This is a genomic window from Agrobacterium salinitolerans (assembly GCF_027498475.1).
GTDB lineage: Bacteria > Pseudomonadota > Alphaproteobacteria > Rhizobiales > Rhizobiaceae > Agrobacterium > Agrobacterium salinitolerans.
The window spans coordinates 172,185-228,801 of the sequence record NZ_JAPZLN010000004.1; the positions used below are offsets into that span (position 1 = coordinate 172,185).

At 60.5% G+C, this 56,617-nt stretch carries 53 protein-coding genes and 3 pseudogenes (1 of these 56 running past the window's edge); 26 read left to right on the top strand and 30 right to left on the bottom strand.

What is annotated here, in order from left to right; genetic code table 11:
• Nucleotides 1-321, top strand: partial view of an HAL/PAL/TAL family ammonia-lyase gene (locus tag O9X91_RS15990; RefSeq protein ID WP_142913495.1) — the end only. It extends 1,224 nt beyond the left edge of the window; the window shows 321 of its 1,545 coding nt (coding positions 1,225-1,545); the start codon falls outside the window, past its left edge; the stop codon is at nucleotides 319-321.
• On the opposite strand, the gene purU is transcribed toward O9X91_RS15990, so the two are convergent.
• From purU to O9X91_RS16025, 7 genes are all read right to left on the bottom strand, one after another.
• The gene (purU, locus tag O9X91_RS15995) at nucleotides 304-1,188 is read right to left on the bottom strand and encodes a formyltetrahydrofolate deformylase (protein WP_077983533.1); all 885 of its coding nucleotides are present in this window, start codon (nucleotides 1,186-1,188) and stop codon (nucleotides 304-306) included. The two genes, O9X91_RS15990 and purU, sit on opposite strands and share 18 nt — an antisense overlap.
• Nucleotides 1,189-1,275: 87 nt before the next feature.
• On the bottom strand, nucleotides 1,276-2,583 hold the full coding sequence (gene glnT, locus O9X91_RS16000) for a type III glutamate--ammonia ligase (RefSeq protein ID WP_142913496.1): 1,308 nt from the start codon (nucleotides 2,581-2,583) through the stop codon (nucleotides 1,276-1,278).
• Between the two features lie 82 nt (nucleotides 2,584-2,665).
• Nucleotides 2,666-3,994, bottom strand: coding sequence for an FMN-binding glutamate synthase family protein (locus tag O9X91_RS16005; RefSeq protein WP_142913497.1), 1,329 nt, complete (start codon nucleotides 3,992-3,994; stop codon nucleotides 2,666-2,668).
• Nucleotides 3,995-4,010: 16 nt separating this feature from the next.
• The gene (locus O9X91_RS16010; protein ID WP_077983536.1) at nucleotides 4,011-4,697 is read right to left on the bottom strand and encodes a GltB/FmdC/FwdC-like GXGXG domain-containing protein; all 687 of its coding nucleotides are present in this window, start codon (nucleotides 4,695-4,697) and stop codon (nucleotides 4,011-4,013) included.
• Nucleotides 4,698-4,734: 37 nt separating this feature from the next.
• Entirely contained in the window at nucleotides 4,735-5,640 is a 906-nt protein-coding gene (locus O9X91_RS16015; RefSeq protein ID WP_142913498.1) for a class II glutamine amidotransferase, read from the bottom strand.
• A gap of 96 nt (nucleotides 5,641-5,736) precedes the next feature.
• Entirely contained in the window at nucleotides 5,737-6,417 is a 681-nt protein-coding gene (locus O9X91_RS16020; RefSeq protein WP_162520544.1) for a helix-turn-helix domain-containing protein, read from the bottom strand.
• Nucleotides 6,418-6,450: 33 nt separating this feature from the next.
• Entirely contained in the window at nucleotides 6,451-7,425 is a 975-nt protein-coding gene (locus O9X91_RS16025; RefSeq protein ID WP_142913499.1) for a GlxA family transcriptional regulator, read from the bottom strand.
• A gap of 89 nt (nucleotides 7,426-7,514) precedes the next feature.
• On the opposite strand from O9X91_RS16025, the gene O9X91_RS16030 reads away from it, so the two are divergent.
• Genes O9X91_RS16030 through soxG form a run of 4 tightly spaced genes read left to right on the top strand, consistent with a single transcriptional unit; the run spans nucleotide 7,515 to nucleotide 12,554 of the window.
• The gene (locus O9X91_RS16030; RefSeq protein ID WP_142913500.1) at nucleotides 7,515-8,765 is read left to right on the top strand and encodes a sarcosine oxidase subunit beta family protein; all 1,251 of its coding nucleotides are present in this window, start codon (nucleotides 7,515-7,517) and stop codon (nucleotides 8,763-8,765) included.
• Between the two features lie 24 nt (nucleotides 8,766-8,789).
• Nucleotides 8,790-9,065 carry a sarcosine oxidase subunit delta family protein gene (locus O9X91_RS16035; RefSeq protein WP_142913501.1) on the top strand — a complete coding sequence of 92 codons (276 nt, stop codon included), beginning with the start codon at nucleotides 8,790-8,792 and terminating at the stop codon, nucleotides 9,063-9,065.
• Nucleotides 9,062-12,025 (top strand): sarcosine oxidase subunit alpha, encoded by a 2,964-nt coding sequence (locus O9X91_RS16040; protein ID WP_142913502.1) that lies wholly within the window; start codon nucleotides 9,062-9,064, stop codon nucleotides 12,023-12,025. Before O9X91_RS16035 ends, O9X91_RS16040 begins: the two co-directional genes overlap by 4 nt.
• Nucleotides 12,018-12,554: a sarcosine oxidase subunit gamma family protein gene (gene soxG, locus O9X91_RS16045; protein ID WP_142913503.1), complete on the top strand. Its 537-nt coding sequence runs from the start codon at nucleotides 12,018-12,020 to the stop codon at nucleotides 12,552-12,554. Before O9X91_RS16040 ends, soxG begins: the two co-directional genes overlap by 8 nt.
• A gap of 9 nt (nucleotides 12,555-12,563) precedes the next feature.
• Here soxG and O9X91_RS16050 read toward each other — a convergent pair whose 3' ends face one another.
• Nucleotides 12,564-13,604, bottom strand: a complete 1,041-nt coding sequence (locus tag O9X91_RS16050) for a LacI family DNA-binding transcriptional regulator (protein ID WP_077983543.1) — start codon at nucleotides 13,602-13,604, stop codon at nucleotides 12,564-12,566.
• Nucleotides 13,605-13,752: 148 nt separating this feature from the next.
• On the opposite strand from O9X91_RS16050, the gene O9X91_RS16055 reads away from it, so the two are divergent.
• From O9X91_RS16055 to O9X91_RS16070, 4 genes are all read left to right on the top strand, one after another.
• Nucleotides 13,753-14,055 carry a type 1 periplasmic-binding domain-containing protein gene (locus O9X91_RS16055; protein WP_244614268.1) on the top strand — a complete coding sequence of 101 codons (303 nt, stop codon included), beginning with the start codon at nucleotides 13,753-13,755 and terminating at the stop codon, nucleotides 14,053-14,055.
• A 125-nt stretch (nucleotides 14,056-14,180) separates the two neighbouring features.
• The gene (locus tag O9X91_RS16060) at nucleotides 14,181-15,083 is read left to right on the top strand and encodes a sugar phosphate isomerase/epimerase family protein (RefSeq protein ID WP_142913504.1); all 903 of its coding nucleotides are present in this window, start codon (nucleotides 14,181-14,183) and stop codon (nucleotides 15,081-15,083) included.
• Between the two features lie 79 nt (nucleotides 15,084-15,162).
• Complete coding sequence (locus O9X91_RS16065; RefSeq protein WP_077983544.1) at nucleotides 15,163-16,335, top strand: Gfo/Idh/MocA family protein; 1,173 nt, start codon at nucleotides 15,163-15,165, stop codon at nucleotides 16,333-16,335.
• A gap of 96 nt (nucleotides 16,336-16,431) precedes the next feature.
• Nucleotides 16,432-17,361 (top strand): sugar phosphate isomerase/epimerase family protein, encoded by a 930-nt coding sequence (locus O9X91_RS16070; RefSeq protein WP_137411347.1) that lies wholly within the window; start codon nucleotides 16,432-16,434, stop codon nucleotides 17,359-17,361.
• Between the two features lie 237 nt (nucleotides 17,362-17,598).
• On the opposite strand, the gene O9X91_RS16075 is transcribed toward O9X91_RS16070, so the two are convergent.
• The 3 genes from O9X91_RS16075 to O9X91_RS16085 all read right to left on the bottom strand — a co-directional run bounded on the left by O9X91_RS16075 (nucleotide 17,599) and on the right by O9X91_RS16085 (nucleotide 20,750).
• Nucleotides 17,599-19,110, bottom strand: coding sequence for a tripartite tricarboxylate transporter permease (locus O9X91_RS16075; protein WP_142913505.1), 1,512 nt, complete (start codon nucleotides 19,108-19,110; stop codon nucleotides 17,599-17,601).
• Nucleotides 19,111-19,140: 30 nt separating this feature from the next.
• Nucleotides 19,141-19,614, bottom strand: a complete 474-nt coding sequence (locus O9X91_RS16080; RefSeq protein ID WP_137411346.1) for a tripartite tricarboxylate transporter TctB family protein — start codon at nucleotides 19,612-19,614, stop codon at nucleotides 19,141-19,143.
• Between the two features lie 161 nt (nucleotides 19,615-19,775).
• Entirely contained in the window at nucleotides 19,776-20,750 is a 975-nt protein-coding gene (locus tag O9X91_RS16085) for a Bug family tripartite tricarboxylate transporter substrate binding protein (protein ID WP_077983548.1), read from the bottom strand.
• Nucleotides 20,751-21,002: 252 nt separating this feature from the next.
• Between O9X91_RS16085 and O9X91_RS16090 the strand changes: the two genes are divergently transcribed.
• Genes O9X91_RS16090 through O9X91_RS16100 form a run of 3 tightly spaced genes read left to right on the top strand, consistent with a single transcriptional unit; the run spans nucleotide 21,003 to nucleotide 24,167 of the window.
• Nucleotides 21,003-21,680, top strand: a complete 678-nt coding sequence (locus O9X91_RS16090) for a response regulator transcription factor (protein WP_077983549.1) — start codon at nucleotides 21,003-21,005, stop codon at nucleotides 21,678-21,680.
• The gene (locus tag O9X91_RS16095; RefSeq protein ID WP_244614269.1) at nucleotides 21,640-23,058 is read left to right on the top strand and encodes a sensor histidine kinase; all 1,419 of its coding nucleotides are present in this window, start codon (nucleotides 21,640-21,642) and stop codon (nucleotides 23,056-23,058) included. The genes O9X91_RS16090 and O9X91_RS16095 overlap by 41 nt, the downstream gene beginning before the upstream one ends.
• Nucleotides 23,055-24,167 (top strand): ABC transporter substrate-binding protein, encoded by a 1,113-nt coding sequence (locus O9X91_RS16100; RefSeq protein WP_142913506.1) that lies wholly within the window; start codon nucleotides 23,055-23,057, stop codon nucleotides 24,165-24,167. Before O9X91_RS16095 ends, O9X91_RS16100 begins: the two co-directional genes overlap by 4 nt.
• Nucleotides 24,168-24,207: 40 nt before the next feature.
• Here O9X91_RS16100 and O9X91_RS16105 read toward each other — a convergent pair whose 3' ends face one another.
• The 9 genes from O9X91_RS16105 to O9X91_RS16145 form a co-directional block, all read right to left on the bottom strand.
• On the bottom strand, nucleotides 24,208-24,969 hold the full coding sequence (locus O9X91_RS16105; RefSeq protein ID WP_142913507.1) for an SDR family NAD(P)-dependent oxidoreductase: 762 nt from the start codon (nucleotides 24,967-24,969) through the stop codon (nucleotides 24,208-24,210).
• 3 nt (nucleotides 24,970-24,972) lie between these two features.
• Nucleotides 24,973-26,655 carry an SMP-30/gluconolactonase/LRE family protein gene (locus O9X91_RS16110; protein ID WP_077983553.1) on the bottom strand — a complete coding sequence of 561 codons (1,683 nt, stop codon included), beginning with the start codon at nucleotides 26,653-26,655 and terminating at the stop codon, nucleotides 24,973-24,975.
• Nucleotides 26,652-27,635, bottom strand: coding sequence for an NAD-dependent epimerase/dehydratase family protein (locus tag O9X91_RS16115; RefSeq protein ID WP_269833605.1), 984 nt, complete (start codon nucleotides 27,633-27,635; stop codon nucleotides 26,652-26,654). Before O9X91_RS16115 ends, O9X91_RS16110 begins: the two co-directional genes overlap by 4 nt.
• Nucleotides 27,632-28,714: an ABC transporter ATP-binding protein gene (locus O9X91_RS16120; protein ID WP_269827119.1), complete on the bottom strand. Its 1,083-nt coding sequence runs from the start codon at nucleotides 28,712-28,714 to the stop codon at nucleotides 27,632-27,634. Before O9X91_RS16120 ends, O9X91_RS16115 begins: the two co-directional genes overlap by 4 nt.
• A 2-nt stretch (nucleotides 28,715-28,716) precedes the next feature.
• Nucleotides 28,717-29,547, bottom strand: a complete 831-nt coding sequence (locus tag O9X91_RS16125; RefSeq protein WP_137411340.1) for a carbohydrate ABC transporter permease — start codon at nucleotides 29,545-29,547, stop codon at nucleotides 28,717-28,719.
• 10 nt (nucleotides 29,548-29,557) lie between these two features.
• Entirely contained in the window at nucleotides 29,558-30,484 is a 927-nt protein-coding gene (locus O9X91_RS16130; protein ID WP_077983557.1) for a carbohydrate ABC transporter permease, read from the bottom strand.
• Between the two features lie 83 nt (nucleotides 30,485-30,567).
• Nucleotides 30,568-31,839 carry an ABC transporter substrate-binding protein gene (locus O9X91_RS16135; RefSeq protein ID WP_077983616.1) on the bottom strand — a complete coding sequence of 424 codons (1,272 nt, stop codon included), beginning with the start codon at nucleotides 31,837-31,839 and terminating at the stop codon, nucleotides 30,568-30,570.
• Between the two features lie 24 nt (nucleotides 31,840-31,863).
• Complete coding sequence (locus O9X91_RS16140) at nucleotides 31,864-33,030, bottom strand: mandelate racemase/muconate lactonizing enzyme family protein (protein WP_173991183.1); 1,167 nt, start codon at nucleotides 33,028-33,030, stop codon at nucleotides 31,864-31,866.
• A complete protein-coding gene (locus tag O9X91_RS16145; RefSeq protein ID WP_137411337.1) occupies nucleotides 33,027-33,935 on the bottom strand; it encodes a dihydrodipicolinate synthase family protein in 909 nt (302 codons plus the stop codon). Before O9X91_RS16145 ends, O9X91_RS16140 begins: the two co-directional genes overlap by 4 nt.
• Before the next feature lie 115 nt (nucleotides 33,936-34,050).
• Here O9X91_RS16145 and O9X91_RS16150 point away from each other — a divergent pair, with 115 nt between their 5' ends.
• Nucleotides 34,051-34,962, top strand: a complete 912-nt coding sequence (locus tag O9X91_RS16150; RefSeq protein WP_269833606.1) for a 2-dehydro-3-deoxygalactonokinase — start codon at nucleotides 34,051-34,053, stop codon at nucleotides 34,960-34,962.
• Nucleotides 34,963-35,030: 68 nt separating this feature from the next.
• A complete protein-coding gene (locus O9X91_RS16155; RefSeq protein WP_137411335.1) occupies nucleotides 35,031-35,657 on the top strand; it encodes a GDSL-type esterase/lipase family protein in 627 nt (208 codons plus the stop codon).
• 125 nt (nucleotides 35,658-35,782) lie between these two features.
• Here O9X91_RS16155 and O9X91_RS16160 read toward each other — a convergent pair whose 3' ends face one another.
• The 5 genes from O9X91_RS16160 to O9X91_RS16180 all read right to left on the bottom strand — a co-directional run bounded on the left by O9X91_RS16160 (nucleotide 35,783) and on the right by O9X91_RS16180 (nucleotide 42,747).
• Nucleotides 35,783-37,141: a sigma-54-dependent transcriptional regulator gene (locus O9X91_RS16160; protein WP_269834325.1), complete on the bottom strand. Its 1,359-nt coding sequence runs from the start codon at nucleotides 37,139-37,141 to the stop codon at nucleotides 35,783-35,785.
• Nucleotides 37,138-38,952 carry an ATP-binding protein gene (locus tag O9X91_RS16165; RefSeq protein ID WP_269833607.1) on the bottom strand — a complete coding sequence of 605 codons (1,815 nt, stop codon included), beginning with the start codon at nucleotides 38,950-38,952 and terminating at the stop codon, nucleotides 37,138-37,140. The genes O9X91_RS16160 and O9X91_RS16165 overlap by 4 nt, the downstream gene beginning before the upstream one ends.
• A gap of 242 nt (nucleotides 38,953-39,194) precedes the next feature.
• Nucleotides 39,195-39,572 (bottom strand): DUF1850 domain-containing protein, encoded by a 378-nt coding sequence (locus O9X91_RS16170; RefSeq protein WP_142913516.1) that lies wholly within the window; start codon nucleotides 39,570-39,572, stop codon nucleotides 39,195-39,197.
• Nucleotides 39,569-41,680, bottom strand: a complete 2,112-nt coding sequence (locus O9X91_RS16175) for a TRAP transporter permease (RefSeq protein WP_142913517.1) — start codon at nucleotides 41,678-41,680, stop codon at nucleotides 39,569-39,571. Before O9X91_RS16175 ends, O9X91_RS16170 begins: the two co-directional genes overlap by 4 nt.
• A gap of 122 nt (nucleotides 41,681-41,802) precedes the next feature.
• Nucleotides 41,803-42,747, bottom strand: coding sequence for a TAXI family TRAP transporter solute-binding subunit (locus tag O9X91_RS16180; protein ID WP_077983564.1), 945 nt, complete (start codon nucleotides 42,745-42,747; stop codon nucleotides 41,803-41,805).
• 337 nt (nucleotides 42,748-43,084) lie between these two features.
• Between O9X91_RS16180 and O9X91_RS16185 the strand changes: the two are divergent.
• From O9X91_RS16185 to arsK, 5 genes and pseudogenes are all read left to right on the top strand, one after another.
• Nucleotides 43,085-43,206, top strand: a pseudogene (locus tag O9X91_RS16185) (arsenical-resistance protein); the annotation flags it as partial.
• Nucleotides 43,195-43,425, top strand: a pseudogene (locus tag O9X91_RS16190) (NAD(P)H-dependent oxidoreductase); the annotation flags it as partial. The pseudogenes O9X91_RS16185 and O9X91_RS16190, both read left to right, overlap by 12 nt.
• A gap of 76 nt (nucleotides 43,426-43,501) precedes the next feature.
• Entirely contained in the window at nucleotides 43,502-43,822 is a 321-nt protein-coding gene (locus O9X91_RS16195; RefSeq protein ID WP_077983565.1) for an ArsR/SmtB family transcription factor, read from the top strand.
• A gap of 54 nt (nucleotides 43,823-43,876) precedes the next feature.
• Nucleotides 43,877-45,304, top strand: coding sequence for an NAD(P)-binding domain-containing protein (locus tag O9X91_RS16200; protein WP_269823859.1), 1,428 nt, complete (start codon nucleotides 43,877-43,879; stop codon nucleotides 45,302-45,304).
• Nucleotides 45,301-46,518 carry an arsenite efflux MFS transporter ArsK gene (arsK, locus tag O9X91_RS16205; protein WP_142913518.1) on the top strand — a complete coding sequence of 406 codons (1,218 nt, stop codon included), beginning with the start codon at nucleotides 45,301-45,303 and terminating at the stop codon, nucleotides 46,516-46,518. The genes O9X91_RS16200 and arsK overlap by 4 nt, the downstream gene beginning before the upstream one ends.
• Nucleotides 46,519-46,673: 155 nt before the next feature.
• Here the strand turns inward: arsK and O9X91_RS16210 are convergent, their stop codons facing one another.
• Genes O9X91_RS16210 through bioB form a run of 5 tightly spaced genes read right to left on the bottom strand, consistent with a single transcriptional unit; the run spans nucleotide 46,674 to nucleotide 51,805 of the window.
• On the bottom strand, nucleotides 46,674-47,660 hold the full coding sequence (locus O9X91_RS16210) for a beta-ketoacyl-ACP synthase III (RefSeq protein WP_142913519.1): 987 nt from the start codon (nucleotides 47,658-47,660) through the stop codon (nucleotides 46,674-46,676).
• Between the two features lie 56 nt (nucleotides 47,661-47,716).
• Entirely contained in the window at nucleotides 47,717-49,012 is a 1,296-nt protein-coding gene (locus O9X91_RS16215) for an adenosylmethionine--8-amino-7-oxononanoate transaminase (RefSeq protein ID WP_142913520.1), read from the bottom strand.
• Nucleotides 49,009-49,647, bottom strand: a complete 639-nt coding sequence (gene bioD / locus O9X91_RS16220) for a dethiobiotin synthase (protein ID WP_077983570.1) — start codon at nucleotides 49,645-49,647, stop codon at nucleotides 49,009-49,011. The genes O9X91_RS16215 and bioD overlap by 4 nt, the downstream gene beginning before the upstream one ends.
• Nucleotides 49,644-50,789, bottom strand: coding sequence for an 8-amino-7-oxononanoate synthase (locus O9X91_RS16225; RefSeq protein ID WP_142913521.1), 1,146 nt, complete (start codon nucleotides 50,787-50,789; stop codon nucleotides 49,644-49,646). Before O9X91_RS16225 ends, bioD begins: the two co-directional genes overlap by 4 nt.
• Nucleotides 50,786-51,805 (bottom strand): biotin synthase BioB, encoded by a 1,020-nt coding sequence (gene bioB, locus O9X91_RS16230; RefSeq protein WP_142913522.1) that lies wholly within the window; start codon nucleotides 51,803-51,805, stop codon nucleotides 50,786-50,788. Before bioB ends, O9X91_RS16225 begins: the two co-directional genes overlap by 4 nt.
• Before the next feature lie 151 nt (nucleotides 51,806-51,956).
• Between bioB and O9X91_RS16235 the strand changes: the two are divergent.
• The 7 genes and pseudogenes from O9X91_RS16235 to O9X91_RS16265 all read left to right on the top strand — a co-directional run.
• Nucleotides 51,957-52,058 (top strand): annotated as a pseudogene (locus O9X91_RS16235) (acetyltransferase); the annotation flags it as partial.
• Between the two features lie 123 nt (nucleotides 52,059-52,181).
• Nucleotides 52,182-52,595: a hypothetical protein gene (locus O9X91_RS16240; protein ID WP_142913573.1), complete on the top strand. Its 414-nt coding sequence runs from the start codon at nucleotides 52,182-52,184 to the stop codon at nucleotides 52,593-52,595.
• Between the two features lie 87 nt (nucleotides 52,596-52,682).
• Nucleotides 52,683-52,913 carry a hypothetical protein gene (locus O9X91_RS16245; protein WP_142913523.1) on the top strand — a complete coding sequence of 77 codons (231 nt, stop codon included), beginning with the start codon at nucleotides 52,683-52,685 and terminating at the stop codon, nucleotides 52,911-52,913.
• Nucleotides 52,910-54,385, top strand: a complete 1,476-nt coding sequence (locus O9X91_RS16250; RefSeq protein WP_269833608.1) for a TolC family protein — start codon at nucleotides 52,910-52,912, stop codon at nucleotides 54,383-54,385. Before O9X91_RS16245 ends, O9X91_RS16250 begins: the two co-directional genes overlap by 4 nt.
• Nucleotides 54,386-54,399: 14 nt before the next feature.
• On the top strand, nucleotides 54,400-55,749 hold the full coding sequence (locus O9X91_RS16255; RefSeq protein ID WP_142913525.1) for a multicopper oxidase family protein: 1,350 nt from the start codon (nucleotides 54,400-54,402) through the stop codon (nucleotides 55,747-55,749).
• 34 nt (nucleotides 55,750-55,783) lie between these two features.
• Nucleotides 55,784-56,260, top strand: a complete 477-nt coding sequence (locus tag O9X91_RS16260; protein WP_142913526.1) for a cupredoxin domain-containing protein — start codon at nucleotides 55,784-55,786, stop codon at nucleotides 56,258-56,260.
• A 23-nt stretch (nucleotides 56,261-56,283) separates the two neighbouring features.
• Nucleotides 56,284-56,568, top strand: coding sequence for a copper-binding protein (locus O9X91_RS16265; RefSeq protein ID WP_142913527.1), 285 nt, complete (start codon nucleotides 56,284-56,286; stop codon nucleotides 56,566-56,568).
• Nucleotides 56,569-56,617 lie beyond the last annotated feature (49 nt).

Sequence of the window (56,617 nt, forward strand, 5' to 3'; positions counted from 1 at the left end):
TTGCAGGAGGATATATTGACTCACGCCACCGCCGCCGCCGACAAGACGCTTTCGATTATCGGCAACCTGGAAACCATTCTCGCAATCGAGATCATGAGCGCCGCGCAGGCTTACGACATGCAGCCTGACGAAGGCGGCCGTGCGCCCGGCACCGATAGGCTTTATCAGCGCGTCCGGACGGCGGCACCATTTTACCGCGATGACCAGCCGCTCAACAATCTGGTAGCCGCCATTCGGGAAATGTTGCAAACCACGCTTACGGGGATAGGTGTCGACAACATCAACCCGCCTCACGCAGAATGCTCATCCCATTCTTTCTGAAGCGTAAGAGCCGGGACCGGGGGGGAACACCACGGTTCGGCTGCCGTTCAGGAATAAACGCCGATGAATATGGGCGTGTATGGCGCGCGCCAGCACCTGCGCCTCCACGTCGCGGCCGAGCGACACGTAATCCTCCGCCGACTGGGCATGGGTGATGCGCACGATATCCTGTTCAATGATCGGTCCCTCATCCAGATCGGCGGTCACATAATGCGCCGTCGCGCCAATCAGTTTCACACCGCGCTGATAGGCCTGCTTGTAAGGGTTGGCGCCCTTAAAAGAGGGCAGGAAGGAGTGGTGGATATTGATGATCCTGCCCGACATCGCCTCGCACATCCTGTCGGAAAGCACCTGCATGTAACGTGCCAGCACGATGAGTTCCGTACCCGAGCTTTCCACGATCTCCATGATCCGGGCTTCGGCCTGCGGCTTGTTCTGTTTCGTCACCGGAATGTGGTGGAACGGAATGTCGTGATTGACGACAACCTTCTGGTAATCGAAATGATTGGAGACGACGCCGACAATATCGATCGGCAGCGCCCCGATGCGCCAGCGATAGAGCAGGTCATTGAGGCAATGGCCGAAGCGCGACACCATCAAAAGAACCTTCATCCGCTCTGCCTGATCGTGCAGCGCCACCTCCATGCCGAATTTTTCCGAGATGGGCGCCAGCCCGTCCATCAACGCGTCGCGTGTCTCACCCTCCTCGGAAATGAAACCCACGCGTATGAAAAAACGGCCTGTGCCGAGATCGTCGAACTGCGAACTGTCGACGATGTTGCACCCCTTCTCAGCGAGAAAGCCTGAAAGGGCGGCGACGATGCCGCGGGTAGACTTGCATGTCACGGTCAGGACGAAGTTCGTCATCTGGCGATCTTTCTGTCATCAATATGGAAAACGCCCGCGCGGCTGGACGCGCGGGGAAAGCCGCAAGCGCGGCGGGGAAAATCGGGCTTAGACATCGAGGGTCGTCTGATGCTCCCATGCGGTGAACTGCGCGCAATAGCTGTTCCACTCCCCCTGCTTGAGCTTGAGATAGGCATTCGAGAATTCCATGCCGAGCGCCTGCTGCAATTCCGCATCTTTCTCATATTCGCGCAGCGCATCGAGAAGGTTGAGCGGTAGCTTCGGTGCATCCGTGACCGTATGGCCCTCGCGATACATGTCGATATCGTAGTGCGGACCGGGATCGGCCTTGGAGCGGACACCGGAAAGGCCGGCCGCGATGATGATGGCCTGCAACAGATAAGGGTTCACGGCTCCATCCGGCAGGCGCAGTTCGAACCGTCCCGGCCCCGGCACGCGCACCATATGGGTGCGGTTATTGCCGGTCCAGGTCACCGTATTCGGCGCCCAGGTCGCGCCGGAAACGGTACGCGGCGCGTTGATGCGCTTATAGGAATTGACCGTCGGATTGGTGACGGCCGCAAGCGCCGACGCGTGTTTCATGATGCCGCCGAGAAACGTCTTGCCCTTGGCCGACAGACCGAACGGCATTTCCCTGTCGGCGAAGGCGTTGACCTTGCCGTCGAGGTCCCAGACCGAAATATGGGCATGGCAGCCATTGCCGGTCAGGCCCTTGAAAGGCTTCGGCATGAAGGTGGCGCGCAGCCCGTGTTTTTCGGCGACGGATTTGACCATGAATTTAAAGAAGGAATGTTTGTCGGCGGTCTGCAGCGCGTCGTCATATTCCCAGTTCATCTCGAACTGGCCGTTCGCGTCCTCATGGTCGTTCTGGTAGGGCTTCCAGCCCAGCTCCAGCATATAGTCGCAAATCTCGGCGATCACATCGTAACGGCGCATCACCGCCTGCTGGTCGTAGCAGGGCTTTTCCGCTGTGTCGTATTCGTCGGAGATTTTCGCACCATCCGGCGAAATCAGGAAAAATTCCGGCTCCACGCCGGTCTTGACCCTGAGCCCTTCGCTGGCCGCCTCAGCGATGAGCTTCTTCAGCACCACGCGCGGCGCCTGCTCCACCGGCTGGTCTTCCATCATGCAATCGGCAGCGACCCAGGCGACATCCTTTTTCCATGGAAGCTGGATGACCGAAGAGGCGTCGGGCACGGCGAATAGATCGGGATGGGCGGGCGTCAAATCGAACCAGGTGGCGAAGCCTGCAAAACCCGCGCCATCCTTCTGCATATCAGCGATCGCTTCTGCAGGAACCAGCTTGGCGCGCTGGCCCCCGAAGAGATCGGTATAACTGATCATGAAATATTTGACGCCCTTTTCGGCAGCAAATTTGGAGAGGTCCAGTGTCACGTCATTCCCCTTTTTTGAATATCAGACACTCATCAAAAAAGACGGGCACATCCTCCCAAATGCGCCCGTCCGTCTTTATGGCTTAAAAGCTGCCTTTGCCCGGGAACCAGCTGGTTCCCGCCAGCGGAACCTGCGCCATGGCGGCGGCCTCCATCGTCAGCGCCACCAGATCTTCCGGCTCCAGATTATGGAGATGGTTCTTGCCGCAGGCGCGCGCGATGGTCTGCGCCTCGAGCGTCATGACCTTCAGATAATTGGCAAGACGGCGGCCGGCGGCGACGGGATCGAGGCGTGCGGCAAGTTCGGGATCCTGCGTGGTGATTCCTGCGGGGTCTTTGCCTTCGTGCCAGTCATCATAAGCGCCTGCTGTCGTACCGAGTTTTTGATATTCGTCTTCCCATTTCGGATCGTTATCACCCAGCGCCACCAGCGCCGCCGTGCCGATGGCGACAGCATCCGCACCAAGCGCCAGCGCCTTGGCGACATCAGCACCCGACCGAATGCCGCCGGAGACGATCAGCTGCACCTTGCGGTGCATGCCGAGATCCTGAAGCGCCTGAACGGCGGGGCGAATGCAGGCAAGCGTGGGCATGCCGACATTTTCGATGAAGACATCCTGCGTGGCGGCCGTGCCGCCCTGCATGCCGTCCAGCACCACCACATCGGCACCAGCCTTCACCGCCAGTGCGGTGTCGTAATAGGGCCGCGCACCACCGACCTTGATGTAGATCGGCTTTTCCCAGTCGGTGATTTCGCGCAGTTCGAGGATCTTGATTTCCAGATCGTCGGGGCCGGTCCAATCAGGATGACGGCAGGCGGAGCGCTGATCGATGCCCTTCGGCAGGTTGCGCATATTGGCGACGCGATCGGAAATCTTCTGGCCGAGCAACATGCCACCACCACCCGGCTTCGCACCCTGGCCGACAACGACCTCAATGGCGTCCGCGCGACGCAGATCCTTCGGATTCATGCCGTAACGCGAGGGCAGATATTGATAGACCAACGTCTGGCTGTGGCCGCGCTCCTCATCCGTCATGCCGCCATCGCCCGTCGTGGTGGAGGTGCCAGCGATTGTCGCGCCGCGGCCGAGCGCTTCCTTGGCGTTGCCCGAAAGCGCGCCAAAACTCATGCCGGCAATGGTGATCGGCGTTTTCAACGTGATAGGCTTCTTGGCGAAGCGCGTGCCGAGGGTCACGGTCGTATCGCATTTCTCGCGATAACCTTCGAGCGGATAACGCGAGATGGAGGCGCCGAGAAACAACAGGTCGTCGAAATGCGGCACCTTGCGCTTGGTGCCCGCACCACGAATGTCATAGATGCCGGTCGCCGCCGCGCGGCGGATTTCCGCCAGCGTATGGTCGTCGAAGGTTGCGGATCTACGTGGCGGGGTGAAGGGGTTGTGATAGCTCATCTGAAAATCCCTCGCCTCAATACGCGTCGGCGTTGTCGATGTTGAAATTATAGAGCGTGCGGGCCGAACCATAGCGTTTGAACTCGCTTGGGCTGACATCCGTGACGCCGGCTTTTTCGAGAAGCTCTGCAAGCTTTTCGAGATGTTCCGGCCGCATGTCCTTCTCGATACAATCGGCACCCAGGCTCTTCACCGAGCCGCGCACGAAAAGCTTCGCCTCATAAAGGGAATCGCCCAGCGCATCGCCCGCATCGCCGCAGACGACGAGATGGCCGGACTGGCCCATGAAGGCGGACATATGGCCGATATTGCCTTTCACGACGATATCGATGCCCTTCATGGAAATGCCGCAGCGGGAGGCGGCATTCCCCTTTATGACCAGAAGCCCGCCGCGGCCGGTGGCGCCAGCATATTGCGAAGCATCGCCCTCGATGACGACGGTGCCCGACATCATGTTTTCGGCAACGCCCGGTCCGGCCGAGCCATGAACGGTGACTGTGCCGCCATCATTCATGCCGGCGCAATAATAACCGACCGAACCGCGCACATCGACGGTGACGGGGCTGTCGATGCCAACGGCGACGGCATGGTGGCCGCGCGGATTGACGACTTCGAATTCGGTATCGTTGACACCGGAGGAAAGACCGTGGAGCGCGCTATTCAATTCACGCAAGGGTGTTTGGGAGAGATCGAAAACTGGCATGGATTATGACTTTCAAAACAGGCGCCGATGACGGGTCTCAGGCGGCCTTTTCATGGTCCCAGAAATAGACGGTCGCCGGCTCCGGCTCCCACACCCGGGCATTTTCAATGCCGGGCAGGTTGACCAGAGCGCGATATTCCGAACCGAAAGCGACATATTGGTCGGTCTCGGCCATGACAGCAGGCTTGCAAGCGATGGGATCACGCACCACGCCAAAACCGGATTTGGTGCCGACGACGAAAGTGAAGAAACCATCGAGATCATCGAGCGCACTTGTCAGTGCTTCGCCCAGATCCTTGCCCTTGGCCATTTCCGCCGTGAGATAGGCGGCCGCAACTTCCGAGTCGTTCTGGGTTTCGAAGGTCATGCCTTCGCGCACCAGTTCACGGCGCAGATTATTGTGGTTGGAAAGCGAACCATTATGCACCAGGCACTGGTCGGCACCGGTGGAAAAGGGGTGCGCGCCAAGCGTCGTCACTGCCGATTCCGTTGCCATGCGGGTATGGCCGATGCCATGGCTGCCGGCCATGGAACGCACGTCGAAACGGGCGACGACATCCTTCGGCAGGCCGGTTTCCTTATAGATTTCCACACTGTCGCCGGAACCCATCACGCGCACATTCGGGCGGATTGCGGAAAGAACCGGACGGATACCATCCAGTTTTTCGGCGGGAATATCGAGAACAGCATGGGTGCTTTTTATCGTGACCGCGGCATCGACGCCGCTTTCCTTCAGCGCTGCGGCGAGGCCGGAAAAATCGGCGGCAGGATCGGCCGACTGGATCGTCACTTTCGCACGGCCATCGGCCGCACTTCCATAGATCGCGATGCCGGCTGAATCCGGCCCGCGATCGGTCATGGTGACGAGCATGTCCGAGAGCAGCTGACCCAGCTGCGGCTCAAGGCTTTTGTCTTTCAGGAATAGTCCAACAATGCCGCACATCGACAGGCGCCTCCATTCGTTTCCGAATGAAGGGCTAACATATGGAATTCTATTCCGTCAACTATGAGGAATATTTTTTTCTTCTAAGGCAAATTATCAATCGTTGCCTAGCCGCCTTTGCGGATAGGAAATGATCGACAAATAACGGGCGGGAAGCTTCACCAATTCCTCCGGCCCGTGCGGTGCATCGGCGTCGAAAAACAAGCTATCGCCGGCCTGCATGGTGAAAAGCTGCTCGCCGTGGCGGTAAACCACCTCGCCTTCCAGCATGTAGAGAAACTCCATTCCCTCATGCTGGAAGGTTGGGAACACATCCGAGTCCTTGGTCAGCGTGATGAGATAGGGCTCGACGGTGACGCCGCTGGTATTGTTGTCGATATGGCCAAGCAGGCTGTATTGATGACCGGCGCGCGTACCCCTGCGCTCGATATTCACGCCCTGCCCCGCCTTGACGAAAGTGGCGCTGCGCGGTTCCTCGAAACCGCGGAAGAAAGCCGTGATCGGCACGCCGAGCGCCTTTGAAAGCGTCTGCAGGGTGGTAAGCGATGGGGAGATATTGCCGTTTTCGATCTTGGAAAGCATGCCCACGGAAACGCCAGTGGCCGAAGCAAGATCGGTGACGGTGATGCCGAGCTTCTTTCGATAGGCGCGAACCTCGTGGCCGATCGCCATTTCCAGATTATTCACTCTCGGCTCACGAACGGCATGCGGATCCTGTGACAGGAACTGCGCAGCTTCGCTCTGGGTGGCATCCTTCGCCATGGGGTCCTCCGGCATTATCGTGTTTTCCTTCCTTACAGGAAAACTATTTTAATTCGGAAGAAATCTTTGCCGCAGTGTATTTGGGGTATGGCCGAACCGGGCCTTGAAGCTCCCTGAAAAATGTCCGGCGCTGGAAAAGCCGGTGGCGAAGGCAACTTCCGCGATGGAGAGCGGGCTTTGCTCGAGCAATCGCCGGGCGTGATCGAGGCGGATCGCGCGGTATGTTCCCAAAAACGTCGTTTTCAGATGGGTTGCGAAAAGCCGGTCGAGGTGGCGCGCGCTGGTTCCCGCCAATTTCGCCATGGTCTGCCGATCAAGCGGGCTTTCAATGGTCGTTGCCATTTTTTCCAGCACGGTCAACAGGGCCGGATGGTTGGTGCCATGACGCTCCGCCGAGGAACCGCGCTGCGGTGCGCCGGGTTCGGCGACCGCCGTATGCAGGTACCAGTCACTGACACGCCTTGCGAAATGCGCGCCCATTCTCTGCGAAATCATCGCATGCATCATGTCGAGGGGGGCAACGCCGCCAGCGCAGGTGATGCGGTCTCCATCGAAAACAAACCGTGCCTGCCGGGGCGTGAGGTGGCCGAAGGCCTCTTTCAGTACCGACGCATGCTCCCAATGGATGGTGAAATCTCGGTTTTCCAGTAATCCCGCCGCTGCCAGCACATAAGCGCCGCTTGAAATGCCCCCGATCCTGACACCCTGCCGCGCCAGCCGCCTTAAAGTCCCGTAGGAATTTTCCGCAACAGTCCAGTCCTGCGGCGCGCCCCCCGCGCAGACGAAGATCGTGTGGCATCTCTCGCCTGCGGTGGCGAGTGCCTCGCAGCCGACAATGATACCGGAAGAACTTCTGACGGCCTCGCTATCGAAAGAAAGCGGAACCACATCGTAAAGATCGGTTCCGGCGATTAGATTGGCGGCCCGCAGCGGCTCTGCCGCCGAGGCGTAAGACATCAGCGCGAAATTCGGAACTAGGATGAAACCAATGCGCTGGACATTCTTCTGCTCAATGATCGTCATGTCTCTTTTTTAAATCATTATGTCCTTTATTTGCAATTCCCTTTCGAACGACGCCGGTAAGCTTGCGCCATATCGTTCGAGGTACGCAGATGCGCTATTCCGCCTTTTCCATTTTCAAGAATGGTCTCTTCGACAACAAATCCTGGAAACCCGCCTGGCGGGACGTTTCTCCGAAACCGCATTATGATGTCATTATCGTTGGCGGCGGTGGGCATGGGCTGGCGACGGCCTATTATCTCGCCAAGGAATTCGGCATCACCAATGTCGCGGTGTTGGAGAAAAACTACATCGGCTCCGGCAATGTCGGCCGCAATACCACGATCATCCGCTCCAATTATCTGCTGCCGGGCAACAACCCGTTTTACGAGCTTTCGATGAAACTGTGGGAAGGGCTGGAGCAGGATTTCAATTTCAACGCCATGGTTTCCCAGCGCGGTGTGCTGAACCTCTATCATTCGGATGCCCAGCGCGACGCCTATACAAGGCGCGGCAATGCCATGCGACTGCACGGCGTCGATGCCGATTTGCTGGACCGCGCCGCAGTCAAGGCCATGCTGCCGTTTCTCGATTTCGACAATGCCCGCTTTCCGGTGCAGGGTGGCCTGCTGCAAAGACGCGGCGGTACCGTGCGTCACGATGCCGTGGCCTGGGGTTATGCGCGCGGCGCAGACAGCCGCGGCGTCGATATCATTCAGGGCTGCGAGGTAACCGGCATTCGCCGCGAAAACGGCCGGGTCGTGGGTGTGGAGACCGCCAAGGGCTTCATCGGCTGCGGCAAGCTGGCGCTCGCGGCAGCCGGCAATTCCTCGCAGGTGGCCGCCATGGCCGGGTTGAAACTGCCGATCGAAAGCCATGTGCTACAGGCTTTCGTGTCGGAAGGGCTGAAGCCCTTTATCGATGGCGTCGTCACTTTCGGGGCGGGCCATTTTTACGTCTCGCAATCGGACAAGGGCGGCCTCGTCTTCGGCGGCGATATAGACGGCTATAATTCCTACGCCCAGCGCGGCAATCTGGCGACGGTCGAGCATGTGGCGGAAGCCGGCAAGGCGATGATACCGGCGCTCTCCCGCGTCCGGGTGTTACGCTCCTGGGGCGGTATCATGGATATGTCGATGGATGGTTCGCCAATCATCGACCAGACCCCGATCGACAATCTCTATCTCAATGCCGGCTGGTGTTACGGCGGCTTCAAGGCGACGCCCGCCTCCGGTTTCTGCTTCGCCCATCTTCTCGCTCGCGGCACACCGCAGGAGACGGCGACGGCCTTCCGGCTGGACCGCTTCCGGCGCGGTTATCTCATCGATGAAAAGGGTCAGGGCGCCCAGCCCAACCTTCACTGATTTTGCGCAGCAAGGACATCTGAAATGGCAAGTCTGGTGCCCTGCCCGCATTGCGGGCCAAGACCCAAGGAAGAATTCACCATCAAGGGTGCAGCCCTCCAAAGGCCGGCCGCCTATGCCGGCACCGATGAATGGTTCGACTATGTCTATCTGCGCGACAATCCGCGCGGCTCCTATGAGGAATATTGGCACCACACCTCCGGTTGCCGCCGCTGGCTGGTCGTGGCCCGCGATACCGTCAGCCACGAAATATCCGCCTGCCGCGATGCTGCCGACAAGACGAAAGTGACAAGCGCATGAGTTCCAACCGCCTGAAGACCGGCGGTCTGATCGACCGCTCCAAACCGCTTTCCTTCACCTTCGATGGCAAGCCGATGTCAGGCTTTGCGGGTGACAGCCTCGCCTCCGCCCTGCTCGCCAATGGCCAGCAGCTCGTCGGCCGCAGTTTCAAATATCACCGCCCGCGCGGCATATTGACGGCAGGCGCCGCCGAGCCGAATGCGCTGATGACCATTGGCAGCGGTGGCCGCACCGAGCCGAACACACGCGCCACCATGCAAGAGCTTTATGCCGGGCTGGAAGCGAAAAGCCAGAACCGCTGGCCCTCGCTCGACGTTGATATCGGCGCGTTGACCGGCCTGCTTTCACCCTTCGTCGGGGCGGGTTTCTACTACAAGACCTTCATGTGGCCCGCCGCCTTCTGGGAAAAAATCTACGAGCCTTTCATCCGCAAGGCCGCCGGTCTCGGCAAGGCGAGCCACGAGGCGGACCCGGATACCTATGACAAATGCTGGGCGCATTGCGATCTGCTGGTGATCGGCTCTGGTGCGGCAGGACTCGCCGCTGCTCTTGCAGCCGGCCGCGCAGGGGCACGCGTTATCATTGTCGATGAGCATTCTGTGGCAGGCGGCGGACTTTTGTCCGAAACCGCCATCATCGGCGGCAGGAGCGCTCCCGACTTTGCCGCGCACTGTGTCGCCGAACTCGAAGCCCTGCCTGATGTGACGGTGCTGACGCGAACCACGGCTTTCGGTTGGTATGACGGCAATGTCTTCGGCGCAGTGGAGCGGGTGCAGAAACACCTGGCCAACCCGAAATCACATGTGCCCGTGGAGCGCCTGTGGCGCATTGTGGCCAAGCGTGCGCTGCTCGCCACCGGCACGGAAGAGCGGCCGCTGGTGTTCGGCGGCAACGATATTCCCGGCGTGATGATGGCCGGCGCCATGCGCAGCTATCTCAACCGCTATGCCATAAGCCCCGGCACGGCGACGGCAATTTTTACCACCAACGACAGCGGGTATGCGCTCGCCCAAGATCTGGAGGCACGGGGTATTCCTCTTGCCGCCATCATCGATAGCCGCGAACAGGGTCACTCGGGCTATGACGGCAAGGCACGCGTCATCAGGGGTGGCGTCGTATCCAATGCCAAGGGCGGCAAGGCGCTTTCCGCCATCGAGATTTATGCGAATGGCCGCTCGGAAAACCTCAATGTAGATGCGCTGGCCATGTCGGGCGGCTTCAGCCCCATCATCCATCTCGCCTGCCATCGCGGCGGCAAGCCGGTCTGGTCGGAAGACCAAGCCGCTTTTCTGGCACCCGGCAATCTCAAAGGGCTGGAGCTCGCCGGCGCGGTTTCCGCAACAAACGGTATCGCCGTCTGCCTTGAGGATGGTGCGCGGAAGGGCGCAGCGCTGGCACAAGAGCTCGGCTTTGCATCAACCGCCCTGACATTCGGCACCGTGGAAAACGATATCGTAGCCCCGCCCGCAATGCCGCTCTGGTCCATTCCCGGAATCAAGGCCAAAGCCTTTGTCGATTACCAGAACGACGTTCATCGCAAGGATCTCGGCCTCGCCATCCGTGAAGGTTATGGCCATGTCGAACTCGCCAAACGCTACACCACCAACGGCATGGCGCCGGATCAGGGCAAGCTGTCGAATGTCAATGCCATCGGGCTGCTGGCCGAAGCGCGCGGTATCTCCCCGGCGGATGTCGGCACCACGACGTTCCGGCCGTTTTATACGCCCGTCTCCTTCGGCGCACTGACTGGGGCCTATCATGGCCAGCATTTCCAGCCGGTGCGCAAATCGCCACTGCATGGCTGGGCCGAGAAAAACGGGGCCGTCTTCGTCGAAACCGGGCTCTGGTATCGCTCCTCCTGGTTTCCGCGCGAAGGTGAAAACGGCTGGCGGGAAAGCGTCGACCGTGAGGTTCTGAATGTGCGCAAGAATGCCGGGCTCTGCGATGTATCGATGCTCGGCAAGATCGAGATTTGCGGCAAGGACGCCGCCGAATTCCTCAACCGGGTCTATTGCAACGCCTTTCTCAAGCTGCCGGTCGGCAAGGCGCGTTATGGCCTGATGCTGCGCGAAGACGGCATGATCTATGACGACGGCACCACCAGCCGGCTGGAGGAAAACCGCTTCTTCATGACGACCACCACCGCCTATGCGGCGGGCGTTATGAACCATCTGGAATTCTGCGCGCAGGCGCTCTGGCCGCACCTCGACGTGCGACTTGCCTCCGTCACAGACCAGTGGGCGCAGATGGCGATTGCCGGGCCGAAGGCACGCACCATTCTCCAGAGGATCGTCGATGAAGATATTTCCGACGAGGCCTTTGCCTTCCTTGCAGCCCGGGAAGTCTCCCTGTTTGGTGGGCAACTGCATGGACGCCTGTTCCGGATCTCCTTTTCCGGTGAACTGGCCTACGAGCTTGCCGTCCCGGCCGGTTACGGTGAAAGCGTTGCCGACGCGCTGCTGGAAGCTGGCAAGCCGGAGAATATCATGCCCTATGGCGTAGAGGCGCTCGGTGTGTTGCGTATCGAAAAGGGCCATGTCACCCACAATGAAATCAACGGCACGGTGGTGCCCGCCGATCTCGGCTTCGGCAAAATGGTCTCCGCCACGAAGGCCGATTTCATTGGCCGACGGATGCTGGAACGCGAGGGGCTTTCCGCCACCGACCGTCCGAGCCTCGTCGGCGTCGTGCCGCTTGATCCAAAACAGTCTTTCCGCACCGGCTCGCATATTCTTGCGAAGGATGCCGCGGCAACGCTGGAGAACGATCAGGGTTATGTGACCTCCAGCGCGTTCTCACCGCATTTAGGTTCAACGATCGGTCTCGCCCTGGTCAAGAATGGCCCTGCGCGGCATGGCGAGGAAATCATGGTCTGGAACGGCCTGCGTAGCGAATTTACTCAAGCCCGCCTTTGCAACCCGGTTTTTGTCGATCCTCAAAACGAGAAACTCCATGTCTGATTTCAAGTCTGGCTTCCGGCCGGCGCTGCGCCCGGTGCTGGGCGCGAAGCGGGCAATTGCCTCCACCGCCATCAAGCTCTCTCCCCTGCCGGAAGGCGCGATCATCCATGTTCTGGCCGCACCCGACGCAACGGATTTGGAAGCCCGCCTTCGCCACCTTGCCAAAGGCGATATACGCGCGTTCTCACCGGGCCAATGGTTTATCGTCGGTGAACAACCTCTGCCTCACGCTGATGTGAAGGCGCTTCTTACGGCGCTCGAACCTCAGGCAACGGGTGTCGACCAGAGCCAGGGACGCGTTCGCATTCGCATCGAAGGCAAGATGGCCGAGCGGGTTCTGGCCAAAGGCACGGCGGTCGACCTGTCTCTAGTAGCCTTCCCGGTAGGACATTCCGTCGCGACGCTGATCGGCCACATCGCCGCCCACCTCACCCGGCTTGACGGGCGGGTCTTCGAAGTCATCGTGCTGCGCGGTTTTGCCGAAAGCCTGTGGGACGACCTTGCCCGGATGAGCCTCGAATTCCAGTGATCGTGCCGGTCAGGTCCAGATGCTTTCGGGCGTCAGGATTTCGAAAGGAACGATCCGCTGTTCAACGGAGGACGAATCTCCGTTCTCGATGCGCCGCAACATCACGTCGATCAACTGCTGCGGCATCCTGTCGAGAGGAAGCGGCAGCGAGGCGGTGATCAGCCCTTCGTTGAGGCCTTTTCTTGTTTCCGGTCCGATGTCGTTGCAAATGATTTTTATGTCGCGCTGCCGCTCGGCAGGCAATTCCCTGAGTGCACGCAGAACACCCGATATGCCGCCGCCATTGACATAAATCCCCCTGAGCCCCGGTTCGGCAGCAATCATATCCCGCACGATGACATAGGCATTTTCCGGTTCCTCGTGGGTCAGCAGGGTTTCCACGACCTGAAGTTCGGGTGTGTTTTCGCGCATATAGGAGCGGAAGCTTGCGTCCGAAACATCCTGGCACTGATACCGATTGCTACCGATCAGCGGCACGACCACGCCCTCGCCCTTAACCGTCTGGCTGAGGAACCATGCCGCCGTGCGGCCGCGTTTCCAGCTGTCGGTGCCGACAAAGCCCGCGCGGCTCGCCGCCGACAGATCGGATACGTAAGTCACCACGGGAACGCCCTTGCCTCGCAGCTCGTCGATCGCCTGGCTGACGAGCGGATGATCGGCCGTCACCACCGCGATTGCGCCGCAGGATTGTCCCATCTTCAAGAGATCGGAGGACACAGCTTCCGGTGAAAGATCATCCTCGAAAACGATATCCGGCTCGATGATGCTATCCGGCCGCTGGCGTGCGGCAGCGACAATCCCTTCCGCCCAAAGCCGGTAAAGCGACCGGTGGGATTGCTGTAACAGAAAACCGAGCCGGTGATGAGGCATGGCCTCGCGGCGACGGTCCCTGATGGTGCCGAGACCATAAAAACCGATCTCCTCCGCCGCCTTGAATATCTGGTCGATCGTATCCTGACGTACGGCAGTCGAGCCGTGCAGCAACCGATTGACCGTGGAGATGCTTACACCGGCGGCTTTCGCAAGATCGGCAATGGTCGGTCGATTCATGACGCCTCACAATTGTATCATCCATGAATGACATAAAATGATATTTATTGCAACATTAAATGAAATATAAATTCCATTTCCACGAGGATGGAAGATATAAACCCTCCTGTCGTTAAGGCCCGTCGGGAGAATGGGCAGGGAGGAAGCAATGGCATTTGTCAGGAAATTTCTCGCAACGGGCGCGGTGTCGCTCGTGGTGGCGTCCGGCGCGGTTGCAGCCACTATAGCCCTTGTCGGCGACAAGAATGACGATGCGGTCTGGAACCTCATCCAAAAGGATGTCAACAACGCACGCCTCGCGGCGGAGGCGAATGGCGGCAAGGTCAACTACCTGCGTTTGCAGACCTATGACAATTTCGCGCCAGATGTGGTGCAGCTGATCCAGGCCGCCATCGGCCAGAAGGTCGCGGTGAGGCGGTCGCCGATCTCGGCGCCGAGGTGGAAAATTTAATGGCCAACCATGACGGGCCATCCGCCGCAGCCGCCATCGAATTAAAGCATTTCGAGTAAGAGCGATTGCGCTTTTACGTCCGGGAAATTCGTAAAAACAAAAACATAAAGCAAGGATCAGGACCGTTGAAAATCGCCCTAGACCCCCATATGCACCGCCATCTCAGCCTTGAAGTCCTTCCCGCCAAGGTGAAGGAACTTGGTTACGATTGGATCGAACTCAGTCCGCGCGCCGATTTCCTCGAATGGTTCAAGGCACCGCGCGCCTTTCCCGAGCGGATCAAGTCTTTCAAGAAGGCGCTGAGGGACGCTGATGTCGGCATCGCCTCGCTGCTGCCGATGTATCGCTGGGCCTCCAATGACGAAACCGAGCGGCAGGCGGCGGTCAAACACTGGAAACGCGCCATCGAGATCGCCATCGAACTCGATGTCGACACGATGAACTCCGAATTCGGCCGCGGACCGCATCCCGACAAGGGTTCATGTTATTGCTGCCACACCGGCTCGATGATCGAGGCCTGCGAGGATGCCTGGTGGCGCTCGATGGAAGAACTGGTGCCGATATTCGAGCGCGAAAACATCAACCTGCATGTCGAGCCGCATCCAGAAGACTGGTGCGAAACGCTGCAGCCGGCGCTGGACATCATCCGCACCGTCAATTCGAAGAACGTCAAGTTCCTCTATTGCGCACCGCATACCTTTTATTTCGGCGACGACACCAAGGCGATGCTGCGCGAAGCCAAGGACGTGCTCGCCCATGTGCATGTGGGCGATACCTTCAACCACAAGGCCAGCTCCGGGCTGCGCTATATCCTCAACCCGCCGGGCACGCAGGCGCGAGTGCACCAGCACCTGAATATCGGCCAGGGCGAAGTGCCATGGGACGACTTCTTCGCCACGCTTTCCGAAATCGGCTTTGACGGCATCATGACCTCCTGCGTCTTCGCCTGGGAGGACAGGGCGGATGAATCAGGCCGGCTCATGCGCACCAAGATGCAGGACTATATCGACCTTTATTTCAGAAAATAACGAGGCAGCCGGGCGCTGCGGCCGAGACGGCCCTTGGGGAACACCGTCATTCGAACGATCAAATGGAAAGACGATTGACATGATCAATGGAGAAAGACTGATTTCGCGTCCGTTGCGCTGGGCCATGGTGGGCGGCGGTCGCACAGGACAGGTGGGCTACAAACATCGCACAGGCGCTCTGCGCGACGGCGGCTACCAGCTCGTCGCCGGCGCCTTCGATCTCGATGCAGAAATGGGCCGCGATTTCGGCGTCAACATCGGCGTGGCAGCGGAACGCTGCTATCAGGATTACAAGGCGCTGATTGCCGGCGAAACCGCGCGCGAAGACGGCGTTGACGTCGTCTCCATCGCCACCCCCAATTTCACCCACTACGAAATCACTAAAGCCTGTCTTCAGGCGGGACTGCATGTCATCTGCGAAAAGCCGCTATTCTTCACGGTGGCCGAATGCGATGAGGTGGCGCGGCTGGCCGAACAGAAGGGGCTGATTGTCGGCGTTACCTATGGCTATACCGGGCATCCGCTCGTCCACCAGATGGCGGCCATGGTCAAAAAGGGAATGCTGGGCGACATCCGTATCGTCGACCTGCAATATACCCACGGCTTCAATGCAGGTGACGACGTGGGCGCGGGCGAAGCCGTCAAGTGGCGCACCAATCCCCGCACCGCCGGCCCAACCTTCGTACTCGGCGATATCGGAACGCATCTCTATTATCTCTCGCAAATCGTGCTCCCTCACATGAAGGTGGAACGGCTGCTCTGCGACCGCAAGGCCTTCATCCCCACGCGCGCCCCGCTGGAAGACCACGCCACGGTCTTGATGCATTATGACAATGGCGCACGCGGCCGTCTCTGGGTCTCTTCGGTGAATGCCGGCAATATGGGGTCGCAGCGTTACCGTTTCGTCGGCTCCAAGGCCTCACTCGAATGGTCCGATTCCCACCCCGACCAGCTGATCTACGAGGTTCAGGGCGAACCCGGTCGCATCTTGCATCACGGCATGCCTTATCTGGAACAGGAAAGCCTCGCCATAGACCGCATGGGCGCGCTGCATACCGAAGGTCTCGGGGATAGCTGGTCGAATATCTATCTCTGGATCGCCCAGGCGATCGACGCGGCAAACCGCGGTGACAGGGCTTTCCTGAAAACCCACCATTATCCCGGCATCGCGGCCGGCACCGAAGGCGTTCGCTGGCTGGAGAACTGCGTCCGCTCGGCCGACGCCGGCGCCGCCTGGATCGACTTCGCATAATCAGATTGGCTACACGCCCTTCAAGCCACTATCAGCCGCCGAGACCTGCTTCGGGCCGCAGAACGCGGCCAGCATCAATTGCGCCCCGAGGATGCCATGACCAACCAGATCACCATCACCACCGCTCCCTGCTGCTGGGGCGTCGACGACGTCAAAAACCCCCATCTGCCCCATTGGGAAAAGGTGTTGGACGAGACAAAGGCCGCCGGTTTCGGCGGCCTGGAACTCGGCCCCTACGGTTATCTGCCGCTCGACCTCGAGCGCGTTTCGCAGGCGCTCAATGGGCGCGACTTGAAGATCGTCGCCGGCACGATCTTCGACGATCTGGTCTCACCTCAGAACCGCGACAATCTGCTGCGCCAGACTGATGAAATCTGCGCGCTGATCACCCGCCTGCCAAAACCGGAAACCCATGCCGGCCAACGCTTTTCCGCCCCCTATTTGACGGTGATGGACTGGGGCCATGACGAGCGGGACTATGCCGCCGGCCATTCCGATCGTGCGCCGCGCCTCGATGGCGGCGCATGGAGCGGCATGGTCGAAAACATCCGCGCCATCGCAACCCTCGCCCGTGACAAATATGACGTGCGCGCCACCATCCACCCCCATGCCGGCGGTTACATCGAATTTGCCGATGAGTTGCAGCAGATCGTCGACGACATTCCCGCCGATCTGGCTGGCTTGTGCCTCGATACCGGCCATATGGCCTATTCGGGCATGGACCCCGTCACCACGCTTCGTCGCTATTGGGATCGCGTCGATTATATTCATTTCAAGGACATCGACGCCACGGTTTTTGAAAAGGTGATGGCAGAACGCATCCGCTTCTTCGACGCCTGCGCCAAGGGCGTCATGTGCCCTATCGGTCGCGGCTCAATCGATTATCCGGCCATCCGCCGCCTTCTGACGGAACTTGGCTATGGCGGTTATATCACCATCGAACAGGAGCGCGACCCGCGCAATGCCGGCGGCATTCTGGACGATCTGGCGGCCAGCAGAGCATTTCTCGCCGAGTGCGGGTTCTAAGCGTTGACCTGAGCCACTGAACTTCTTCCGAATTTTGGTCGCGGAGCAAGAAATCGAAGACTCTCCGAAATTCCGGAGGAAACTTGGGTCTCAGGGCCTTGGGAGGCCTCGTCCTGCTGGTCGGTCTTGAGATAAAGCGGGACATCCCATCCGCGCTGCGGGGATGGGCGATACCAATAGCGACCGATATCCCGTCAAGACCGTTGCCGTCAGAACGGCAACGGTCGTTATCACGCCTTACTCTTTGGCAAGAGCCATGGCCTTGATCCTGCGCGCGCGGCGGGCCAGCACCAATGGGAGGATGGCAACACCTGCCGCCATGCACCACAAGACGATGGAGATGGTGCTGCTGAAGAGGATGGAGACGTCTCCCCCGGAGATCGCGAGGGCATTGCGCAAGTTCACCTCCATGACGCGTCCCAGCACGAAACCAAGGATGATCGGCGCCATATCGAAACCGACCTTGCGCAACAACCAGCCCAGGAAGCCGATAGCCAGCATGAGCACGATCGAGAAGACCGAGGCGTGCGTGGAATAGACGCCGACGATCGACAGGACGAGGATGCCTGGAACAAGCAACCAGTTCGGCACCGTCAGCACGCGAGCGAATATGTTAACGAGCGGCAGGTTGAGTGCGAGCAGGATAAAGTTGCCCACAAAAAGCGAGGCGATGAGGCCGCCGACGACTTCGGGGCGCTCTGCAAGCAACATTGGGCCTGGCTGAATGTTGTAAAGCATCAGCGCACCCAGCATCACGGCGGTGGTGCCCGATCCGGGAACACCGAGTGTGAGCATGGGAACGAAGGCGCCGGCGGCTGTCGCATTATTCGCCGCCTCGGGCGCCGCCAATCCTCGCACATCGCCCTTGCCGAAGGTGCCTTCCGAGTCCGAGATGCGTTTTTCAGTGGTATAGGATACAGCGGAAGATACCGACGCGCCGGTCCCTGGCAAGACGCCGACGACAAAGCCGATAAGCGACCCGCGCACCGTCGCACCGGCGCTTTTGACGACATCCGCCCAGCGAGCGGTCGTGCGCCCGAGTTCGCGGATCACCGTGACGCCCCTGCCCTGGTGCTCCAGAATGAGCATTGCTTCGGAAATCGAGAACAGACCGATGACGAGCACGACGAATTCGATACCGTCGCCCAGTTCCGGTTCGTTGAAGGTGAAGCGATAAGCGCCGGAGGTGGCGTCAAGGCCAACGGTTGCCAGCATCAAACCGAGCATACAGCCGATCAGCGTTTTGGTGGGCTGGGAGCCGACCATGGATCCGAGCGTTGCAAAGGCGAAGACCATAAGCACAAAATATTCGGCGGGACCGAAACCGATGGCAAGCCCGGATAGCACGGGCGCAAACAGCGCCAAACCGATAGAGCCAATGATACCTCCGACAAAGGATGAAATTCCGGAAAGCGCCAGCGCTTCGCCAGCGCGTCCCTGCCGGGCCATCGGATAGCCGTCCATCGCCGTCATGACGGCGCCGGCATCACCTGGAACATTGAGCAGAATTGAGGAAATACGTCCGCCATATTCTGCGCCACAATAAACCGCGGCCAACAGGATCATGGTGCTTTCCGCCGGCAGCCCCATAGAATACGCGATCGGCATCAGCAGCGCGATCCCGTTGATCGGGCCAATGGCTGGCAGTGCCCCAACCATTGTGCCGATGAAGCAGCCAATGAAACCGATAAGAAGATTCTGCCCGGTGAGAGCAACGGCAAAGCCGTGCCAGAGATAGTCGAAATTCATGATAAGAACCTTTCGGGATTGCGACTTGGCTCAGCCACCAAACATGGAACCGACCGGCAGATAGACTTCGAGCAAGAAGTCGAAGACGAACCACCAAAGCAGCGCATGTCCCACAGCACCAGCCAGAGCCGTTTTGAGCGGCGCACCGAAGAGGAGACCGGAGCCGAAGGTCAGCACGAGAATGGAGACGAAAAAGCCGGCGGGTTCAAAAAGCAGCGCAGCGATCAAGACCAAAGCCGGTATGGCGAGCACCCTGGTGAGAAGCGGCCCGTCTGGAAACCCTTCCACCGAACCGGGCGAAAGGTAATAGACGATTGCGAGCGCACCGAGGATGAAGGCAAGGGCCACCGGGAAAACGCGGGGGCCGAGCGGATCGGAGGCGAAAGCGTAGTCGATGACGCTTCCGCCAAAGCCATAGGCAATCGCAAGCAGCAGGAGAATGACAGCCGAGACGCGACCAATCAGCCGGGCGTTACGCGGCTCGGTGTTACGGGCTTCTGACATTATAGCCTCACAAAAGGGGATGATAGGCGAGGCTGTTTTCAGCCCTCGCCATGTGTAAAAAGCTGGACGGATTTCGAAGCTCTCGCACCAATCCCGTGGTCCGGAGATCGCTTCAGATCGAAACTTGCCGGGCGAAAGCATCGAGCCCGGCAAGGGTTGCCTCACATGCCGGATTCCTTGGCAAGAACCTTGAAGCGCGCCACATCTTCCTTGACGCGGTTCTCGAAATCTTGACCGAGAAGGGTGAACTCGAAGAGACCGCGCGCTTCGCGCTCCTTTGCAAATTCAGGGGTGGCGGCCATTTTCTTGAGGGCGTCGACCCACCAGTTGTAGTCCTCGTCGGAAACATCCTTGCCGACATAGTAGCCACGCCAGATAGGCCAATCGATATCGAATCCCTGCTCCTTGGCCGTGGGCACACTCGCTAGCTCACCCGGCAGACGCTCCGGCGCCATCACGGCCAGGATGCGAACCTTGCCGGCAACGTGATGCTTGACCATTTCAGCTGCATCACCGGAACCGACCTTCACATGGCCGCCTTCGAGTGCAGTCAGCACCGCTCCGCCGCCTTCAAGAGCCACATAGCGCATTTTCTTGGCGTCCTGGCCGGCTGCCTTTGCGAGCAGCGACCCCTTCATCCAATCCTGCGAGCCAACGGCGCCACCACCGGCAATAGGAAAATCGTTCGGGCTTGCCTTGTATGCATCAACAAGTTCGCCGAGCGTCTTGTATGGCGAATCGGCGGCCACGACGAGAACACCGTAATCGGCGCCGAGCGCCCCGAGCCAGCGCACACCCGTTTCGTCATATTTGCCGAATTTCCCTTGGGCGATCAGCAAGGCGGAACCGGACGAAGCAGCCGTGATCAGATTGCCGTCCTTGCCCCGTTTGCCAATCACATGGTTGAAGGCCACCGCCCCGACGCCCCCTTCCATGTACGTCACAACCATGGGTCTGGAGATCTGTTTGGTCTCCAAAAGAGCATTGCCGGCCAATCGGCACGTCAGGTCGAAGCCGCCGCCGGGTTTTGCACCAGCAAGGCATTCAGGCTTCGATGGTTCGGCGGATGCGGCCATGGTCATGCAGAGCGTACCGAAAGCGGCAGCGGCGATTGTCTTCATCGTCATACGGATCATTGATCTCTCCCATTCATCCCTGAGACCGGGAGGACCGCAATGCTCGCATCGGTCCAGCACAACCGGAACAGTGGTTGGCTATCGGCGACGGTGCAGAATTCCTCCTCGGGTCGACTTGTTCTCTCCCTTGAAGTCGACGCGCAGAAAATAAAGCCTGTTCCTGTCACGATCCTGTCAAGCCGTTAGCGACCGCCTTGACCTCTGGATCGGGCCGATCTTGATCTGCACAGAGTGCTATGCGATGGTTTTCAGGTGCGGGTATTTCTGGTCGAAGATACACAAGATGTTGGAGAGGCAATTTGCCGCCGATTTCAGCAGACGGGGCATTCCGTCGACTGGATTTCGGATGGGCTTTCTGCGTCCAACGTCCTTTCCTACACCGACTACGACCTCATCATTCTCGACGTGATGCTGCCGGGCATGGATGGCTTTGCCATACTGAAGGCGTTGCGAAAATCTGGCAGCACCGCGCCTGTCCTCGTATTGACCGCTCGTTCCGAGATCGACGATCGGGTCAGCGCATTGGATCTTGGCGCCGACGATTACCTGATAAAGCCGTTCGATTTCCGTGAACTGGAGGCGCGCGCGCGGGTGCTGCTGCGACGACGTAGCGGCGGCGACGCCACGAACATACTCGTCTGCGGCGATGTCAGTCTCGACAGGACCAATCGCAGCGTTCGGGTCGGCAAACGGGAGGTGCAGTTGAAGCGGAGGGAGATGACGCTGCTCGAAGTGCTGGCTTCGCGCCCCGGCAAAGTGTTCAGCAAGGAGGAACTGCTGGACCGCCTGTTTGGCTTCGACGAGGCGGCAGGCCCGAATGCGATCGAGCTTTATGTGGGCAGGTTGCGTAAAAAGCTCGAAGGCGCCCAGACCCGCATCGTGACAGTGCGTGGCATGGGCTACCAACTGGTTTCCGATGCTGGCGCATAGAGGCTCCCTCTTCTCTCGCCTGATGCGCCGCGTCGGCATCGTGCTGGCCCTGGGCGCAGCAGCCATGATCACAGCTGCGTTGTATTATGCGCGCGCTGCGGCCGACGAAGCGTATGACCGGCTTCTGCTGGGTGCTGCGTTTCAGATGAGCGAAGGGCTCGTCGTCTCCGATGACAAACTCACTTTTCAACTTCCAACCTCTGCGTTTGAACTTCTGGGGCTCGCGCAACGCGACCGCATCTTCTATCGCGTCCTTGATACTGAAGGGGAGACGCTGACAGGTTATCGCGATCTTGGAACTCCCCTGGAGATTTCGCACAGCCGCCCCGCTCCGCTCATTGAAAACGCCGTCTATCGCGGCGTCGATGTTCGCATGGTCACGCTATCCCACGCGATCACGATCAATGAGGAAACGAAATGGGCCTATATGATGGTCGCCCAAACGACGGAGGCACGCCGTGCGCTCATCTCGGAACTGATGACGAGGGCGATTTTCATCGTGAGCCTGATGAGCCTACTTGCGCTCGTCGGCACTGCCTTTGCAATCCGCTATTCGCTGCGACCGGTCGAGACGCTTGGCGAGGCTTTGGCAAGCCGCGAACCGCAAGACCTAACACCCTTGTCCGTGTCGGTCCCCGGCGAACTTTGGCCCTTCGTTGCCTCTATAAACCACTTCATCCGAAGGCTCGATGAACGCGTGCGTTTGATGCAGCGTTACGTCGCAGACAGCGCGCATCAGATACGCACGCCCCTTACAGCGTTATCGGCGCAGGTTAGTCTCATCAATGAGGAAAGGCTTGCACCGGAGGATCGGCGCCATCTGGAGCGTGTCCGCAACAGAACGTCGGAGCTTTCACGCTTGACCAACCAACTCCTCAATCATGCCATGGTGATCCATCGGGTCGATTCTGCGCAACTTGCACCCCTGTTCCTGAACGAGGTCGCCCGTGCAGCCTTTCGCCAGGCAATACCGATCACGATCGATCCGGATATTGTGGTGTCCTTCGAGCCGGATGAACAACAGCTTCAAGTGATGGGCGACACGTTAAGCCTTCGAGAGGCCGTGGCCAACATTATCGACAATGCATTGCGGCACGGAGCCGAGACACAGCTGGCAGTGCGCGTGGAAAATTGTGGCGACTTCGGGTTGATCGTCATCGAGGATGACGGTCCTGGCATTCCTCAAGCCGATTGGGAGAGCGTCACCGAACGTTTCTTCTCGACGCGCAGCCAGGGACCGGCGTCTGGTTTGGGATTCGCAATTGCTGCGGAAGTAGCGCGCGCGCTGGGGGGGAGGCTTGGGTTTCGCGAGAAGACAGAAACGGATTTGTTTGCCGTCTATTTGGAACTGCCGCTGATCAAGCAGGAACGGCCATGAAAAGCGTTTACTCCGCCATCGCAGCCATTTCATGTTTCTGCCTCATCACCAGCGCCCATGCAGTGGAAGGGGATAGGGAGTTGTTCCCGGCGAAGGGAATGGAGGAAACCGGGCGCCTTCTCATTCATGCGGCCACGGATCTTGAAGCCATGCGACCAATCGTTTTGGATTTCCAGGAGACCGCGCCGGGGGTCGCTGTCGAGATCCTCGACTTTGTGACCAATGATTTGTTTCGTGAGGTTGCTGCTGCCTGCGCGGACGGAAGGCAAAATGCCGACATCATCCTGTCTTCCTCCGTTGATCAACTCGTTCGTTTGGCAAATGACGGCTGCGCACAACCGCACCAGTCCAGTGAAACCGCCAAGGTTGCCAACTGGGCCAACTGGCGTGACGAAGTGTTTGGCTTTACCTTCGAACCTGTCGTATTTGCCTATGACAAGCGTGCGATTCCACCAGAAGACGTTCCGACCAGCCACGTGGCGCTGGTCGATCTTTTGCGCCGCAAGCCGGATGAATATCGCGGACGCATCGGCACCTATGATATCAGCGCCTCTGGAATTGGTTATCTTCTGGCCTTCTACGACTCGCGCCAGGCGCCAACGACCTATGGTCGCCTGCTCGAGAGCATCAGCCGCGTGGAGCCCGTGATCCGTTGCTGCAACAATGAGGTGCTCGGCGCCTTGTCGACGGGCGAGATTCGTATTGCCTACAACGTCCTTGGGTCCTACGCCTATTTCGCGATGCGATCCAACCCGGCGCTGGGTATCGTTATTCCCCAGGATTACACTCTGGTGCTGTCTCGCGGCGCGATGATACCTTCGACAGCACGAGACGCTGTATTGGGGCGCCGCTTTCTCGACTATCTCCTCTCTGATCGCAGCCGAGACATCGCGTCGCGCTCGTCTTTCTTTTTCGCCGAGAATGCGCCACTTCCCGAGGGTGTAGAAGGACCTGAAGATCTGATCGAATCCGGAGTGGGGAGGCCCATCCGCATTGGACCCACACTGCTGGCGGCCCAGGACGAGATTCAACGGCGCACCTTTATCGATAGCTGGTACCGACTGATCCGACCATACAGCTTGCCAAATCTGGATTTATTCAAGCGCTGATCGCAAACGATTATCCAATTCGGCTACACCGGCAAATCCGTCAATAACCACCCGTCAGGACGATGGTCTCGCCTGTCATAAAGCTACAGGCCTGCGACGACAGGAAGATCGCGGCACCCACCATTTCTTGCGGCTGCCCGGCACGGCCCATCCAGTTCAGCGTCCGGACGTATTCGGCCCAGCCTTCGGGATCCTCATCACGACGGTTGGCATTGCGGTCGGTGTCAATGAGGCCGGGCGCGAGCGTGTTGAGCAGCACATTGTCGCGCGCGTAGTCCCGCGCCTGACTCTGGATCAGATTGTGTTGAGCCGCCTTAGTGGCGGCGTAAGCGGTAACGATGCCCTTCGGCCGCAGCTGATTGACCGAGCCGATGGAAACCACCCTGCCCCATTTGCGGGCCGCCATGCGCGGCAGAGCCGCCTGCAGCATATCCACCGTCGAGCCCAGATTGACCGCCAGCTGAAACGCCAGATCGTCAGGCGTCAGTTCCGACAGCACGGCGTTGATCTGGGCGCTGGCATTGATGACAAGAATATCGACCAGTGCGACCGCCTCGGCCCGCTCGATGAGATCACGGCCGGCGCCCGGCTGGGAAAGATCGCCCGCCAGTTCCTGCGCCGTACCGCCGCCTGCGACAATCCGCTGTTGCACGGCTGCTGCGGCGCCCGGCTTCACACCATGAAGAATGACATGGGCACCCGCGCCCGCCAGCCCCTCGGCAATGGCGGCGCCTATGCCGCGGCTGGAACCGGTGACGAGCGCCGTGCGGCCTTTCAGTCCAAACACGCTTTCGAGACGCATCCTTTATCCTTCAAACAGCGAGATGTGCGCGCCGGCGATTCCCGGGCGGCAGGAAAACAGGCCGCCGGAGAGCGGCGCGTCGGCGAGTGTCGACGCCGGCAGGCGCGTGCGGGCGCTGGTGATGAACAGCGTCGACAGGTCCGGCCCGCCGAAAGCGATGCTGGAAGGACGCGGCACCGGCATGTCGATCACCTGATCCAGCTTGCCGTTCGGAAGATAACGGCGCACGCACCAGCCATCCCAGATCGCGCACCAGACACCGCCTTCCGCATCCACGGCCAGCCCATCCGGCCGGCCGTCTGACACGGGAATGCGGGCGAACTCACGGCGCTGCGACAGGGCGCCCGTCGCCGGATCGCAATCATAGGCGTGGATAAGGCCGGGCACGGTGTCGACGAAATAGAAGGTCCTGCCATCGGGGCTCCAGCCGAGACCGTTGGAGACGATGATGCCCCCTTCCTTGCGCTCGGATGCGCCATTGGCATTGATCCGATAAAGCGCACCCGTGGGCTTGGAGGCGTCGATACGCATCGAGCCGACCCAGATCGCGCCATCCGGCCCGCATTTGGCGTCGTTCAGGCGGTTATCTGCAATGCCAGCCTCCGGGCTGACGAAGGGGGTTAGCCGGCTGGAGGCGAAATCCAGCCATTCGACGCCGTCCTGCGATGCCACCAGTAACCGTCCCTCGGTGACCGGAATGACCGCGCTGACCAGCTTGCCGGTCTCGCAGGTTTCGTTGCGGCCAGTCACGGGATCGAAGCGGTGCACCGCCGGATGCAGGATATCCACCCAGTAGAGCGCGTTTTCCCCCTCGTGCCAGACCGGGCTTTCCCCCAGCTGCGCACCCCATGGCAGAATGCAACTGAGTTCGGCGCTGGGGCGGCCCGTTGCCGAACGCGGGCGGGGCCGCGAGCTGATCGCCACGGCCCCGGCGGCGCCGGTAATGCGGCGGGCGGCGGCAATCAACTCACGCCCGGCGGGATGGATATTGGAGGAATCCAGCCGCGAGGACGGCCCGAGCGCAACAAGCACGCCCATCGGCGTATTGTCCCGGCCCATGACAGGGGCGGCGACCGAATTCACGCCCGGCAGATGCTCCTCGTAGGAAATCGAATAACCTCGTGCCCGGGTCAGCGTCAGATCAGCCTGCAGCGCATCGAGGGTGGTAATGGTTTTGGGTGTCTGCAGATCGAGCGTCAGGCGATCCAGCAGGGCGCGGCCGACGGCGGGGTCCTGAAAGGCGAGCAGCGCCTTGCCCGGTGCGGTGCAATGCAGGGGAACACGGCGTCCCACCTCGACGCGCACCGAAAGACCGTTCGGCGAACGTTCCGCCAGATATTGCGTCATGGTGCCGTCAAGCCGGCACAATGCAACCGTTTCCCCCAGTTCGGCCGCCAGCCGCTCGAGTTCCGGCGTCGCCGCCGAGACGAGATCGAAGCTCTCCCAGACCTTGTGGGACATTTCCAGAAAACGCTGGCCCAGGACATAGGTGCCACGGGCCTCATCCTGACGGACGAGGCCATAGGCAATGAGGGTGCGCAGGATGCGCGCGAATGTCGGCTTCGGCAGACCGGAGGCACGCAACAGCTCGGCAAAACGCAGCGGTTCCGGCGCATCGGCGACCATGTCGAGCAGGGTCAGCCCCTTGGCCAGCGCCGCCGTGCCGCCCGGTGTCTCCGGTTTCATCGCCTCTGCTCCTTCGCTAATCGCAGCCACCTTGCGGCTGCCGCGTCGTCCAGCATCCGGTCCATCGTCCATTCAGCTTCAAACCCCAAAGTGTTTCTGATCCGCTCGTTGGACGTATGGTAATAAACGCCGTCGCCGGGAAAATCGACTGTCACGATGGGCAGGCCGGTCAGCGCCGCTATCTTCGGCAAAAGCACGGCGAAATCGGCTGGCTCATCGGCACCGAGGTTGAAGGTGCAACCCGCCGCCTCGGGGTGATCGAGGGCAAGCAAAATCCCCGCCACCATGTCACGCGTATCGGTTATGTGCATGCGGAACGGCCGGCCGTTTTCATTGCGCGCCAGAATGTGCGACGGCTCACCGATATCGCGGGACTGAAGCAATTCGGCGATGACAGTGTTTCCAAAATTCTGCTGCTGGCGAATGCGCGGCCGCAGGAAAAACCGGGGACCGGAAAAGAAACTCTCCTCATCCAGCAGTTCCGCCGCATCCTGCGTATGCGAAAAACGCAGGATCACCGTTTCCATGGCGCCGCTTCGCTGGTGAAAGCGAACCAGTTCTTCGCCGAGAAGCTTGGTCAAGCCATAAGGTGAATTTGGACGAAGCGGATGGTCCTCGGTGACGGGCAGGAATTCCGGCCGGTTTTCCGGATAGACCTCACCCGACGAAGCGAAAACGAACCGCCGCACGCCAGCCGCTGAAGCCACATCCAGAAGCCGGCGGGTGCCCTCGACATTGACGGCGAACATGCGGTCGCGATCCGCCGGGACCCATGACATGAAAGCTCCCAGATGCAGAACGGCGCTCACACCCTCGATGGCGTCGGACAGCGCCCGCGCATCTTCCAGCGAGCCGACAACCTCCTCGCCGCCGCTTCCCGATGGCCTGAGATCGAAACCGCGAACGGTGCGGCCCTGCGCGCGCAAGGCGGCAACAACGGCACGGCCGACACGACCTGCCGATCCGGTGACGAGGATCATAGCCGTGCTCCGGTCTTTGCATCGAAGAGATAAAGCTGGGCCGGATCGAAACCGAGCCGGAGCGCCTCATTGCCGGGAAGGCTGCCGGTATGCGAGACGCGGGCGATCAGCCCCTTGGACTTGCTCTCCTCGCCATCCGCGACCCTTGCGCCTCCCGCATCGAAATAGACGTATTTTTCCGATCCGAGGCTCTCCACCAGCGTCGGACGGACATCGAAGGTAACCGGCGCATCGCCCAGAACGAGATGTTCCGGCCGCAGACCGACAATCACGCTGCCCTGGCGGCCGACCGCACCCGGCAGGGCAACCGGTTGCCCAAACACGGTAACAGTGCCGTCACGCAGTTCCGCATTGAGGAAATTCATGCCCGGCGAGCCGATGAAACCGGCAACGAAAAGATTGGCCGGATTGTTGAAAAGCTCGTCAGGTGCGGCGATCTGCTGGATGACGCCGCCCTGCATGATGACGACGCGATCCGCCATCGTCATCGCCTCGACCTGATCATGCGTCACATAAACGGTGGTGACGCCGATGCGCTTGTGCAATGCGCCGATTTCGGCACGCATGTGGACGCGCAGCTTGGCATCGAGGTTGGAAAGAGGCTCGTCCATCAGGAAGGCCTGGGGCTGGCGCACGATGGCACGGCCAAGTGCCACGCGCTGGCGCTGGCCGCCCGAAAGATCCTTGGGCTTGCGATCGAGATAGGGGGTCACTTCCAGAATGCGCGCCGCATCGTCAACCCGGCGATCGATCTCGGCCTTGTCCGTGCCGCGCATCTTCAGACCGAAGCCGATATTCTGGCGAACGGTGAGGTGCGGATAAAGCGCATAGTTCTGAAACACCATGGCGATGTCGCGGTCACCCGGCGCCAGATCCGTCACTTCGTTGTCGCCGATGAAGATCTGGCCTTCGCTTGCCGGTTCGAGACCGGCGAGGATTTTCAGCATCGTCGACTTGCCGCAGCCGGAAGGCCCGACCAGCACCACGAACTCGCCGTTCTCGATCTCCAGCGAAAAGGGCCTGAGCACGTTGAGCGCGCCGTAGGACTTGCTGACGTTGCGAATGGAAATATTGGCCATGCTTATTTCTCCGCGCCAGCGGTGAGGCCGCCGACCAAATAACGTTCAAGGAACAGGTAGATTGCGATGATCGGCAGCGCGATGAACACGGATGCGGCGGAAATGTCGTTCCAGTAGGTGACATATTCGCCCTGCATCGTGGTGATGCCGAGATTGGCCGTCCAGTTGTCCGGCGAGTTGACGAGGAAGGTGCGCGCATAGGCATAGTCTGCCCAGCTGAGCACGAAGGCATAAAGTGCGGTAGCGGCAAGCCCCGGCGTGGCGATCGGCAGCACAACACGCACCATCGCGCCGATGGGCGAGCAGCCGTCGACCATGGCAGCCTGTTCCAGTTCCTTCGGAATGGTGTCGAAATAGCCTTTCAGCATCCATGTGGCGAAAGGAATGATCATTGTCGAATGCGCCAGAACCAGCGTCCACAGGCTGCCGATCAGGCCGAAGCTGGAAAAAATCGAAAACAGCGGAATGACGAGCAGCGTCGCGGGCAGCATCTTCGCCGTCAGGACGAAGAGCCCCATGGTCGCCCCGCCCCGCATGGAATAACGCGACAGCGCATAACCGGCGCTGACCGAGACCAACATCGACAGCGCCACCGAGCCGATGGCCGCCAGCATCGAATTCCAAAGCCACAGCAGGATCGGTTTTGCCGCCCAGACACGGGCGAAGATGTCCCACTGCGGATCGTCCGGCCAGAAGGTCGGCGGCAGGCGGTACAGCTCATCGGTGGTGGAAAGTGCCGTGACCAGCAACCAGTAGACCGGGAACAGGATCATCATCAGCGTGAAAATCACAGTCGCGTAAAGGGCAAGGCTCTGTAAAAATGTCCGTTTCATCAAAGCCTCCTCAATAGATCGATTTCGAGCGCCGGCCGAGCATCAGGAGGCTCGCGACGATGCAGATCACCAGTGTCAGCACGCCGACGGCGGCGGCACGGCCGAAATTGTGATACTGGAAGGCCTGGTCATAGGTCATGATCGAAAGCGTCTGGGTTGAACGCAGCGGCCCGCCGCCGGTCAGAACCTTGATGATCGAAAAGTCGCGGAACACCCACAGAAGCGTCAGCACCAGCGTCACGCCCAGCACCGGCATCAGAAGCGGCATGGTGATCCAGCGAAAACGCTGCCAGACACTTGCGCCATCCACCTTGGCGGCGGCGTAATAATCGGCGGGAATGGACTGCAGGCCGGCCAGACACATGATCGACACGAAAGGAAAACCCTTCCACACCATGGTGATGGCAACAGCCCAGAAGGCTGCCGTGGAGCTGCTCACCCATGGGATCATCTGGTCGGTAAAACCGAGCTTGATCGCCAGCCAGCCGAAAAGGCCGAAGGAGGTGTCGAACATCCATGCAAAGATGACGACCGCGATGATTTCCGGCACCGCCCAGGGCAGCGCCATCCCCAGCCGCGCGACGGTGCGGCCCTTGAAACGGTTATTGGCAAGAAGCGCCGTGCTGAGGCCAACTGCGACGCTGCCGGCAGTAACGACGATGACCAGTTTTAGCGTGACCCAGCAGGCCAGCCAGAATTCCGGCGACGAAAACAGCCAGTTGTAATTCGTCAAGGAGAACGGGCGGCTGGCGCCGCCGAGCCTCGGTATCTTGACCTGCTGGAACGACAGGTCGATTGCCAGAACGAGCGGCCAGACGATGATGGCGGCAACCATCAGGACCGCGGGGGCGATCAGAATATAGCCGAGGAGATGTTGCCGGCTGGGACGCGCAAGATCAAAGAACTTGCGACGCCCAGCCCGAACGGGTTCGGTCATGGATGGTCCTCCTGCCGGATGCGGATGATGGCCATGGACCTTTACGGGCCATGGCAAGACAACAAGATCAGGACAATGGGGGATCAACCCTTGATGGCTTCGGCCTTTGCCTGCATGGTTTTCGCCACCTCCGCCGGATCGAGATCCTGAATGATCATCCGCTGGCTTTCTTCCATCACCATCTTGCTGAACTCGTTGTAGAAAAGCTCAAGCCCGGTCGGAATGCGGTCGATACCGGCTTCAGACGCGGCCTTCATTGTCTCGATCAGCACCGGAAAATGCGGGATGGTCTTTTCGACGCCAGAGACATCCGCTTTCGGGCTAGGCGGGGTGTTGCCGCCGAGGATAGCGTAACTACGCTGGAATTCCGGCGTCATCGTCAGCTTGATGAAATCCCAGACCAATGCCTTCTGGTCGTCGGGAATATCGGCCGGCATGGCAAGCACGTTGGAAGACCCGCCAAGCGGCGGATGAAGCGGCGGTACGGCATAAACAATGTCACTCTTGGCCGAACCCTTTTCGGTTGTGCCATAAAGCCACGGCCCATCGAGCCGCATGGCCATCTTGCCATCGGCAAACAGCTTGCGCACGTCGCTGGCGCTCATGTCCACCGGGCTGATGCCGCTTTTCATCACGGTTTTCCATCGGGTCAAACCTTCCACCATCTGCGGCGTGTCGATGGTGATTTTGCCGTCCTTGTCGGTCCAGTAGGCGCCGGCGTCGAGAATGTAGTTCAGCATCTCCGTGAGATATTGCCCCGGGCCGCCCTTTGTCTCATGACCTGTTCCGAACTGATCGACAATACCGTCGCCGTTCAGATCCTTGGTCGTGGCTTTTGCAGCGGCCAGAAACTCGTCATAGGTCTTCGGAACTGCAACGCCCGCTTCTTCGAGAAGCTTCTTGTTGTAGGCCATCACGAAACCGAAATAGTTGGTCATGATGCAGACGGTTTCACCGTTCCATTCGCATTTCTGCTGGCCGGCCCAGCCCGTCATGTCGATACCGTCCTTCTTCAGCCACGGATCGAGCGGCTCCAGCCAACCGCTATCGGCAAACATCTGGAATTCGAAAGACGCCAGATGCACGATCTGCGGCGGCTGGTTGGCTGCAAAAAGCGTCGTCATCGTGTCGGCATAGGAACTGCGCTCCGCCTTGGTGAACTCGATCTTCACGCCCGGATGCTGTTTCTCGAAGGCGGCAATGGCGGAACGCCACCATTCGCCCGTGCCGGCATCATCGGTTTGCCAGGAAATGAACTTCAGCACGGTATCGGCCATGGCAGGGGCAACGGCCCCCATCGTTACCAAAACGGCGGCCGCGGTGCTGAGCGCCAGCTTTTTCATTCTTTTTGTCATGGTTTCCTCCTCCAAAAAACCAAATCAGATGCGTTCAATCAGACCGAGTGCCGCCTCCGACGGTCTTACCCCAAGTCCCGGTCCCGAAGGCAGGTGATATCTGCCTTCGCGGCAATCCATGTCGCCCTCCAGCAGGCGGCGGTTGGGTTCGAAGATCGAGTGCTGGAATTCGTGCCCCTTCAGCATCGACAATGTCGAAGACGCCTGCAGGCTGGCGGCAAGGAAAATGCCGGCGCCGACTGTTGCGTGCGGGATGACATCAATGCCATGCTCGGCGGCAAGAGCGCCGATGCGGATGAAATTGGTGATGCCCTTGTGTCCCATTTCCGGCTGCACAATGGCGATACGACAGCGCTCTATGCGGGCGCGCATATCCCAATGGGTGCGCCATTCCTCGCCGACGGCTATCGGAACATCGGTGTTCTTCGAAACCCTCTCAAGACCGGCAATGTCCTCCGTCCAGACCGGAGCCTCGGCGAACCAAGGATCGAAAGGTTTCATCTCGGCAATCAGCTCCAGCGCCCGTTCCGGCGTCTGATTCCAGTGCATGTCGGCGGCGATCTTCGCCTGCGGACCAAGCACCTGCCGGAGATTGGCGATTTCCGCCGCCGGGCCGTCATCAGCCACCGGCGTTGCGAATTTGAAGGCATCGAAACCACGATCCTGCCAGTATTTCGCCAACTCTCCACGAGCCTTCAGCGTTTTTTCAGGCAGGCCGGAAACATAGGCCGGAAACGTATCTACCCCGCCGCCAAGAAGATCGCGGATGGATTTTCCGGCTTCCTGCCCAGCAATATCCCAGAGCGCGATATCAAGCGCGGCGAGCGCATCGACGTAAAAGCCGCCGGTATAACCGCGCACCCGCATCATGTCGTAGAGGTCGTCATAAACAGCCGAAGGATCGGACGCATCGCGGCCGATCACGAAACCGGCGAGAAGATCATTGATGAGGGCGGCGACCGCGCCGGGGGCGACGATGCCATAGGTCTCGCCCCAGCCGACAGTGCCGGCCTCGGTGGCCATGCGCACCAGCACGCTGCGGTCGAAGGTGGGGTAGACCGTGCGATTGCCCTTGCGCACGATGTAGCCGTTGGGATTGACCACCTCGCCTTCCCTAAGCGCGCCAAGATAGGGCACCTTGCGCGGCTGGGTCAGCGTGAAGACTTCGACGGTTGCGATGGGGCTATTCATGCGGCCTCCGCGGCAACAAGGCCGAGTTCGACCAGATTGGCGTCGATATCGGCAAGCGCCGCCGCATCGAGCTCGGGTGTCGGCGCGCGCACGCCAATGCCGTCGATCACCCCTCGGCGGGCCAGCACATATTTGGTCAGCCGCATGCGATAAACAGCCTGCAACACCAGAAGCGGCAGGGTTCGGATATAGATTCTCCGAGCCTCCTCCTGCCGCCCCGCGACAAGCGCCCGGTCGATGGCCACATGTTCCTCGGCAATCTCCAGCGCCGGCATCGCCGCCGTAGCGCCTCGGGCATATTCGTCGAGAATGTACCGCGCACCGCCGCCGCCGATGACGCCCTTCAGCGTCGAAGGCGCGTGGGCGATGATGTGGCTGATGGCCGGGCCGGCGGGAAGCGTTTCTTCCTTGACGTAGGCGACCTGCGGCAAGGCGCCCACGATCTCCACAATCGCCTGCGGCGAAAGGTCGGAGCCGCGCGGCGCAGGCGCGTTCTGCAGGATGATTTCAACCTCGGGCAGTGCCTCGACGATTCGCCCGAGGAATTCGATCAGCGCCGGCGCATCCGTGCCGACGGATTTGGGCGGCTGCACCATCAGGTGGCGAATGCCAAGCGCCGATGCCGCCCGCCCGTGCTCGACCACCTCACGCCAGTCGGCCGCACTGGCGCCGGCCACAACAGGCACCCGACCGGCCACCGCATCCACGACGATCTTCAAGAGCGTTGCACGCTCGGCGGCATTCAAAGTCTCCACCTCGCTGGCAAAACCGGGAAACACGACACCATCCACGCCCTTGTCGAGCGCAAAGACCACCAGCCGCTTCATACCCGCTTCGTCAATGCCGCCATCCGCCAGAAAAGGCGTGGGCAGAACAGGCAAAATCCCCTTGAGGCCAGCCACCATCATTCTCCTCCCAATTAAGTATCATATTTTGATACCTTGAATTCACTAATTGACACTACATAGACTCGCACCCTATGACAAGCCCCAAGATGAAATGAACGAGGAGGTTCAAGACATGCCAGCACCGGCGACATCAATCATCGTTGATTGGGGAACGACATCACTGAGGGCGGCGCTCGTTGGTGAAAGTGGTCAAGAACTCGATCATCTGGAAACCGCCGACGGAATTTCGAGCCTCGGCAAGGGTGAGCACGAGGCGGCGCTGATGGCAGCACTCGCGCCCTGGTTTTCGCGTCACGGGGCCTTGCCCGTCGCAGCGCTCGGCATGATCACCAGCCGCAACGGCTGGGTCGAAGTCGCTTATGTGCCGTGCCCGGCAGGCCCGGCGGAACTTGCCGCCGGAACGGTGCGCAAATCGCTGCCGAACGGCTCCGATCTCGTCTTCTTGCCGGGTCTCAACGACCCCGCCCGCCAGCCCTTTCCCGACGTGATGCGCGGCGAAGAAACCCAGATCGTCGGCCATGGCCTCGGCGAAGACGCCACCCTCATCATCCCCGGAACGCACAGCAAATGGGCGCGGATAAAGGCGGGTCGGATCGACGGTTTCCAGACATTCGTGACCGGTGAAATCTTCAATCTGCTGATCAATAACTCTTTCATCGCGCGCGGTTCCACGCAGCCGCCGGTCGATGATCCGCAGGCCTATCGCTGGGGTCTGAAAGAGGCAAAACGATCCGCCGCCATGCTGTCGCTGCTGTTTTCGGCGCGAACTGGCGGGCTTGCCGGCCGGCTTTCGCCGGATCAGTTGCGCTCCTATGTGCGGGGACTGGTCATCGGGCAGGAGTTTCGGCAGGCCCGCGATGCCGGATGGTATGCGGAGGGAGACGAGGCAGCGATCGTCGGCAATGACGGGCTGAACGATCTCTATCTGGTTGCCGCAGATTTTTTCGGGCTCAAGACATCCATGGGGGCGGACGATGCTCTCACGAAGGGTGCCCTGGCTGTCTTGCGCCAAGCGATTTCGTAACCTCTGCCGAGCGCCGGATGCCCAAATGGCGGCATCCTGCTTTCAAACCCCATGTTTTTAGGACCGTCATGTACGACTTCCCAGCCAATATCGGCACCAGCCGTCACGAAAACGATATCATTACCGCTCTGGTCCGCCTTCAACGCATCGGCCTCCCAGACAATCCGATCGCCTTTTATGGCTCATCCTCGTTTCGAATCTGGGGTTCAATTGCCGAAGATCTAGGCTCGCTGGATATCGTCAATCTGGGATTTGGCGGCGGCACTTACCTCTCCGCCAGCCACTACATGCACCAGCTTCTGGTTCCTTTAAAACCAAACAGAGTGGTGCTTTATTTCGGCGAAAACGATATTGCCAGCGACGGCCTCAAGGCTCAGACGTCGCTCCGGCACCTGCACGATTTGCGGGATGGAATCTATCGTGCGCTACCGCAGGCGGACGTGTTTGTTGTGGCGATCAAGCACAGTCCGGCGCGCTGGATATACCGCCATGAATTCGATCTCTTCAACCAGATGTCGCGCGACTGGTGCGATAGCAGCGAACGTACAACATGGCTTGACCCGAACGCCGGCCTCATTGGTGAGAACGGCCTCCCGATGTTCCGTTATTATTTACCCGATCTGGTTCACCTGAATGCCGCAGGCTATGCCGTCTGGTCGGAAGCGCTCAGAAAAACGCTGGGCCTACACAACTGAGGCGGGTGGCAACTTTATCTTCGCATCGAAGGAATCCGAATCCGCCGCGGGCCAACCAGGAGCATCGCCAATCGCACGCTTTTTTAGTGCCGGAAGCCCTTCAGCATGATCTCTCTCGCGCGCTTCTATCGCTTTAACCCTGTATCCGCAGGCTCTCCCGGCCGATCCCTCAGGCCGAGACGGGCGATTTTCTCATTGAGCGTGCGGTGGGGGATGCCGAGCCTCGCGGCCGCCTTAGCCGTATTGCCGTTGCTGTCATCGATCGCGCGGCCGATGACGTCAGCCTCGAAGGCGACCAATTGCTCGGGCAAAGTCAGGGGATCGCCGGGCTGCAGGACTTCCCCTCCGGATGCGGCGTCATCGAGCCCAAGAGCGAAGCGCTCGGCGTACGCCTTGAGCTCCCGGACGTTGCCTCGCCATTCCTGCTGCCGCAATCGCGCCAGGAGATCGGCGGATACGCTCCGCTCGGCCCGGCCGTAGCGATGGGCGGCAAGCGAAGCGAAATGACCAAAGAGCAGGCCGATATCCTGCCGGCGCTGCCTGAGCGGCGGGATGCGCACATCCACGGTCGCCAGCCGGTAGAACAGATCTTCGCGGAACCACCCGGCGGCGATTTCGCCGGAAAGGTCGCTCTTGGCAGCGGCGATAACCCGCACATCGATCGGTCGCAGCCGGTTTTCGCCCAGTCGCTCGACCAAGCGCTCCTGCAGCACGCGCAGGATTTTCGCCTGCAGTCCCAGGGGCATCGACTCGATTTCATCGAGAAAGATGGTTCCACCCGCGGCATGCTCGAACTTGCCTTGCCGGTCGGCGAGCGCGCCGGTGAAGGCCCCCTTCGCATGACCCAAAATTTCACTCTCGAAGATGCTTTCGGGCAGCGCTGCGCAATTGATCGCCACGAAGGGACCGCCCGCCCGGCGGCTTTGCTGGTGGAGCGCCTGGGCGACGAGCTCCTTGCCGGTTCCGGTTTCACCGACGACCAGCACGTCGATATCGACATTCGCCAGCATCTGGATGCGGCTGCGCAAGTCCCGGAGCGCCGGGCTGTCGCCGACGATCTCGACGCCGCCGCCCGTCTGGACCAACCCCTGAAGGCGGGCGATTTCTTGTTTCATCCGACGCTTCTCGACCGCCTTGTCGAGGATCGAAAGCAGATGCTCGGCATCATAGGGCTTTTCGATAAAGTCCTCCGCTCCCTGCTTCATCGCCTTGACCGCCAGGGTAACATCGCCGTGGCCAGTCATCAGAACGATAGGAACCTCGCTGCGGGCCTTGATGAGGGAGTTCAGAAGCGTCATGCCGTCTATGCTGGGCATGCGGATATCGCTCAACACGACATCCGGCTCGTCGCGAAAGAATTGCTGGTACGCTTCTTCAGGCCGATGGAAAGCGGATACGGAAAACCCGCTGACCTCCAACCAGTCGGTTGCCGCCTTCAGGAGGTCGCGGTCGTCATCAACAAGAAGAATATGTCCGCGGGTCATTGCGCCGCCTCGAGCGGATGTGCGGGCCGCTTGCCCACCGGCATCGAAATCGTCGCCATTGTCCCGCCGCCTGGCGTTTCGGCAAAAAGAATCTCACCGCCGAACTCCCGAACAATCGCGGTTGCAATGGACAGGCCAAGGCCAAGGCCCTCACCCGTGAGCTTGGTGGTGAAGAAGGGCTCGGCAATACGATCACGGTGCTCCGGTGCGATACCCGAACCGTTGTCGATCACCGCTACGCTCACCCGCCCGGCATGCGCAGTCCGTTGGATGGTGACAGAAGGGTTCTGTATGCCTTCCACCGCATCGAGAGCGTTCAGGAGTAAATTGAGCGTCACCTGTTCGAGCTTCACCGCCACGGCAACGACAACCGGCGACGGCCCCCTCGCCTCAAACGCCGGCGTGACACCAAGCGCCTTCGCCCGAGGAGCCGCAAGATCGAGAGCATTTCCTATGACCGCGTCGATGGTGACCGCTTCGAGGTCGGAAGCCCCCTTACGGCCAAATGTCTTGAGGTGCTTGACCGTTCGTTGCATCCGCTTGACCAGCGCGCGCGCATCGAGAAGCCGGTCGCCCACTTTCGCGGCGGCCTCTTTCTCCGCCAGAACACCGGCGGTCGCCAATGTGGCTTCAAGCGCCGCCAGCGGCTGGCTGACCTCATGCACGATCGCAGTCGACATCCGGCCGAGGGCAGCCATCTTTTCGGAATGGATGAGCCCTTCCTGCGCGCGGCGAAGCTCGTCCTCTGTCCGCTTGCGCATGTCGATCTCGCGGGCGAGGTCCTGCGTGCGTTCGGCCACCTTGCGTTCCAGGATTTCGCCCTGGCGCAGCCGCATCCGGATGATGAGCGCGCGCTGATGCAGGAAGTAGAGCGCGCCGGTGGATATGAGGCCGGCGATCAGCGCCGCGAGCGCCCAGAAGCCGGCGATCTTGCCGGCGTCACCCGTGCTCGTTGCCGCCAGCACCATCCAACCGTCCGGCTCGACGCGCGAGAATTTTGCCAGGAGCCGCTGCCCGCCCTCCTCCACATGGACCGCCCGCTCGTCCGTATTGTCCGTCGGCGGGGTTACGCCCGGAGGGAGGATAGGTTGTCTCGCCGCGAGATCGGCCCCCTCGTAGGTCCGTTCTTTGGCAAGCCGCTCGACGGCCTCATCGGAAAGTGCCGCCAACGGCCGGTATTTCCAATCCGGGTTGCCAGAAAGAAAGACGATGCCCCAGCGGTCGGCGATCGCAGTCTGGACACCCGCAGCCTCCCAGGTCAATTCGAGCGGCAGCAGATCCGCCTTAACGACGGCGACGATCGGCGGACGACCCGGCACGTCTATCCGCGACGTGAGAAAATAGCCAGGCTTGCGAGTGGTAACGCCGATCGCGTAATAACGTCCCTCGCCCGCACGCAGCGCATCCTGGAAATAAGGGCGGAAGCTGTAATCGTGGCCGACGAAGCTTTCACCAGTCGCGAAATTGCTCGCGGCAAGCGCGATCCCGCTGGCGTCGAGCACGTAGAGCTCGGCGGCGCCGGCTTGCCTTACGACTGTCTGGAGATAGCGGTTGGCGGCATCAAGAACAGCCGGGCTGGGTTCGCGTTCTGCAAGGGCGCGTATGCGGGCATCCTCGCCCATAACAAGTGGTAGATAACGAAACCGTTCGATCTCCGTGGCAATCGCCCTGTTGGTCAGGAAAAGACTTCGCTGAATCTGCCCTTCCAGGGCGCCGGTCGCCGAACTGCTCGCAAGATGGTAGGCGACAAAAGGCGCAATGCAGGTCACGACCAGCATCAGGACAGTCATTCTGCCGATGTTGCGCGCCATTGCCGAGTCGACCTGCCTTCCGGATGTGTCCTTAGATCGAAAGCGACCCAAGGACGGATTGTAAGTGTTGCAGCGACCTTTGCGGATCTGAAAACCGTGTCGTGCCGCAAGAATTGTCCGATGCATCAAGTGTAGCGCCTCTTTCTTGCAGAGAGAACAGCAGATCCGCAAGCGAGCGATCTGAACTGCTGCATCGTTCCCTCTTCAAATACCTTGCGATTTAAGGACCCCTGCAGCAGGCCTCACGGCGGAGGGGCGTCACATGGCCGCAGGACGATCGGCTCCTGTTTCTCTCGCCCGAACTCGCGGCAACCACCGACATCGCAGAGCGTCCAGCCGGAGATTGTCGCCCCGGAAGCGGCCAGGACCAACTCGGGGATCGGCGGAAGGTCCGGCGTCCAGATTGACCAGCCGTCTTCGCGATGGGCATTTTCTCCCGGTTCCATACCGGCGCCCGAGCCCTGGACGCGCGCCTCCTCGAGAAGAAGGCCCTGCGATGTGGCAGCCCAGCGCTCCTGCCACTGGGTTTTCTCGACAGAATGCGTCCAGCCGAGCGTGAAGACGCTGGCGGCCAAGGCAACGGCCTTGCCGCCAGCAATGATGCAGACCAGCGTGCTCACACGGCCTCCGACGCCGGCTTGCCATTCGCCGTTCGCGCCCGCCGCCAGATCAGAAATACGAAGAGAGCGGCAAGCCCGAAGCCCACCTCATCGGTCAAAGGAAGGGCCGCAAGCAGGGTAAAAGCAGCCGCGGCCGCAAGCGCGCGCTCTGCAATCGACAGCCGGACGGCAACGAAGCCGATCACGGCCGTACCCCAGAGCCCGATCGCAAGGCCGGTCTTGATGACGATATAGGCGACCGCGAGCGGATAGCCGACGGCCGCGGCCATCGCTCCGCCGTCTTGGAGCATCAGCGCCGGCGAATAGACGGCCATGAACGGGATGACGAAACCCGCCGCCGCCACCTTGATCGCCTGCATCGCGATCTTCAGTCCACTTTCGCGCGCAATTGGCGCTGCCGCAAAGCAGGCGAGCGCGACCGGCGGCGTCAGGTCCGCCAGGATTCCGAAATAGAAGACGAACATGTGGCTGACGATGAGCGGCACGCCAAGTTCCAGCAACGCCGGGCCAGCGATCGACGAGGTGATGATGTAGTTAGGGATCGTCGGTATACCCATGCCGAGCACGAGGCAGGTCACCATGGTCAGGAGCAGCGACAGGAAGAGGCTCTGGCCGCCAACCGAGACGATGAACTGGCCGAAGGTGTTGGCCGCACCCGTCAGCGTCATCGTTCCGATGATCACACCGACAAGCGCGCAGGCGATTGCGACCGGCAAGGCCGTCTTCGCACCTTCTGCAAGGGCGTCGCGACAGGTCACCAGCGTCTCCCGGCCGCCCTTCGAGAACGCGTTGGCCCCGATGAGCAATGCCAGCGCGGCGACGATCACGCCGATGCCGTACTGGAAGAAGGCGGCCGCCACGAGACCAAGGCCGATCCAGAAGATGATTCGGATTACGCCGGCGGGCAAACCCAAGACAACCGAACTGCCGAGGATCAGCAGGGTCGTGAAGGCAAGGCCGACCGTGCCTGCGAAGAGCGGCGTGTAGCCCGAGAACAGCAGCCAGACCAGCGCCGCGAGCGGCAGGATCAGATACCATTGCTCGACGACCGCAGCCTTGGCCGAAGGCAAATCCGCCTTCGGCAGGCCGAGCAGCCCGCGCTTGCCGGCCTCGAGGTGCACCATCCAGAAGGCGGAAGCGAAATAAAGAATAGCCGGAATGATCGCCGCCTTGACGATCTCGTGATATTCGACGCCGAGCGTCTCTGCCATGATGAAGGCGACAGCGCCCATGACCGGCGGCATGATCTGCCCGCCCATCGAGGCCGTCGCTTCGACGCCGCCGGCAAAAGCCGGTCGATAACCGAACTTCTTCATCAGGGGAATGGTGAATTGCCCGGTCGTCACCACATTCGCAACGCCGGAGCCGGATATCGTGCCCATCAGGCCGGAGGAAATGATTGCCACCTTCGCCGCACCGCCGCGCTTGTGGCCGACGAAGCTTAGTGAGACATCGGTGAAGAGCCGGATCATACCGGCCTTTTCGAGGAAGGCGCCGAAGAGAATGAACAGGAAGATATAGGTCGACGACACAAAGGTCGGAATGCCGTAGATGCCCTCCGTACCATAGGCCATATGGTCTATCACCTGTGCGAAACCATAGCCGCGATGATCAAGCGGCGGCGGCAGATATTCACCGAACAGGCTGTAGGCGAGAAAGACGCCGGATATGATTGGCAAGGCCGGTCCCATGATCGCCCATGCGGCGGCGAAGACGATAGCAATCGCCAGGACGCCGACGGCAACATCGCGCGGAAGCGGATCGCCGGCACGAACGAGCAGTTCGGCATATTCGTAGCACTGGTAGAAGGCCACCGCCGCGCCAAGCAGGGCAAGGACCCAGGCAAACGTCTTTGCGGGCACGCCGCGCCCGGCGAATGTCGCCAGCAACGGGAATACGAGCACGGTGACGAAGCCGACGTGCACTGCCCTGACGATCTGACTCGGCAAGTCGAGCAGATGCGCAGCGGTCGAGATCTGGAAAATGGAGAAGGCAAGCGCGATCGCAAACAGGAGTCGTCCGTCCCAGGTCTTCGGAAAGGCCTGGGTCAGAGTCTCGTGCCCGTTAAGCTCCGCGGCATGATTTTGTTCATTTGTATTGTCGAGCATGGATTCCTCCCGAAAATCCGAGCAAATGTGGGCGGCGCTGGCCCGCTGGAGGGCCGTGCTTCCAGAGGCCGAGGCGCAATGGCCGCAGCAGCAACCTCGGCGCCGGACGCCGCCCGTCGCCGTTAAAGCAGACCTTTTTCCTTATAGAAGCGCTCAGCTCCTGGATGGAGGGGAACAGGCATGCCTTTGAGCGCGTCCTCGATGCGGATATTCGCTGCCGCCTTGTGCGCCGCCTCGAGCGCCGGCAGGTTCTCGAACAACTGCTTGGTCATCTGGTAGGCGGTTTCGTCGGAAACCTCGGAATGTGTGATGAGGAAATTGACGACCGCAACCGTCTTCACATCGCTGGTCTGGCCCTGATATGTGCCGGCTGGAACAGTTGCGCTGATGTAGGGCGCGCCGAGCTTCGTGGCGATTTCCTCGGGTATCGTGACCATCTGTACCTCGACGGAGGTTGCCAGATCTTTGAAAGAGGAGACGCCGAGACCGGCAGACTGCAGCGTCGCATCGAGTTGCCGGTTCTTCATCAACTCGACGGATTCGGCAAAGGGCAGATATTCCGTTTTGCCGAGGTCTGCATAGCTCATGCCGGCAGCGGCAAGAATCGCTCGGGCATTCAACTCCGTGCCGGATTTCGGCGCGCCGACGGAAAGGCTCTTGCCCTTGAAATCGGCAAGGGTGGCGATACCGGATTCTTTCGACGCCATGATCTGGATATAGTTCGGATAGATGGCCGCGATCCCGCGCAGCTTATCGAGCGGGGCCTTGAATCCGGCATCCGTGTTACCCTCCCAGGCCAGCTTGACCGAATCCCCCAGCGCAAAGGCGATTTCACCGCGACCCTGCTGCAGCAGGTTGAGGTTCTCGACCGAGGCCTTCGTCGCCTGAACCTGGGTGCGAGCACCTTCAATCTTCTCGCCGTAGATCTTGGAGAGCGCAACGCCGAGCGGGTAATAAACGCCCGATGTGCCGCCGGTCAGGATGTTGATGAAATCCGCCGCCTTTGCCGCTGTCCCGGAAAAGGTGATGGACGTGCTTGCGATTGCCAAAATGATGGCGCGTTTCAGTATGCTGTTCACTGGGTTCCTCCCACTCATTTGTGATCGACGCGACCGTTACCGGAACGGAACCGCGTGACGCCAAAGCAGCAAAAGACGGGCCAACTCTAACTAATTGAATTTGCGGTGAAGAAAAAGGGTCCCGAACGACAGCGGGCGAAATTCCGCCTGTCGCGCGCGGATGACTGGCAAGATTCCGCCTGAATTCTGCTACAATCCGCTTCATTCAATGATCGTGCGCTCTCGGCGTTGATACCGATGAATTAGCCGTTGAAGCCGCGTTTCGTGGATACGGAGCCGGCCACTTTGATCCGCTTTATTGACGGCGAGATACAGTCCGGTCGATTGGTGCGGCATCGGCGTAACGCTGCTGGTGAACTGGGCGGTCAAGCCGTTCTCGATGGCACTGTTGGGTTGGCTGTTCATCGGATGACCTTCCGACCATTGCTGCCGATAGCGCAGATCGACTGGATTCCGCTGTCTGTCGACTCAGTCCGGCCGACGCAGGGCAAGACGCTTGCGCTCATGCAGGTGTTGAGCGGATCGCAGTCGTTCAACGCCATCAACCAGCTCCGGGTTCTCAGCCGCTGGATGCGCATGATCACCGTTCCCAACCAGTCGTCGGTCGCCGAGGCCTTTCAGGAATTCGACGCCGACGGGCGCATGAAGCCATCCTCCTGCTACGATCTGACCGCGTCAAGGCTATTTCCACATCTGTCGAAATAGCCTTGACGTCGTGGTGAATGCGAGCCATTTTATTTCCATGAAAATCGAAGTAGCAGCCGCCCAGCTTGAAGCCCTCGGGAATATCACCCGCCTCCAACTCTACCGGACGCTTGTTCGCGCCGGAGAGGATGGATTGCCCGTAGGCCGCATTCAGGAAAAGCTGGATATCGCGGCGTCGACGCTCTCCCATCATCTGAAGCGCCTGGTCGATACCGGCCTCGTGACCCAGGAACGGCAAGTGACGACGCTGATCTGCCGCGCCAACTATCCGGAGATGCAGGCACTAGTCGGCTATCTCGTTGACGAATGCTGTGCCGATGCCAACTGTTCATCGAAGACCGTGGAGGCCGCGGAATGATCCCTTTTTTTGCCCATATAATTCTAAATTACTAGAAATATCGAAGGAACTGTCATGTTGAATGCTGGTGAACTTCCCGTGGCCGTCATTGGTGCTGGACCGGTCGGTCTCGCCGCCGCAGCGCATCTCGCCATCCGTGGCATCCCGTTAATTGTTTTCGAGCGCGGCGACACGGTTGGTGCTTCGCTGATCGAGTGGGGACATGTCCGCATGTTCTCTCCATGGAGATACAATATTGACGCAGCCGCCCGCTCCCTTCTTGAGAACGCTGGATGGCAAGGCCCTGATGAAGATGCTCTGCCAACCGGGTCCGACATTGTTGGCGCCTATCTGCAGCCGCTCGCCGCACTCCCGCAGATCGCGCGGAACCTCAAGCTGGGCGCCACCATCACCGCGATCACCCGCGAGGGTCTGGACAAAGTCTCGTCCGCCGGCCGCGACGTTTCGGCCTTCCTCGTCAGATACAGGGACCAAGATGGCGAGGAAGCTCGGGTTCGGGCCCGCGCTGTGATCGACGCCTCCGGCACTTGGACGCAACCGAACCCGATCGGCGTCGACGGCCTACCCGTCCCCGGCGAGACGGCGGCTTCCGATTCCATCTCGTATGGCATTCCCGATGTCGCTGGCGTAGAGAGGGGTAAGTTTGCGGGCAAGCGCGTCCTCGTGATTGGCGGCGGCCATTCCGCGATCAATGCGGCGCTGGCGCTGATGGAGGTTCAGGAGGCAGAACCGGGCACGGAGATATTCTGGGCGCTTCGTCGTGGTGGCCTCGACCGCCTGCTAGGCGGCGGATTGAACGATCAGTTGCCGGAGCGCGGCGCGCTCGGCCTTGCCGCCAAGAGCGCCATGGAGGATGGTCGCCTGAACATGTTGACACCGTTCGCGGTGAACAGGATTCAGAAGGAAGGTTACAGTCTGCGCGTGGAGGCAATGCTCGCTGGTGCGCGATACTCGATCGTCGTCGATCGGATCATTGTGACCACGGGATTCCGGCCGGATCACTCGTTCCTGCGCGAACTGCGTATCGCACTCGATCCTACCGTCGAGGCGCCGCCGGCGCTTGCGCCGCTGATCGATCCCAATCTCCACTCCTGTGGCGACGTGCCTCCGCATGGCATCGTCGAACTCGCGCATCCGGAACCTGGCTTTACGATCGTCGGGTCGAAGTCCTACGGGCGCGCGCCCACCTTCCTGATGGCGACCGGATACGAGCAGGTGCGCTCCGTGGCGGCGGAGATCGCCGGCGATCACAAGGCGGCGCGCGAGGTCCATTTGGTATTGCCGAAGACAGGTGTCTGCAGCGTCGATCTTGGCGTGAGCGGCACGCAAGACGGCAAGTCCGGGGGGTGTTGCGGCGGCCCGGCGCCAGCGAATGTTGATGCCTGCTGCGTGGCCGACGCGGCGGCGAAGGCGGCCCAGCAAACGGGATGCGGATGCAACGGTGCTGCCCGTGCCGACAACACGTTGGTACAGGTTCGATGAGCGATAACAAGGTTCCTGTCGCCGCGATCCTTGCCCTCGGTCTGACCCAGATCATTGGCTATGGAAGTCTCTATTACAGCTTCAGCATTCTCGCGCCCGCCATGGCGCGAGATTTGGACTGGTCGTTGGAATGGATTTTCGGCGCACTATCCGCCGCTCTCCTGATCGGGGGCCTCGCCGCGCCCACGATGGGGAAATGGATCGATCGGTTCGGCGCCGGCCGTGTCATGACGGGCGGCTCGGCAATCGCCGCCGCGGCGCTGGTGGCCTGCGCCCTCTCTTCCGGCAAGGTGGCATTCGTTCTCTCGCTGATCGCGATCGAGACGGCATCCAACCTGGTGCAATATGGAGCGGCCTTCGCATTGCTCGTCCAGATCAAGCCGGACGTCGCGCAGCGCAGCATCACCTACCTGACACTGATCGCCGGCTTCGCTTCAACGATCTTCTGGCCGATTACGACAGCGCTACAGGCTCACATGTCGTGGCAGCAGGTCTATCTGGTCTTCGCTGCGCTCAATCTCTCGGTCTGCTTGCCACTTCACGCGTGGCTGTCGTTCAAGGTTACAAGAAACCGCAAGGGCGCGAGCCGCGAACCGGCCAGGCAAGTGGCTCCCGGTCTGCAACCTTCGATACGACCAGCTGCGTTCGTCCTGATGGTGACGGGCTTTGCGCTTGAGAGTTTCGTCAACGCCGCGCTGCTCGTACACATGGTTCCCGTTCTCTCCGGACTCGGGCTTGGAGCCATGGCCGTCATGGTCGGCACACTGTTTGGTCCATCTCAAGTTCTGAGCCGCTTCGTTAATATGGTTTTCGGGAGCGGTCTGTCTCAATTGACCTTGGCACTCATTTCCGCCGTTCTGTTGCCAGCGGCGCTCATTATTCTGATCGCCACCGCTCCATCTGTTCCAGGTGCTCTGGTGTTTGCGGTGGTTTTCGGCCTGGGTTCAGGCCTCAGCAGCATTGTGCAAGGCACTCTTCCGCTAGTCCTCTTCGGAAGCCAAGGTTACGGAAAACGTCAAGGCCAAATCCTTTCGATCCGTTTGGTCATCTCGTCGACTGCACCGTTTGTCTTGGCTTTCATGATGAACGAGGTCGGCGTCGCATGGGCCTTGTCGGTCGCCGCCTTGCTCGGTTCAGCTGCAGTCGCAGCTTTCATCGGCATCATGCGCTTAATGTCGCGAAACCACACGGCCCAGCTTGAACAACCTGCCTAAATCAGGCAGCTCATCCTTGATGTGGAAACCCGCCTTATGCAGCACCTCCGTACCCCATGAAGGTCCAGGTTCCACAGCCAAATTTCTCCAAATAAAGTCAGCTTCCTGAGTTGTGAATACAGCACAGCATCGCGACATCCCGTGCCCTGCATCGTTCATGCGCGATAAACGGCCGCTCCACCCGTCATACCGGCGCCGGCGGCGCTCAAAAGCAGGATTTCGCCTTCTGCGAGAGGCCTTTCGGCATTGGTGACGGAGAGCGAAAGCGGAATGGTTGCGGCGGAAGAATTGCCGAAGCTTTCTATGGTGCGGACCGTCTTTTGCCTGTCAATGCCGAGATTGCCGCAGACGGCGTCGAACATACGGGCATTGGCCTGATGCGGCACGAAACGGTCGATATCGACTGCCGTCATTCCGACTTCATGCAACACCCTTTGCGCGGTCTCGGTCATCAGCGTCACGGCACGGGAGAAAACCTCGCGGCCGTCACGCATTGTCATCAGCGCCTCCTCAGTGGAGGTATCGGCTGAGAAGGGCTGGCTACTGCCCCCCGCCGCTATCTGGATCAGATCGTAACCGCCGCCATCCGCAACGAGATCGGCCGACAAAAGCCCACGCTGCGCCTGGCGGCAGGGCTTGAGTACGACAGCGCCGGCGGCATCGGCGAACAGGACAGCGCTTGCCCTTTCCGCCGGATTGATACGACGGCTCAATATATTGGCGGCAACGACGAGCACGGCGCGGCCGTGGGTGCGGACAAAGCCATCCGCAAGCGTGAGCGCATAAAGAAAGCCGGAACAGGCCCCGGCAAGATCGATCGCGCCGGATCGGGTAAGGCCCAACCTGTGTGCGAGCAGCGGCGCCGAGGGCGGCAGAAGATGATCCGGCGTGGAAGTCGCAAGCAGCGTCAATGCGATGTCATCGGAGGCGATTTCGGCGTCTTCCAACGCCATGCGGCCGGCTCTCGCCGCAAGGCCGCTCAGCGTGTCGTCCTCTTGCGCCCAATAACGCGTGCGGATGCCGGTGCGCCGCTCGATCCAGCCGGCTTCCAGCCCGAGACTGGTCTCAATCTCGGCATTTTCAACACATCTTGACGGAACGGCATGACCAAAACCGGCCATGCGGGAAGAACGGGTCTGCATTGTCAGGACTTTCGGAGACGGTTCTGGAACAGGCTAAACATGGCCGCACCCTGTTTTCACGCGATGCCGAGCGCGCGCGATTTTAGCGGAGCGGTTTCGGTGACGATCCCGGCCACCTCGTCGATGGCGTCAAAGACGCTGCTTAAATCTTCCGCCGTCGAACAATAGGGCGGCATCAGGTAAAGCACATTGCCGAGCGGCCGGATAACGAACCCGCGCTTACGAAACAATTGCCGCATGCGCGGCCCCGCCTCGGCGAGATACCCACCGGCGGGCGTCACGAGATCGAGGGCCGCGATGGTCCCAATTTGCCGAATACCGGTAAAACGCCGGTCATCCGCAAATCGCTGGAGATTGTCGTGCAGAACCTGTTGCAATTGCCCCATGCGTTGAAGCACGGGCTCATCCCGCCAGACCTGAAGATTGGCGACGGCCGCAGCACAGGCGATCGGATTGGCCGTATAGGAACTGGAATGGAAGAAGGTCTTGCGGCGATCCGTCGAAAAATGCGCATCAAAGATTTCCGCGCTGCACAGCGTTGCCGCCAGCGGCAAGGAGCCGCCGGTCAGGCCCTTGGAGGTGCACAGAATATCCGAGGCAATGCCGGCCTGTTCGCAGGCGAACATGGTTCCGGTTCTGCCCCAGCCCGTCATCACCTCGTCTGCAATAACGAGGCAGCCATGGCGTTCGGCGATCTGTTTCAGCCCGGCCAGAACATCCGCGCCGTAAATCTTCATGCCGCCCGCCCCGAGCACCAGCGGCTCGACCAACAGGGCGGCGATACGGCCTGAACGGCAGAAGTTTTCGAACATGTCCAGCGTGTGCTGTTCGTTGCCCGCTTCCGGAAAAGCCAGCCGGTCGACGCCGAAGAGCAGCGGTTCGTAAGCGGCATTGAACACACCGCGCTCACCGGTCGACATGGTGCCGATAGTGTCGCCGTGATAGCCGTGCTCCATCACCACGATACGGTCGCGCTTTTCTCCGCGATTATGGAAATATCCCAGCGCCATTTTCAGCGCTACCTCAACCGCAGTCGAGCCGCTATCGGAATAAAACACATGGCTTAACCCGGCGGGCGCAAGCTCGATCAGCCCGCGCGCCAGCGTTTCGGCGGGTTCATGGGAGAACTCGGCGAAAATGACCTGATCGAAGGCCTCTGTCGCAGCGCGGATGGCCGCCATGATCGCCGGGTGCCGGTGCCCGTGGGTGATGACCCACCAGGAGGAAATGGCGTCGAACAGGCGATTGCCGTCCTCATCGACGAGAAATGCGCCTTCCGCAGAAACCACGCGTTTCATTGGCGGTTCCAGCCCATGCTGGGTGAAGGGATGCCAGATCGGGGAACGGCTCATGCCGGCGTCTCCAGAAAATCAGCGAGATTGAAGTGTCGCGCAAAGGCCCGATGCAGCGCCTCCGATGTCATCTCCGGCAGGCGCGGCAGACGTCCGAGCGGGCGAACGGCGCCTATATTGGCGATGACGCGCTCATTTTCCCGGTTCTCGTCTCCGATGAAAACCACGCCCTGCACGGGAATGGCACGGTGCCGCAACGCCTCGAGCGAGAGCAGCGTGTGGTTGATGGTGCCCAACGACGTCCTTGCGCATAACACAAGCGGAATTTGCCAGCGGGCGAAGATATCGGCGAAGAGCACCGTGTCCGTCAGCGGCACCAGAAGCCCGCCCGCCCCCTCGATCACCAGCGGTCCATCCGTTTGCGGCGGCAGCAGCAGCGCGGGATCGATCGTTATATTCTCGCCGCGGGCCGACAGATGCGGCGAAGCCGGCATTTTCAGGCGATAGGCCTCCGGTAGAATACGCCCGCGCGGCACGCCACCCAGCCGTTCCACCGTCTCGCTGTCTGTTTCTTCCTCCAGCCCGGATTGCACGGGTTTCCAGTAATATGCCTGCAGGGCCTGGGTCAGCGCTGCGGAAAAAACCGTCTTGCCGATGCCCGTGTCGGTGCCGGAGATGACGAAACGAGGGCTCATTTCCGCTCCTCCGCAAGCGAAAGGGCGAGCAGCCCGATCATATTGGCGATCTGGCTTTCATCCACATTGAGCGTGATGGCGATGCGCAGGCGCGCCGTGCCCTCCGGCACCGTCGGCGGGCGGATCGCCCGCACATCGAAACCACCCTCCCGCAAATGCGCGGCGATACGCAGCGAACGGGCATTGTCGCCTATCATCACCGGTAATATCTGCGAGCCGCTGGGCGCAACGCCGAGCCGGGAGCGAAGCTCCTCGCCAGCAAAGTTTACCAGTTCCGCCAGCCGCAAGCGCCGCCATGGTTCATCGTCGACGATGCGCAGGGCTTCCCGAACCGCCGCAGCCATCAGCGGCGAAGGTGCGGTCGAATAGATGAAACCGCGGGCGCGGTTGACGAGATAATCGGCGAGAACCGCCGGCAGGCTCAAAAGCGCACCGGAAAGACCGAGCGCCTTGCCGCAGGTGTGCAACGCCACCAAATTGTCCCGGCCTTCCAGCTCCGCGGCAAGGCCACGCCCGCCGGGGCCGAAAACACCGGTGGCATGGGCCTCGTCGACGACAAGGAAGCCCTCATATTTCCCGGCAAGATCAGCCAGGGCCGAAAGCGGCGCACGGTCGCCATCCATGGAATAAAGGCTTTCGACGGCGATCCACGGTCGGCCCCGGCCACCCTCTTGCCGCCAGCGGATTATTTCCCGTTCGAATGCCTCGACCTGATTATGCGGCACCGCGATCGCCTTCGCCTTGCCGGCCACGATACCGTCATGGACGCTGGCATGGATCAGGGCGTCGTGAAGAACGAGGTCTTCCCGCAGCGGCAATGTGGAGAACAGTGCGACATTAGCGGCAAAACCGCTGCCGAAATTGATCGCTTTTTCCGCCCCGAAAAGCACCGCCGCTTCCGCTTCCAGCGCCTCATGTTCGGGATGGTTGCCACGCAGCAGCCGCGAGCCGCCGGCCCCCGCCGGCACGCCCCTTCCGATGGCGTCGGCGATTGCCGCCTTCAGCCGGGGTGAATCGGCAAGCCCAAGATAGTCGTTGGAGGTGAAGTCGACCCCCTGTTGAGGAGCAAGTGCGCGCAGCCGCGATTTGCGCTCCAGGCCGGCAAGCTTCGCCTCATAGGGGGAGAACGCCGCAAGGTTCACCGGCACCCTCCCGCCTCCCCAGACTGCAATTCCATCGGCTTCAGGCCCAGACGGCGGAAAAGCGCTGTGTCGTGGTCCTCACCCGGATTATCCGCCGTCAGCAGCGTCTCGCCGATGAAGATGGAGTTGGCGCCGGCCAGGAAACAGAGCGCCTGTGTCTCATCGCTCATCTCCGTGCGCCCGGCCGAAAGCCGCACATGCGAACGCGGCATGAGGATACGCGCCAGCGCGATGGTGCGGACGAAATCGATGGGATCGACGGGATCGGCATTGGCAAGCTTCGATCCGGGGATCGGGATCAGCATGTTGATCGGCACGCTTTCCGGCGGAACCGGTAGATTGGCGAGCGTCACCAGCATCGAGATCCGGTCTTCCACCGTTTCCCCCATGCCGAGAATGCCGCCGGCGCAGACCTTGATGCCGGCATCTCGGACATTGGCCAGCGTTTCCAGCCGGTCCTCGAAGGTGCGGGTGGTGATGATCTCAGAATAAAACCGCTCGGAAGTGTCGACGTTGTGGTTGTAGTAGTCGAGACCGGCATCGGCCAGCCGTTCGGATTGCTCCGGCGTCAGCATGCCGAGCGTCATGCAGGTTTCCATGCCGAGCGCCTTCACGCCCTCGACCATGGCCACCACGGCCTCCATGTCGCGCTCCTTGGGATTGCGCCAGGCAGCACCCATGCAATAACGCGTCGCGCCGCCTTCCTTCGCCTTGCGCGCCTCAGCCAGCACCCGCTCCACTTCCATGAGTTTGGAGGCCTTGAGGCCTGTCGGGTTGCGGGCGGACTGGCTGCAATAGCTGCAATCCTCCGGGCAGCCGCCGGTCTTGATGGATAAAAGCCGGCTCATCTGGATGGCGTTGGGATCGAAATGACAGCGATGCAACTGCTGGGCGCGGAACAGAAGATCGTTAAACGGCAAATTATAGATAATTATGGCTTCCTCAAGCGACGAACGATCTCCAAGACTCGCAATTGGAGCTAGATTTCTGTCAATTTGCGTCATGATCTGGCCCATCTGTCGATCTTTCCCTCAAAATAAATAGATAGAAGTTCGTTTTATCTATTTTTCTCGAGCCCCGTTTTGCAAGCACTTTTTTCGAGAAAGATTTTTTGACAGGAGAGATGGGCGGCAGATGCGGGGAGCAGGATCGTCGGGGCCATGGGGTTATCGCCAGCTGGGATTCGAACAGACGGGACGCTCCGCCCTCGACGGACAGGGGCGACCCTATCCGCTCGCTCCTCTTCAATGTCGCGCAACGGGAGAATAGGCCGCAAGCTACGCCAGTACGCTTGCCACCCGCGCTGCGCGGGAATGCGACATGACGGCTTTCGTCAATGGTTATGAGGTATATCCATTGACAAATCACAGGACTGCAGCTTTTCTATCCAGCATGCGTGAGATGTTGCGAGCATCGAAATTAATGGCCCTGTTGTTCAGACTGGTGATGATCCTGTCACTGGCGGGCTATAGCGTTTCCACTGTCGATGCCGCAATGCATCCTGCCGAAGCCGGTGGAATGCAGCACGATCAGTCCGCCATGCTCGACCACGGCGCGATGATGGACCATGGCGGTTCAACCATGATGTCCGATAGTCATGATCACAACGACATGACCGCCGAGCATGATAGCGGCGCCCAAAAAACCGCAAAGCCCCAATGCTGCGGCGATTTCTGTCTCGGCATGGCGGTCCTGATCAGCCACGACACTACTGGCAGACCCGTCGTCAACAGCATCCGCTCGTTCCTCGATGACAGCAAGGCGCTGGGCCAGACTCCGCTGCTTCACCGTCCCCCGAATATCTGAACAGGCAAAGCCCGCCTTTGGGCAGTGACCGTGCGTGAGCGGCTTTAGCGCCGTCGCGCCGTTGAATCTCCTGTTCGGAAAATAACCATGAACCCAATTTACATTGTGGTTGCAGCGCCCCTGCTTTTGGGCGGCTGCACAGCCACATCCCTGATGAACGAGACCGCCTCCTATGACGACGCGGCAAACCCGTCGCTCGGCGCCGGCCCCATCCGCTATCAGACCCCGGTCGCGGGTTACGCGCACCGCACGCCGGTGGACCCGAAGCCCTGGCGGAACCAGAACGATGCGCAGGCTCCGAAAGGAGACGCATCATGACGATACTTACCTTCAAACTGGGCGCGAAACTCGCGGCCACCCTTTGCCTGCCGTTTCTTCTTGGCGGCTGTGTTACGGCCGCCCAATATGCGTCGCGCGACGCCGGTTTCACCAATGTTTCGGTCAGAACATCCGAGGCGACGGGAAAACAGGCGGTCTGGGTGCAGAACCGGACCGAGGCGCAGGCGACGCAGGCCCGCGTTAAATCGCTGATGGCAGCGAGCAAGACCCTTGATGTCGAGACGGCGGTGCAGGTTGCGCTGCTGAATAACAAAGGCCTTCAGGCGGCCTATGCCGATCTCGGCGAATCCGCCGCCACCGCATGGCAATCGACCATGCTGGTCAATCCGCGGATCGGCATCGGGTTGACGGGGATCGGCACCCCAGGGCTCAGGGCCTACAAGGCGATCGAAGGTGTCGTCGTCACCAATATTCTGGCGCTCGCCACCCTCAAGAAAAATGTCGAGATCGCCGATACCGGTTTCCGCAAGGCGCAGCTTGGCGCCGCGCTGAAGACGCTGCAACTGGCGTCTGATACCCGCCGCGCCTGGATCACCGCAGTGGCGGCATGGGAAAATGTCGGCCAGCTGGCGCAGGCACAGACCGCGGCGGATGCCGCCTCGGAACTTGCCGTCAAGCTTGGGGAAGCGGGTTCGCTCAACAAAGAGGGCCAAGCCCGCGAGCAGGTCTTTTACGCCGAACTGACGGGCCAGATCGCCAAGGCGCGGCTTGAGGCCCGCCTTGCCAAGGAGGAAGTGACGCGGCTGATGGGACTGTGGGGCGCCGACATCGAATACACCATTCCCAACCGCCTGCCCCCGCTTCCGAAGGCGCTTGCCAAACGGGACATGATCGAGGCCGAGGCGCTGCAGCGCCGCGTGGACCTGCAGATGGCCAGGCTCGATCTGGAGGCAACCGCCCGATCGTTCAAGCTCACCGAAGCCACCCAATATGTGACCGATCTCGAAATCCGCTCCGGCTTCGAGACCGAACGCGAGCTGGAGGATGGCGAAAAACACAAGCAGACAACCGGCAATGCAGAGCTGGAATTCGTCATTCCGATCTTCGATTCCGGTCAGGCACGCATGCGGGAATCCGAACTCGCCTATATGCGCGCGGCGAACCTGCTGGCGGAAAAGGCGGTCAATGTCCGCTCGGAAGCCCGCTCCGCCTATCAGGCCTATCGCTCAAATTACGACATCGCCCGACACTACCGCAACAGCGTGGTGCCGCTGCGCACCAAAATCGAGGAGCAGTCGCTGCTGACCTATAATGGCATGATCACCAACACCTTCGAGCTTCTGGCCGACAGCCGGGAAAAGGTCAATTCCAACCTGCTGGCCATCAATGCCAAACGCGACTTCTGGCTCGCGCAGGCCGGCCTCGCTCCCGCCATCTACGGGGGAGGTACGGGTGCTGCGGCAGGTGCGGAGACCGAGGTTGCCGCCGCTGGCGGCGGTGGCGGACACTGAGAAAGGAAATCACCATGTTCAATAGAAGAAACTTTCTGGGTGTCGGCGCCGCCATGGTCTCCTCGGCGGCCTGGGCGAAAACATCCAACACCAGCCTGCCGGAAGCGGCCGTGATGGAAACGGCCGCGACCCAGGCCCCGGTCAAGCCCACCACCGGCCCCGATTACAACCCTGTGGTCACGTTGAACGGCTGGACCCTGCCCTTCCGGATGAACAACGGCGTCAAGGAATTCCACCTTGTCGCCGAGCCGGTGGAGCGCGAAATGGCGGAGGGCATGACCGCCCGTCTCTGGGGTTATAACGGTCAGTCGCCCGGCCCGACCATCGAGGCCGTCGAAGGCGACCGGGTGCGCATTTTCGTCACCAACAAGCTGCCGGAACATACGACGATCCACTGGCACGGTATGATCCTGCCGTCGGGCATGGATGGGGTTGGCGGCCTGTCGCAGCCGCATATCCCCGTTGGAAAAACCTTCGTTTACGAGTTCGACCTCGTGAAATCAGGCACCTTCATGTACCACCCGCATTCGGACGAGATGGTGCAGATGGCGATGGGCATGATGGGCTTTTTCGTCATCCATCCGAAGGACCCGGCCTTCATGCCGGTGGACCGCGATTTCGTGTTCCTCCTCAACGCCTTCGATATCAACCCCGGCGCCTCCGTCCCCAAAATCATGACGATGACGGATTTTAATCTGTGGGCGTGGAATAGCAGGGTGTTCCCGGGCATCGATCCGCTGGTGGTTTCCAAGGACGACCGGGTGCGTGTCCGTGTCGGCAACCTGACGATGACCAACCATCCGATCCACATGCACGGTTACGATTTCGAAGTGACCTGCACGGATGGCGGCTGGGTGCGGCCGGAGGCGCGCTGGCCGGAGGTCAGCATCGATATCCCCGTCGGTGCCATGCGGGCCTATGAATTCGACGCCAAATATGTCGGAGACTGGGCGATCCATTGCCACAAGTCGCACCATACGATGAATGCCATGGGGCATGACGTCCCCACCTTCATCGGCGTCGACAAGAAGACCGTGACCGAAAAAATCCGCAAGGTCCGGCCGGACTATATGCCGATGGGCACCGCCGGCATGGCCGACATGGGCGCAATGGAAATGGAAATCCCTGAGAACACCGTTCCCATGATGACGGGATGGGGCCCGCACGGCCCGATTGAAATGGGCGGCATGTTCTCCGTCGTGAAGGTTCGCGAAGGCATCTCCGCGGGCGATTACACCGATCCCGGCTGGTACGAAAACCCGCCCGGCACACAGGCCTGGGAATGGACCGGCGAACTGCCGGAGACGCAGAAAACCACCGACCCCAAAACGCAGATCACGCCGCACCCGATGAAACACGGCTGAATACGATCAACCTTACCAACCAAGGAACCATGACATGACCAGACTGAAACTTGCACTGCTCGTTGCCGCCCTCGCCACGCCAGCCCTGGCATCCGGCACCCATGGCGGTGGCCATGAAGCAATGGCGATCGGCGAGCCCGGCGACAAGGCCAAGGTGACCCAGACCATTCAGGTGACGATGAAGGAAACACCCGATGGCAAGATGATCTTCACTCCCGGCAAATTCGAATTCAAGAAAGGCAAGACCGTGCGTTTCGCCGTGAAGAATGTCGGCGAACTGGACCATGAATTCATCCTCGACGAACAGAAGGCCAATCTGGAGCACAAGGCCGTCATGGCGAAGGCTCCAGAGATGGAACATGACAATCCGAACGCCATCAGCCTCGCGCCCGGCGAAAGCGGCGAAATCGTCTGGAAATTCACCAATGACGGCATGTTCGAATTCGCCTGCCTGAAACCCGGGCACTACGAAGCCGGCATGCGCGGCGATCTCAAAGTTTCGGCAAAGTAACCCGGCAACAAAGGAATCTGACCATGAAGACCATCGTAAAAATCGCCGTTGCAACGGCACTCCTGCTCACCGCTCCCCTCAGTGCATTCGCGGAAGAATTCACCAAGGGAACGGTCAAAAAGGTCGATACTGCAGCCAAGAAGGTCACCATCATCCATGAAGAACTGAAGAACCTCGACATGCCGGCCATGACGATGGTGTTCCGCGTCAAGGACGATGCGATCCTCGCCAAGCTCAAGGAAGGCGCCAATATCGAGTTCGTCGCCGAACGCGAAAACGGCAAGCTGGTCGTCGCCCAGGTGAAATAAGACATCGGCAGTTGCACACGCCTGTGAGAGATCCGCACAGGCGTGTGCG

Coding starts and splice junctions, on each gene's coding strand:
- purU (WP_077983533.1), bottom strand. CDS start 1,188: ATGACGAACTTCGTCCTGACCGTGACATGCAAGTCTACCCGCGGCATC.
- O9X91_RS16005 (WP_142913497.1), bottom strand. CDS start 3,994: ATGAGCTATCACAACCCCTTCACCCCGCCACGTAGATCCGCAACCTTC.
- O9X91_RS16010 (WP_077983536.1), bottom strand. CDS start 4,697: ATGCCAGTTTTCGATCTCTCCCAAACACCCTTGCGTGAATTGAATAGC.
- O9X91_RS16015 (WP_142913498.1), bottom strand. CDS start 5,640: ATGTGCGGCATTGTTGGACTATTCCTGAAAGACAAAAGCCTTGAGCCG.
- O9X91_RS16020 (WP_162520544.1), bottom strand. CDS start 6,417: ATGCCGGAGGACCCCATGGCGAAGGATGCCACCCAGAGCGAAGCTGCG.
- O9X91_RS16025 (WP_142913499.1), bottom strand. CDS start 7,425: ATGACGATCATTGAGCAGAAGAATGTCCAGCGCATTGGTTTCATCCTA.
- O9X91_RS16030 (WP_142913500.1), top strand. CDS start 7,515: ATGCGCTATTCCGCCTTTTCCATTTTCAAGAATGGTCTCTTCGACAAC.
- O9X91_RS16035 (WP_142913501.1), top strand. CDS start 8,790: ATGGCAAGTCTGGTGCCCTGCCCGCATTGCGGGCCAAGACCCAAGGAA.
- O9X91_RS16040 (WP_142913502.1), top strand. CDS start 9,062: ATGAGTTCCAACCGCCTGAAGACCGGCGGTCTGATCGACCGCTCCAAA.
- soxG (WP_142913503.1), top strand. CDS start 12,018: ATGTCTGATTTCAAGTCTGGCTTCCGGCCGGCGCTGCGCCCGGTGCTG.
- O9X91_RS16050 (WP_077983543.1), bottom strand. CDS start 13,604: ATGAATCGACCGACCATTGCCGATCTTGCGAAAGCCGCCGGTGTAAGC.
- O9X91_RS16055 (WP_244614268.1), top strand. CDS start 13,753: ATGGCATTTGTCAGGAAATTTCTCGCAACGGGCGCGGTGTCGCTCGTG.
- O9X91_RS16065 (WP_077983544.1), top strand. CDS start 15,163: ATGATCAATGGAGAAAGACTGATTTCGCGTCCGTTGCGCTGGGCCATG.
- O9X91_RS16070 (WP_137411347.1), top strand. CDS start 16,432: ATGACCAACCAGATCACCATCACCACCGCTCCCTGCTGCTGGGGCGTC.
- O9X91_RS16075 (WP_142913505.1), bottom strand. CDS start 19,110: ATGAATTTCGACTATCTCTGGCACGGCTTTGCCGTTGCTCTCACCGGG.
- O9X91_RS16080 (WP_137411346.1), bottom strand. CDS start 19,614: ATGTCAGAAGCCCGTAACACCGAGCCGCGTAACGCCCGGCTGATTGGT.
- O9X91_RS16085 (WP_077983548.1), bottom strand. CDS start 20,750: ATGATCCGTATGACGATGAAGACAATCGCCGCTGCCGCTTTCGGTACG.
- O9X91_RS16100 (WP_142913506.1), top strand. CDS start 23,055: ATGAAAAGCGTTTACTCCGCCATCGCAGCCATTTCATGTTTCTGCCTC.
- O9X91_RS16105 (WP_142913507.1), bottom strand. CDS start 24,969: ATGCGTCTCGAAAGCGTGTTTGGACTGAAAGGCCGCACGGCGCTCGTC.
- O9X91_RS16110 (WP_077983553.1), bottom strand. CDS start 26,655: ATGAAACCGGAGACACCGGGCGGCACGGCGGCGCTGGCCAAGGGGCTG.
- O9X91_RS16115 (WP_269833605.1), bottom strand. CDS start 27,635: ATGATCCTCGTCACCGGATCGGCAGGTCGTGTCGGCCGTGCCGTTGTT.
- O9X91_RS16120 (WP_269827119.1), bottom strand. CDS start 28,714: ATGGCCAATATTTCCATTCGCAACGTCAGCAAGTCCTACGGCGCGCTC.
- O9X91_RS16125 (WP_137411340.1), bottom strand. CDS start 29,547: ATGAAACGGACATTTTTACAGAGCCTTGCCCTTTACGCGACTGTGATT.
- O9X91_RS16130 (WP_077983557.1), bottom strand. CDS start 30,484: ATGACCGAACCCGTTCGGGCTGGGCGTCGCAAGTTCTTTGATCTTGCG.
- O9X91_RS16135 (WP_077983616.1), bottom strand. CDS start 31,839: ATGACAAAAAGAATGAAAAAGCTGGCGCTCAGCACCGCGGCCGCCGTT.
- O9X91_RS16140 (WP_173991183.1), bottom strand. CDS start 33,030: ATGAATAGCCCCATCGCAACCGTCGAAGTCTTCACGCTGACCCAGCCG.
- O9X91_RS16145 (WP_137411337.1), bottom strand. CDS start 33,935: ATGGTGGCTGGCCTCAAGGGGATTTTGCCTGTTCTGCCCACGCCTTTT.
- O9X91_RS16150 (WP_269833606.1), top strand. CDS start 34,051: ATGCCAGCACCGGCGACATCAATCATCGTTGATTGGGGAACGACATCA.
- O9X91_RS16155 (WP_137411335.1), top strand. CDS start 35,031: ATGTACGACTTCCCAGCCAATATCGGCACCAGCCGTCACGAAAACGAT.
- O9X91_RS16160 (WP_269834325.1), bottom strand. CDS start 37,141: ATGACCCGCGGACATATTCTTCTTGTTGATGACGACCGCGACCTCCTG.
- O9X91_RS16165 (WP_269833607.1), bottom strand. CDS start 38,952: ATGGCGCGCAACATCGGCAGAATGACTGTCCTGATGCTGGTCGTGACC.
- O9X91_RS16175 (WP_142913517.1), bottom strand. CDS start 41,680: ATGCTCGACAATACAAATGAACAAAATCATGCCGCGGAGCTTAACGGG.
- O9X91_RS16195 (WP_077983565.1), top strand. CDS start 43,502: ATGAAAATCGAAGTAGCAGCCGCCCAGCTTGAAGCCCTCGGGAATATC.
- O9X91_RS16200 (WP_269823859.1), top strand. CDS start 43,877: ATGTTGAATGCTGGTGAACTTCCCGTGGCCGTCATTGGTGCTGGACCG.
- arsK (WP_142913518.1), top strand. CDS start 45,301: ATGAGCGATAACAAGGTTCCTGTCGCCGCGATCCTTGCCCTCGGTCTG.
- O9X91_RS16210 (WP_142913519.1), bottom strand. CDS start 47,660: ATGCAGACCCGTTCTTCCCGCATGGCCGGTTTTGGTCATGCCGTTCCG.
- O9X91_RS16215 (WP_142913520.1), bottom strand. CDS start 49,012: ATGAGCCGTTCCCCGATCTGGCATCCCTTCACCCAGCATGGGCTGGAA.
- bioD (WP_077983570.1), bottom strand. CDS start 49,647: ATGAGCCCTCGTTTCGTCATCTCCGGCACCGACACGGGCATCGGCAAG.
- bioB (WP_142913522.1), bottom strand. CDS start 51,805: ATGGGCCAGATCATGACGCAAATTGACAGAAATCTAGCTCCAATTGCG.
- O9X91_RS16240 (WP_142913573.1), top strand. CDS start 52,182: ATGCGTGAGATGTTGCGAGCATCGAAATTAATGGCCCTGTTGTTCAGA.
- O9X91_RS16245 (WP_142913523.1), top strand. CDS start 52,683: ATGAACCCAATTTACATTGTGGTTGCAGCGCCCCTGCTTTTGGGCGGC.
- O9X91_RS16250 (WP_269833608.1), top strand. CDS start 52,910: ATGACGATACTTACCTTCAAACTGGGCGCGAAACTCGCGGCCACCCTT.
- O9X91_RS16255 (WP_142913525.1), top strand. CDS start 54,400: ATGTTCAATAGAAGAAACTTTCTGGGTGTCGGCGCCGCCATGGTCTCC.
- O9X91_RS16260 (WP_142913526.1), top strand. CDS start 55,784: ATGACCAGACTGAAACTTGCACTGCTCGTTGCCGCCCTCGCCACGCCA.
- O9X91_RS16265 (WP_142913527.1), top strand. CDS start 56,284: ATGAAGACCATCGTAAAAATCGCCGTTGCAACGGCACTCCTGCTCACC.